The sequence below is a fragment of the Sphaerisporangium sp. NPDC049003 genome (genome assembly GCF_043197795.1).
GTDB lineage: Bacteria > Actinomycetota > Actinomycetes > Streptosporangiales > Streptosporangiaceae > Sphaerisporangium.
The window spans coordinates 1-42,573 of sequence record NZ_JBICTU010000047.1 but is presented as its reverse complement, the minus strand read 5'-3'; the positions used below and the strand labels follow the sequence as shown (position 1 = coordinate 42,573).

Below are 42,573 nucleotides of genomic sequence, written 5' to 3'. Positions count from 1 at the left end.
TCAAAACACACACCCCCTACGACCAAGCAACCGCCTGGTCACACCGACAGAACGATTTTGCCGCTTGACAGCCCAGCTCCAGGGATGTCTGACCCTCTCCCGTCGCGCCGGTCTGCGCTGTCCGGTCTGCGCTGTCCGTTCTGTGCCGTTTCGTTGACGCCGCGCCCGTACCGTCCCCGGTGGGCGCGGCGTTCGCGTCCCGGTCTTGACACCCCTTTCGTGGCGGGTCACGCTTGTTGCGGCAAGCGCACCACGGTTCATCATGCGCAACGGAGGTGGCTATGGCGGGCCCCCGGGTCGTCGTCATCGGAGCGGGTGTGGTGGGCGCGGCGCTCGCCGAGGAGCTCTCGGCCAAAGGCTGGGACGACATCACCGTGGTGGACCAGGGCGAGCTCCCCACGCCCGGCGGTTCGTCCACGCACGCGCCGGGCCTGGTCTTCCAGACGAACCCGTCCAAGACCATGACCGAGATGGCGCGCTACACCGTCGAGAAGCTCATGCGGCTCGGATGCTTCCTGCGGGTCGGCGGCCTTGAGGTGGCCACGACGCCCGAGCGGTTCGCCGAGCTGCGCAGGCGGCATGGCTGGGCGACGGCGTGGGGCGTCGAGGCGCACCTCCTCACCACCGAGGAATGCGTGGAGCGCCATTCGCTCCTCGACCCCGGCCGCGTCCTCGGCGGCCTGTACGTCCCCACCGACGGCATCGCCAAGGCCGTACGTGCCGTCGAGGCGCAGCTCCGGCTCGCGCGTGACCGGGGCGTGCGCGTCCTGGACCGGCACGAGGTGCTGGACATCCGCGTCGAGGACGACCAGGTCACCGCCGTGGTCACCGACAAGGGCGAGATCCCCGCCGACGTCGTCGTCTGCTGCGCGGGCATCTGGGGGCCGAAGGTCGCCGGCATGGTCGGCATGGCGCTCCCGCTGACCCCGCTCGCCCACCAGCTCGCCTGGACCGGCCCGGTCCCCGCGCTGAGCGGGCAGACCGAGGAGGCGACGCGCCCGATCCTGCGGCACCAGGACGCCGACCTGTACTACAGGGAGCGGCACGACCGGCTGGCCGTGGGCTACTACGGCCACCGCCCCATGCCGGTGAGGCCCGAGGCGATCGTCTCGGTGGAGGAAGCCGAGGTGATGCCGTCGGTGACCCCGTTCACCCCCGGCGACTTCACCGACGCGTGGAACGAGACCCGGTCGCTGCTGCCCGCGACCGAGGACGCCAAGGTCGAGGAGGGCATCAACGGGCTCTTCTCCTTCACCACCGACAACATGCCCCTGATCGGGCAGTCGCCGGAGGTCAAGGGGTTCTGGGTGGCCGAGGCCGTGTGGGTGACCCACTCGGCGGGCGTGGCCAGGGCGACGGCCGAGTGGCTGGTCGACGGGCACTGCTCGTCGTTCGACCTGCACGAGTGCGACGTGAACCGTTTCGAGCCGCACCAGCTCGCCCCGGAGTACGTCCTGACGCGCGACTGCCAGAACTTCGTCGAGGTCTACGACATCATCCACCCGCTCCAGCCGCCGGAGAACCTCCGCCCGCTGCGCGTGAGCCCCTTCCACCCGCGCCAGCGGGAGCTCGGCGCGTTCCCCCTGGAGGCCTCCGGATGGGAGCGCCCCCAGTGGTACGAAGCCAACGCCGGGCTGGCCGAGGGCCGCGACATCCCCGTGCCCGGCGACTGGGCGGCGCGTTACTGGTCGCCCATCGTCGGCGCGGAGGCGCAGGCGTCGCGCGAGGGCGTCGCCCTGTACGACATGACCGCGCTGAAGCGGCTGGAGGTCAGCGGGCCGGGCGCGGCGGCGTTCCTCTCCCGCGTCTCCACCGGCGACGCGGGCAAGTCCATCGGTTCGGTGACGTACTGCCTGCTGCTGGACGAGGACGGCGGCATCCGCAGCGACGTCACCATCGCCCGGCTGGGCCGCGAGCTGTTCCAGGTCGGGGCCAACGGCAACCTGGACCTCGACTGGCTGAACCGGCACCGGCCCCCTGACGTGTCCATCAGGGACATCACGCCCGGCACGTGCTGCGTCGGCGTCTGGGGCCCGCGCGCCCGTGACCTGGTCGCCCCGCTCACCGAGGACGACTTCTCCGCCGAGGGGTTCCGCTACTTCCGCGCCAAGCGGGCGTACATCGGCTCTGTGCCGGTGACGGCCCTGCGCCTGTCGTACATCGGCGAGCTGGGCTGGGAGCTCTACACGACCGCCGACCTGGGCCTCAAGCTGTGGGACACGCTGTGGGAGGCCGGGCAGGCGCACGGCGTCGTCGCGGGAGGGCGCGGCGCGTTCAACAGCCTGCGTCTGGAGAAGGGCTACCGCTCCTTCGGCACCGACATGACCTACGAGCACGACCCGTACGAGGCGGGGCTGGGTTTCGCCGTGAAGACCGGCAAGGGCGACTTCATCGGCAGGGCCGCGCTGGAGGAGCGCCGGGCGTCGGTGAACCGCCGCCTGACCTGTCTCACGATCGACGACCCCGCGAGCGTGGTGATGGGCAAGGAGCCCGTCTACGACGGCGACGCCTGCGTCGGATACGTCACCAGTGCCGCGTACGGTTACACGATCGGCAAGGGCATCGCCTACGCCTGGCTGCCGGCAGGGCTGTCGACGCCTGGACAGGTGGTCCACATCGGCTACTTCGGCGAGCGCGTCGCCGCCGTCGTGGCCGAGGAGCCGCTGTTCGACCCGGCCATGAAACGGCTGCGCGCATGACAGGGGAGGAGAGGGTCATGGGCGACCGCGACCGGCTCTGGGATAGCCCCGAGCCCGGGAGCTCGTACGACGTCGTGATCGTCGGGGGCGGCGGGCACGGCATCGCCACCGCCTACTACCTGGCGAAGAACCACGGGATCACCAACGTGGCCGTGCTGGAGAAGGGCTGGCTGGCCGGCGGCAACATGGCGCGCAACACGACCATCATCCGGTCGAACTACCTGTGGGACGAGAGCGCGGGCATCTACGAGCACGCGCTGAAGCTCTGGGAAGGGCTGGAGGAGGACCTCGGCTACGACGTCCTGTTCAGTCAGCGCGGTGTGCTGAACCTCGCCCACAGCCTTCAGGACGTGCGTGACGGCGTGCGCCGCGTGAACGCCAACCGGCTGAACGGTATCGACGCCGAATGGCTCGATCCGGCGCGGGTCAAGGAGGCCTGCCCGATCGTCGACATCAGGCAGGACACGCGGTACCCGGTGCTCGGCGCGACCTACCAGCCCCGGGCCGGGATCGCCAAGCACGACTACGTCGCCTGGGGGTACGCCAGGGCCGCCTCCGCGATGGGCGTCCACTTCATCGAGCACTGCGAGGTCACCGGAATCGAGGTCGTGGACGGCCGCGTACGAGCCGTCGACACCACACGCGGACGCATCGCGGCCGGCCGTGTGGCGATGTCGGCCGCCGGCCACTCGTCGGTCGTGGCGGGGATGGCCGGTCTGCGGCTGCCGGTGCAGAGCCACCCGCTCCAGGCGCTGGTCTCCGAGCTGCTCGAACCCGTCCACCCGACCGTCGTCATGTCGAACGCGGTACACGTCTACGTCAGCCAGGCGCACAAGGGCGAGCTGGTCATGGGAGCGGGCATCGACACCTACAACTCCTACCGCCAGAGAGGGGCCTTCCACATCATCGAGCGGCAGATGGCGGCGGCGCTGGAGCTGTTCCCGATCTTCGCCCGCGCGCACGTCCTGCGTACCTGGGGCGGGGTGGTCGACGTCACGCCGGACGCCTCGCCGATCGTCGGGCTCACCCCGGTCGACGGCCTGTACGTCAACTGCGGCTGGGGCACGGGCGGTTTCAAGGCCACGCCCGGCGTCGGCTGGTGCTACGCGCACACGATCGCCAACGACGAGCCGCACCCGCTCAACGCGCCCTTCACCCTCGAACGATTCACCACGGGCGCGCTCGTCGACGAGCACGGCGCCGCCGCCGTGGCCCACTGAAGGAGTCCGGCCGATGCTGTTGATCCCCTGTCCGTGGTGCGGGCCGCGCGACGAGGCCGAGTTCCGGTACGGCGGGCAGGCGCACGTCGCCTACCCCCGGGACCCGGGCGCCCTCACCGACGAGGAATGGGCGCGCTACCTGTTCTTCCGCGACAACCCCAAGGGCCTGTTCGACGAACGGTGGAACCACGCGGCCTGCTGCCGCCGCTGGTTCACCCTCACCAGGGACACCGCGACCAACGAGATCGGGGGTCCGCGATGACGCCCCCGCCGGGCCGGTCACGAGGGCATCGGGGGTTCGTGATGACCCGCCGCCGGGCCGGTCACCAGGGCATCGGGGGTTCGCGATGACCCGCCGCCGGGCCGGTCACGAGGGCGAGGTGCTGCGGTTCACCTTCGACGGCAGGCCGTACGAGGGATACCGGGGCGACACGCTGGCCGCCGCCCTGCTCGCCAACGGGGTAAGGAAGATCGGGACCAGCGTCACGCTCGGCCGCCCGCGCGGGATCTTCGGCGCGTGGACCGAGGAACCGAACGCCGTGGTCCAGATCGAGCGGCCCTTCTCCGAGCCCATGGTGCAGGCCACCACGATCCCGCTCTACGAGGGCCTGGCCGCCACCGGCCTGGCCGGACGGGGAAGGCTGTCCCCGGAGCCCGACCCTGCGCGCTACGACGCCACGCACGCGCACTGCGACGTCCTGGTGGTGGGAGCGGGCCCCGCCGGGCTGACGGCGGCGCTGGCCGCCGCCCGTACCGGGGCCCGGGTGATCCTCGCCGACGACCGCTTCCAGCCCGGAGGCAGCCTGCCGGACACCGGGGAGACGGTGGACGGCAGGCCAGGCTCCGAATGGGCCCTCGACGTGGCCGCCGAGCTCGTGACCCTGCCTGACGTGCGCGTCCTTTCCCGTACGAGCGTGATCGGATACTACGACCACAACTATCTGGTCGCCGTGGAGCGCCGGGGCGAGGACGCGGTGACGCGGGAACGGGTCTGGCGGATCCGCGCCCGCAGGGTCGTCCTGGCGACGGGGGCGCACGAGCGGCCGATCGCCTTCAGCGGCAACGACCTGCCGGGCGTCATGCTGGCCTCTGCCGCGCGGGCGTACGTGAACCGGTACGGCGTGCTGCCGGGGCGCCGGGCGGTGGTCTTCACCACGGGCGACAGCGCGTACGACGCGGCCCGCGACCTCGCGGACGCGGGTGTGGAGATCGCGGAGATCGCCGACGCCCGGGAGGGCCGCCTCGTCACCGGCGTCATCGGCGGCGCGGACGACGAGGGGGTGCGGGCGGTCGTGATCGGGGGGCATGAGGTCGAAGCCGACCTGCTGCTCGTGTCCGGCGGCTGGAACCCGGTCGTCCACCTGTTCAGCCAGTCCGGCGGCGAACTCCGCTACGACGAGGCGCTGGCGGCGTTCGTCCCGGCCGGCCCGTACGCGCAGGCTGTGGAGGTGGCCGGTTCGGCGCGGGGGGTGTTCACGCTCGCCGGATGCCTCACCGACGGCGAGGCGGCCGGTTCCGGCTTCGCGCTGCCCTCGCACCCGCTTTCGGGGGAATCTGGCTCCTCGCCGCCGTCGCACCCGCTTCCGGACGTACGGGCGGAGCAGCTGTGGCTGGTTCCCGCCGAGGACTACTCTTCGCACTTCGTCGACCTGCAACGGGACGTCACCGTGGCCGACCTCCAGCGGGCCACCGAGGTGGGGCTACGCTCGGCCGAGCACGTCAAGCGGTACACGACCGCCGGCACGGCACACGACCAAGGCAAGACCTCCGGCACGCTGACCAGCGCGGTCATCGCCGGGATACTCGGGGTAGGCGTCGCGGAACTGGGCACGACCACGTTCCGCGCACCGTACGTCCCCGTCTCCTTCGCGACCCTCGCGGGACGCGACCGGGGCCCCCTGCACGACCCCGTACGGGTCACCGCGATGCACGACTGGCATGTGTCCCACGGCGCCCTCTTCGAGAATGTCGGACAGTGGAAACGGCCGTGGTACTACCCCCGGCCCGGCGAGGACATGACGGCCGCGGTGCTGCGCGAGTGCCGGGCCGTACGGCAGGCCACGGGGGCCATGGACGCGTCCACCCTTGGGAAGATCGACGTCCAGGGTCCCGGCTCGGCCGAACTGCTCGACCGGCTCTACACGAACATGATGAGCACGCTGAAGGTGGGCGCGATCCGGTACGGCGTGATGTGCAGGCCCGACGGCATGGTCTTCGACGACGGCACCGTCATCCGCCTCGCCCTCGACCGTTTCCTGGTGACCACCACCACGGGCAACGCGGCGGCCGTGCTCGAATGGATGGAGGAATGGCTGCAGACCGAGTGGCCCGATCTGCGGGTCCACTGCACCTCCGTCACCGAGCAGTGGGCGACCGTCGCGCTGGCCGGGCCAGGCTCGCGTGACGTGCTGGCCGGGCTGGCCCCGGACCTGGTGGTGGACACGGAGAGCTTCCCGTTCATGACCTGGCGGGACACCGAGGTGGCGGGCATCGAGGCACGCGTCTGCCGGATCAGCTTCTCCGGCGAACTGGCCTACGAGATCAACGTGAGCTGGTGGTACGGGCAGGCGCTCTGGGAGGCGATCCACGCGACCGGCGCGGTGACTCCGTACGGCACCGAGACCATGCACGTCCTGCGGGCCGAGAAGGGGTATCCCATCATCGGCCAGGACACCGACGGCACGGTGACGCCCGCGGACCTCGGCATGGACTGGATCGTGTCCAAGAAGAAGCCGGACTTCATCGGCAAACGGTCCTACGCCCGGTCCGGCAATGCCCGCCCCGACCGCCGGCACCTGGTCGGACTGCTCCCCGAGGACCCCAACGCGCTCGTCCCCGAAGGCACCCAACTCGTGGATCCCGCGGTTCTCGTCCCTGAAGGCACCAAGCTTCTGGATCCCAGGGTGATCGTCCCTGAGGGCACCCCACTCGTGGATCCCGGGGTCGCCCCTGAGGGGACCCAGCTTCTGGATCCCAGGGTCGTTTCTGAGGGGGCCCAGCTTCTCGATCCCGGGGCGGGAGTCCCTGAGGGCAGGCGGTTCGTCGCCTTCGTCCGGCTTCCGGCGGCGCCTGTGCCCATGCTCGGCCACGTGACCTCCAGCTACCGCAGCGCGGCGCTGGGCCGTACCTTCGCGCTCGCCCTCGTGAGCGGCGGCAGGGACCGCATCGGCGAACGCCTTTATGCGCCGGTCGGCGACCGGCTGATCCCGGTGACGGTCACCCATCACGTCCTCTACGACCCCGAGGGAGCCCGCCGCGATGGCTGACCCAGCGTCCCCGCCCCCCGGACCCCAGACTCAACCTGACCAGGCTCCATACCCCCGAACGACGATCGAAGAGCATGCGAGCCCGCAAGCCGGATCCCCGGAGGTAACCGTTGATCGTCCGAGCCCGGTGTCCAAGTACGAACGGGCGACCCCACGCGCCGACCCGAGGATGATTGAGCGAGTGGGCCCGTCAGCTGCGTCTGAGGAGACGGTTGAGAGGGTGAGTCCGCAGTCTGGGTCCTCTGGGTCTGGGGGGATGGTTGGGCGAGACGTTTCGCCTTCCGGACCTGGGGAGACCGTTCAGGGGGTGAGCCCGTCGGCCGGGTCTGGGGGGACCGTGATGCCGGTGAGTCCGTTGGGGCGCTTCGCGGGTGTGTCGGACGCTCGGCTCCGTGTGCGGGAGGTCCCGTTTCTGAGGCAGACGAACGTGCGGGTCGACCCTGCCCGGATTCCGCCCTCCTTCGGGCTGCGGTTGCCGGTCGAGCCGGGGACGTGGCTGCGTTCGGGTGTGGCCGACGTGCTGTGGCTCGGCCCCGACGAGTGGCTGGTGATCGGTGATCTCGACATCCCCCGCTCGGAGGACGTGGCCGTAACCGACGTCTCGGCACTGCGGACGACCCTCCTGGTGGCAGGGCCGGGTGCGCGAGACCTGCTGGCGCACGGATGTTCCCTCGACCTGCATCCCTCGGTGTTCGGCCCAGGCCGTTGCGCCCAGACCATGCTGGCGCGCGCGCAGGTCGTCCTGGTCGCCCGCGAGGACGACGAGTTCTGGGTGCTGGTGCGTGCGTCCTTCGCCCGCTACCTCGCCGACTGGCTCACGGACGCGGCCGTCGACTACTGACCCTGCCCCTCGTCCCGCCTCAGCCCCCGTCCCGCTCCTGTCCGCGTCCCCTCCTGTCCGCGTTCCGCCTCAGTGCTTGCCGGTCCATGCGGCGAGTACTTCGCGGGCCACCTCGTCCACAGGGCGGCCGTCGTTGTGGACGACCGTGTCCTCCGCGGCCGTACGTTCCACCGATCGCTCGAACTCCGCCACCTCGGCGAGGTGACCGTCGAGAGTGACTCCCCTGTCGCGGGCGCGTAGACGGTCCCTTGCGGTCCGCTCGGACACGGTCAGGCGGACGACCGTGAGCGCGGCGCCCGGAACCGCCAGCCGTACGGCCGCGAGATGTGCGGGTTCGAGCAGCGCCCGCGCCAGGACAAGCCGCCTCACGCCGGAAGCCGCGTAGTTGGCGGTCACCGCCCGCAGGTTGGCGGTGAGCATCTCGTGTACCCCCGCGCCCGTACACCAGCAGAGCCAGTCGAGGTCGATGACCGCATGGGGAGCGTCCCCGAGAAGCTCGCCCACAGCGATGGCCACCGTCGTCTTCCCGGAGCCGAGCCCTCCGGTGAGCAGCAAGACCTCCGTGGCGACGGGGAGCCGCAAGACCTCCGTGGCGACGGGGAGTGGCGAGGCGTCCGTGGGGGCGGGGAGCGGTGAGGCGTTTGTGGTGGCGGGGGGTGGCGAAGCGTCCGTGGCAGGCTCGTAATCTGTCGGGCCGGAGGCGGGGGCCCCGCTCGCGTTGCCCATCGCTAGGGCCGCTGGGTGTCGAGTTCGGTGACGAGCCGTTTGGGGGCCACGATGCGGTAGCTCTCCTCCACCCACTCACAGAGCAGATCGGCGTCCGGCGCATCGTCGGAGAACGGGACCGTGACCCATCCGGCCCTGCCGAGGCCATGCCCGGTCGGAGCCGCGCCGGGGACGTTGAGCGCGTGCCCGTTCGACTCGCGCAGTTTCACCGAGAACTTGGGCTGCCACTTCTCGGTCTCCTCGTCCGGTCCCAGGAAGACGAAGATCTTCTTGTTGACCTTGACGACGCTCTCGCCCCACGGGAACTCCTCATAGGCCCCGGGAAGGCCGAGGGCGTACTCGCGCAGCCGCTCACGAGTCTCGTGCCATTGGCTCATCACCCAATTGTGGTCCCGCGCCCGAGGTCTGACGCCTGGGGGGTCGTCGTCAGGCCTCGGGCGACGCCGTGCGTGCCCGGCCTTCGGCGAAGAAGGCCGGAAGGTCGGGAAGTTCGCTGAGAGGGTAAGCAGCGCCGAACGGCGCGTTCCAGAAGTCACCGCTCCTGGGCTCCCAGGGGCCGACGTAGGCATAGGGCACATCGAGGTAGCCGTCACCCAGCGAGACGCCGTAGTTGACCTTGTCGAGCGTTATGCCCAGGTCGAAATGCTCCGGCCACAGGACCGGCGTGGCCTCAAGAGCCAGCGCGTGCAAGGCCTGGTCGCCGAGGGCCAGGCTCTCCTCCAACTGCTGTGCGGCGGCGGCGTCCACGGTCAGGATGTCGTTCAACGAGGCCCCCGAACCATCGCTGTACAGCTTCTCCGGGGCACCGGCGCCCGAACCGGTCTCGCCGCCCAGATCGTCGATGGATCTGCCGTCCAGCGGCAGGCGCTCGCTTCCCACCACAAGCTCGTGACCCTCGACGCGCAGGTGGGGATCGGTGACCGTCGCGAAGCCTCCGGGCGTGACCCGGAGGCGAATGGTCCCGCTCCGCCGGTACTGCGGCCCTGCCATGATCAACTCTGCGACCGCGTGGAGGGACCTCCGCGTCGCCGTCAGCTCGTTCGCGTTCATACATACAGCGTGATCGAGCGGCATCCGGCTCACCACATCGGGGGTGACGTACACCTCGCTTCCGTCGCCGGTCCCGGCCGGTCACCGGTTGGCCAGTCCTGGCCAACCCGCCACTTTAGCTACACTCTGTAATTGATTGATCACGACACGTTCCCTAGCCTTGGTGCATGGGCGTCCCCCCGAGCCGCTGCCTGGCTCTCGCCGCTTGGAAAGGCGTCTTCCGCCGACGGCCTCCGGTGTTCCCGTCCAGTGTTCTCGTCCGGTGTTCCCGTGGGTGACAGATCATGCCGGTGACACTCGCGGAGCTCAGGGTGAAGTACGGCCGGCACTGGCTGGTCTCCGATGCGGTCGGCGGCGGCTGGTACGCCGTGCGGCGTCACGGCATCTCCCGCGACCTTCTCCAGCGCGGGCTCTGCAACGTGCGATGCGCGGCCACGCTGGAGGGGCTCGCGGCCCGCATGGCGGACGAGACGCAGCTTGAGGAGCGCCTCCTCCGAGGTTGCGAGGCCTCCGGTCGCCTCCCTGACAGCCTCGACGGCCCTGGCCCTCCCGGCTTCCCCCCGGCGCCGTCCTGACTCTCGGGCCACCAGATCAGGAGTTCGTCGACGAGCGGCTTCGATCGGCCAGTGTCGGGGCGATCACGTTGAATTCCTCTGGGGGCACATCCTGGATGAAATTCCGGCTCAGGTGCTCGGCGAGCTCGCTTTCGGCGAGTGGCGCGCGAGTCACGGCACGCCACGAGCAACAACAGTGGGGGGCGGGTGCTCACGCTCTCGGCGACAAGGTCCGCGGCGTCCCCTTCATCTCTGACCTCGGCCGGCTCATTTTCGACCTCGGCCGGTCGGGGCCGCTTCAAGCAGGATCTGTGCCAGCTCGCGCGGCTGGGAGAACATCGGCCAGTGACCGGTGTCCATCTCGACCAGCCGCCAGTGCTCACTGGTCAACAGCTTGGCCACGTAGTCGGTCGGCTCGTCACCGTTGAGCAGGCATTTGATGTACGTCGCCGGAAGCTCGCCGAGCGGCCGTGCCAGCACGGCCGGTTCGGTCAGCGTGGCGCCCGGGTGCGGCGTCGAGGCGCCCACGATCCGTGCGATCTGCTCGCTGGTGAGACCCTGCCCGTCGTAGTCGGTCGCGGTCAGCGGCGCCCAGAAGCCCCCGTGTTCGGCGATCGAGGCCTCCACCATCGCCCGGCCGTCCGGCCACGCGGACACAAAGGACTCGCCGTCGGCCGGAACGTTGGAGTCGACGAAGACCACGCGGGCCAGCCGATCACCGATGCGCTCGGCCGCCTGACCGACCGGAATGCCCGAGTAACTGTGCCCGACCAGGATGACGTCGCGCAGGTCGTGATGTTCGACCTCGTCGACTATGTCCTGAACGTGGGTCTGCTGCCCTGCCTGCACGCCCTGCTTGTCCGCGAGGCCGGACAGCGTCAACGGGTGGGTGCCGTGGCCGGCCGCACGCAGCTCCGCCACCACCTCTTCCCACGCCCACGATCCGAGCCACGCGCCTGCGACCAGTACGAATTCCGCCATGCCGGCAGCCTACCGAAGCGGTCCGACAATCTCAGCGCCGATCCTGCGCGACCTCACACCGAGAAGCCAGGGTTGCCCGTTGCCCGATCTGGTTCGAGCAGAGGGCAAGGCTCCCTAGAGCTTCGGGATCGTGCCTTGAATGGTCGTCGCAAAGACCGGCCTGTGCCTCAATCCCAGCTAGTCCCTCATTCCACTCGCGCCACTCCGGGCAGATGCTTCACCGCGTCCACGAACGATGGGGCGAGTTTCGGATCGTCAAGCTTGACGTGGTAGCTCTCGAAGTAGTTCTCCAACGGGCCGGGCTCGGTATCGTCCTTCTTTTCTTCAGGATGGCGCTCTATCACTTGCGACCACAAGGCATTGAATTGCTTGATCACCCGCAGACCATGCGCTCGATCCGAGAAGTAGATGAGCTTGACGCCCTTCGTCCTCCTCAAAAATGCCTCGATCGCCGCCTTCTCATCGGCCGTGATCTGGCCTCGTCCCTCGCAGGGCTCCCGTTCTCCAACGGCGTCGCAGAGGGTGATATCCACATCAGCCTTGTCCTCCCAGAAGGGGGCAGGCCAGACGTAGGTTACGGAGATTCCCGGAAGTGCTTTGACGACCGAATCGAATGCGGGGGCGTCGCTCCACCGGAGCAGCCTGCCGCTGAAACTCTCCGACATGTCGCTTTCCCTCAGCACGCTCGCCGACCTGAATGAGGCCTTCAGCAGGGCCAGCGCCTCGGATTTGCTCTGGTAGTGGACACCCGTGATCCTCGGCATCTGCCGTAGTGTCCGCTCGATCCCCTGCCTCTGTGCCGGAGTCACGTCCTTGTCTCCGCAGGCGTCCCAGGCGTCACCCTTGCTACACAAGTGCACGGCGAAACTTCCGCCTTCGGGCCAGGGTCCGTCCGGGGCGGCGAGGATCTCCGGGAACCGCTTTGCGTCTGAGGCCGAGGTGCCCAGCAGGAGAACCGTCAACGAGGCAATGGCGAGAAGCACACGAAGCACGGGGCAACTATGTCAGCAGACCCGGTCAAACCACATATAGCTTCCAATGAAACATCAGGCGCGGCAGGATGCGACAAGGTCTCTGGTGGGCCGGCTCGGAAGGTAAGCGAGACCCGACCCGGTCTCCGATCTCCACTCATCCACGCAGATCGGCAGATAGAGGCCGTCCTCCTGCGGCTCGACTTCTCCGTCGACCGACAGGTATTTCATCCACCAGGGCGGGTCGAGAGGCCTCCCATCCCGATAGGCGGCGGCGAGCTCGGCGAAGCTTCCTCGGTGAAGGCGCAGCGTGCTTTCGATGAACGTGGTTCGCCAATCGACTCTCCAGATGACCGCCCCAAGCGCTACTGCGATGATCAGCGCGGTGGCTGCTCGCCCGTACGCCTGGACCGACAGATACGAGATGATCGCAGTGAAGGTCCAGAGGCAGGCCCATGCCCAGCCGAACGCGATGACCAGCCAGTTGAACAACCACATCTGCCTGTAGAGCGGGATCTGCAGGTAGGTGGAGACGACCAGGAAGATCCATCCACAGATCGCCATGAGAGTGGTCCACACGGACCAGCGGGCGGACTTCAGTTGAGACATCGGCACGGGTGGAGTGTCGCGGCCATCCTGCCTGAGCCGCTACAGACCAAGCAGGAGTTTCACGCTTTTTGCATCACCTCTCCACATCCCGCCCAACGACTATGGCAGCCCTGAAGATCAGGCTTCCACGGATGGCGGCCGTCCGTACGACGAACTGCTCTGAACTGGAACGGCCTTGGACCACCCTGAACTGCAACCGGGTTCATCGGAATGAGGTCACTTCCGGGGATCGGAGTAATCCCTACCAGAGGCGCCACTCCGGTTGGTGATCGCGATTGCGATCCCGCCGAGCATCATGCCGATGCCTGAGATAACTAGCAAAGCGGGTCTACTCATGTCGGCCAACGCATAGTGCATGGGGTAGAAGGCTCCTTCATCGGAGTACCAGACAGGCGGTTCGTAAACCATGGCCATCGCTACGCCAATGAGTATGAGCAAGGTCCCCGTACCGACAAATAGGCCAACGAGCAGATTACGTCGCATAGCGCCACATCGTAGGTGATCGTTTCGGGCACTGCCGCTCGTTCTCGAACTGAATCGAATCACCGACGTAACCGAGCGTCTGCCTCGACCACCGCGAAGCGGCAGCGGGCGGGTGACGGGTCAAGCCCGTCTTCGTGTGTACGTCAACCGGTCGCCGTTCCTTGATCACCGGACGCCGGCGGCCATAGACGGGCTTGCCCGTAGGAGCCGTGGCTGGTGGCACACTTCGACGCGCGGAAGTTATATACGCAGTGTAATTGATCAATTGCTGCAAGTCATGGCATGGTGCTTTCGTTCTGATCAACTTCCTGGGAGGCAACCATGCTTGCTCGCCGTCTGCTTGCCGTCGCTGTCATCTCCGCCGCGGTGGGCGCGGTAGTCCCCCTCCCCGCCGGGGCCTCTGCTCACCAGCCTGTGAGGCGCGCCGCCCTCACCGGGCCCCCGGCGTGCATCGACGTCAGCAACAGCCGTGGCAACGGCACCTTGATGTACCTGTGGCAGTGCCAGAGCGACAACACCAACCAGAAGTTCGTCTTCGAGGACGGCCTCATCAAGGTGGAAGACACCATCGGCAAGAGCCAGGTGATGTGTCTGGACGCCTCCAACGGTCGCGCCAACGGCACCCGGGTGTACCAGTGGCAGTGCGTGGGGAACGCTAACCAGCTCTGGGTCATCCAGAGAGGTCTGATCATCCTCAAGTCCACCCTCAACTCAGGTAACCGCATATGCCTGGACGTCACCAATGGTCGCGCCAACGGCACCCAGGTGTACCTGTGGCAGTGCGTGCCCAACACCAACCAGACGTTCGTGATCGACGACGGCCAGATCAAGGTCAAGGACACCCTGTCCTGATCTCTGCCCACGCCTGGCGCCTTCCCGATATACCGCAGACCATCAGCGGCAGCACGACACGCAACCCGGTTCCCGGTGGGCGACCGATGCGGCGGCTCGGATGGTCGGGCGCTGCGGGACGGCTGATGCCGGCGACCGCAACCCCGAACTGCAACCCCGGGCAGGCTTTCGGATCATGGGTCTGGGAGTCTGCCCTGGTCATTAGTAGCGGGCCGCCAGGGACTCGAACCCTGAACCTAGGGATTGAAAGGAGACGATTCGATCAAGGTCGTGCCCTTCAACCTGGAAATGCAGTATTCGTGGACCTTCGCCGAGTACCGCCGTCGTAGGTCCCCGTGGCTGTACAGCCAAGGCTCCCTTTGACGGCTTGATCGCTTCCCTATCGGGACCATCCTGGCCGTGCTCCAGGGCTCGGAAGCCGGTTCTGACCAGTGCTGAACGGGTGCGGAAGCGCCGTCGCGTGCCCCTGTGCGGTATTCGTTGCACTACGAGGATCAGTCGCTGTAGTCCTCGAACTCCCACTCTCCGATACGCCCGACCTTCTCAACGAGCTCACCCCATGTCGGAGCCTCCAGTACGGCGATCCGATCACTCAGCCACTCGGTCACCTTGTCGGGGTGGAGTTCGGGAACGAAAAGCCAGTGCCGGCCGATGAGAAAGGGATGATGCTGAAGCTTTTCCGCGAGGGCCGACGGAGTGCAGACGATGAGTTGGAACCGTTCCTCACCTGGTTCGCCCTGAGGGCCGACATACATCTCCAGGACTTCGCACGCATGGCTCCTGTCTTCGACGCTCCGCCCAGCCTCAAGATCAACCCAACGGAAGTCGCTCACCCGAGCTCTCATCGCCCAATGATCGCGCAGCGACACCGCGACTCGCGAGCGAATTGTCAGCTTGGAAGTCTCTGCGCGCCATAGCTGCTGACCTGGGAGAACCCTGACCTGCGGGGTGCCGGTCGAGTGCCCGTGTTCCCCCCGGGAGTCCGCTCACGAAGATCACTGCGCGCATATGGCATAGCCTCTCTGACACCTTCCGACCTGTCGACGACGGGTGAAAACTGCGGGCTCAGACCACGATCTACCAGCGCGGGCACGCCCTGTCCGGCCGTTTGGGGCAACAGCGCCGGTCTCAGCAGACAACACTGGGGCCACGACTATGTGAGCGGGTTGCGTGTCTCTCGTCCCAGGAGTCTGCCACAATGTGCTAATTTCCTTGCCTGTCATCTTTCGTCCCTTTGGCCCCGCGTTGTCGCGTATGCCTTGGGCGAAGATGCAAGCAGGGGCTTAAGTCGGGACCTAGCGGACGAGTCGGTTCTCGTAAGGCTCCACAAGTTCTTCTTTAGGCCCCATCGCTAGACATGTCCCTCGTATGCCGTCTTTCGGTCTCGGGGGGTCTCGTGGTGAGGCAACGATTGGTCAGCGTCATGTGCGTGCTGGGGATGCTGGCAGGTCTGGTCACAGCCCCACCGCGGGTCGCCGTGGCGGCCACGCAACGGGATGCGGAGACCGCCGCGCTCCTTACCGCGGTCGAGCGCTTCGCCGCCGTCAGCAAGGGCATGGCCACGCTTGGTCCGATGGGGGAGCAGCTGCCTCTCGTCGGCCTGGTGCCCGGCGGTGCGGACGGCCTGGGCATGGGCGACCTGTTCGACGTGGCGGTGTACGACAAGATCAAGGGTCTCGCCAGCCTGTCCGACCTTCAGGACGAGTATCCGCTCCCGGGCCCGCGTACCGGTCGGCTGCTGGCGAAGGCGAGCACCGTGGGCGCGGTCAGGCGCCTGGACCTGACGCTGGAGGTCACCCGTACGGTCGCCAACAGGCCGCTCTCCGTCAGCAGCACCCAGCCCAGGGTCTCGCTGGCGACCTCCGGGGGAGTGGACGTCACGCTCAAGCTTGTCGCGAAGCTCCCCTTCGCCTACGACCCCGCCACCGGGTCCGCGTGGCTGGGCAAGGACGCCGTGCTGACGGTGCAGGCGGACGGACGGCTGGTGGCGGGAGCCAAGCCCTCGGCCGCCTTCGGCATCCTCGGCGTCGACCTGTCAGCCGGGTCGTCACTCTCCTTCACCTCCACGATCACCTCCGCCGCCTCCGACCCGGACGGCGACGGCAGGCTGGACCTGCGCGAGCTGGGAGCGGAGGGCGCGGCGGCCGGACTGTTCACCTTCTCCCGGAAGGGCTCGGCCAACGCCAGGCTGGAGGTCAAGGCCCAGCCGTTCGCCGGCGCCCAAGTTGAGGGCGCCACCGCGACCATCGACGTGACCTGGCCGGACCTCGCGACGGGCGGGCCGCAGGTGAGCGTTAGCCAGCCCGACCTGGACCGGCTCGGTCGCTTCCAGACACTCACGCCGAAAGACCTGCTCGACGGACTGGCGCATCTGTCCGGTGCGATCACCGCCGTACAGCGGGCCCGCTGGGCAGACCAGGGCAACCTGGACCTACCGTTCATGCGGGGTTCCCTGGCCGACGCGGTGCACATCTCAGAAGCCATCGACAAGTTCGTCGCCGACAGCGTCGACCGGAACACCGGCCAGCCCACCTTCACCTCGATCCAGGACCTGTTCGCCGCGCTCGGCAGGGCGCGCGCCCTGCCCGGTGGCGCGATCATCAAGGTCGTCGGCGCGGGTTACGATGACGCCACCAAGAAGATCGCCTTCACGCTCGTCGTCGACCGCTCGGTCAACCCCATCCCCGAGCCGCTCAACCCGGCCGGACAGGTCAGCAGCGGTGCGGGCACCGGTGTCACCTACACGGCCGAGACGCTCAGGCACAGCGGCCAGAAGTGGACGCCGGGCGAGTTCGCCGGCCGTATGGTCACCGCGGGCGCGTCGACCGGCATGGTGGTGGACAACACCGCCGACACCGTCACCCTCGCCGAAGACGGGTGGCGCGCAGGAGTGCCGGCGGCCGGGGCGCCGTACCGGATCGCCGCCGCCGACCCGATGATCGGCCAGGTGTCCTTCGGCGACACCTTCAAGGCCCGCGCGGGCCTCGACCAGGCGAACGCGGCCACCTCGGTCGCCGGGGTCATGCGCGGCTACCACGCCACCGCCACGGTCGTGCTCGACCTCAGCGACCCCGCTACCGGGCAGGCGTGCGCCACCCGGCCGGACGGCCAGCAGAAGGCGTGCCCCTACCGGCACACCAATCCGGATGGCAGCTCGACCGTGGTCGCCGAGCTGCCCCGGGCCGCTGACCGGATCATGCTGCGTACCGGTGGCGACCTGTTCGGCGCGAGTCTGTCGATCACGAGCCCGATCAACCTCAACGCCGTCGTCGGCTACCTGGGCGTGCAGCTCACCGGAGACCTCTCCATGACCAGCACAGGCTACGGCGACATGGTGAAGGTCACGCTCAAGGACGTCGGGGACGTACCGCTGACGCGGCTGTTCGAGCGTCTGGCCAGCGATCCCGCCCAGATCCTCACCTCTCAGGTGGATGCCACCGCCCGGGCCAGGGTGAACGTGGGCGTGCCCGGGATCGCGGACTTCTTCGGCGGCAGGGTCACCGGCGACGTGGAGATGCCGGACATCGGAAAGCCGGGCACGCTGGTCTTCCGCGGCTTCGACCAGATCGGCAAGGTCAAGGGCTTCGCCTTCGACCCCGACAACCCGCGGGCGCTGTTCGGCACGCTGCTCAAATCGCTCGGCGCGCTGGCCACGTACCTGGACCAGGTCAAGGGCAGCGGGCCGGTCGGCGAGGCGATGACCACGAAGCTGCCGCTCCTCGGCCGCTCGGTCTCCGACCTGGTCGCCGCCGAGGAGATGGGCTCGGGCCCCGGTGTCGTTTACGGCGACGGCGCCTGCGGGAGCGAGAACGGTTTCGTCACCGACCCCTCGCGCACGTTCACCCCGTCGTACCTCGGCCGCGGCGTGATCATCGGCACCCGCCTGATGGTCGTCAGGGCCGTGTGCGGCGAGCACACAATGGCGTTCACCGCGAAGTTCGGCCAGGCCCTTCCCGAGCCGGGCGCCGCCTACGCGCTCCGCTCGCCGCTCAGGGACGCGATCGACCGGCTGACCGCGGCCCCACCGGACACCGTGCAGGCGCTGGTGGCCGAGCTGAACAGGTCGCTGGGCGGTCAGGTCCGCGTCGCCTACGAGGACGGCGGGCTGCGGCTCTCGCTGGCGTACGACAAGAAGGCGGCGTTGAAGGAGCCGTTGCGCTTCTCCTTCGGAGAGCGCAGCCTGGTCGCCGCCTCCGGCTCGGGCACCCTCGACGCCGCCGTCAACGGCCAGGTACGGCTGGGCCTGCGCATGGCCCTCAAGCGCGACTTCGATCTCGCCCGCGACCTGCTCGTCGAGACCGACTCCAGCCTCGACCTGGAGACGAGCGCGCGGCTCGACGGCACCATCAAGGCGAACATCGGCCCGCTGCCCGTCTCCGTCGGTAAGGCCGGCGACGACCCGATGCAGGCCAGGCTCGCGTACGGCGTGAGCCTCCGCTACGACGGCGAGGACGGCGAGTCGCAGGAGGCCGTACCTCCGGCCGACTTCTTCGCCGGGCTCGGCGTGTCGCTCAACGAGACGAGCGAGTCGGTCACCTGCGACCGCGACCCCCTGCGCGACGAGACCGACCTGGCGTTGTGCGCTGTGCTGCCCGCCTACCTCAACGGCCGCCCGATCACCGAGGACGGCAAGCACGCGCTCATCCTGCGACTGCCCAGGGTCGCTCCGCTGGCCGAGATGTTCGATCTGACCACGAAGCTGCCCGGCGACATCGACCGGCTGGAGCTGCCCGCCTTCGACTTCTCCACGCTGCCCGCGGGGCTGGAGCTGGACTGGACCAACCTGGGCGACGGCATCGACCGTTACCTGACCGCGCTGGAGACCGGCATGCGCACCGCCTCCTACGGCGGCAAGTTGCCCCTGGTCGGCCACGACCTGCAGCAGGGTGCGGACTTCGTCGGCGCCAAGCGCCAGGAGATCAAGGTGGCGGTCGCCAAGCTGCCGAACGGCGGCCGGGTGCCCACCGGCAAGAACTTGCGCGACTGGTACAACGCCGAGCTGGCCCCCAAGGTCGGCCCCGGTGTGCAACCGCTGATCACCTGCGTGCAGGTGCCGGAGCCCAGCGACCCCACCGCCTGTGACGCCGCGAAGGGCACCGAGCTGACCGGCATCAAATTCACGATCGACATCGGCAAGGGCGTCGTCGACCCCCAGCAGGGCTGCGTCGAAAGCTGCGTGGGCCTGGAACGGCAGCTGGACATCGGGATCCCCGGCCTCGCGTTGCGCCAGGGCTCGGGCAAGGGCGTACGGGCCGAGGCCGGCTGGTCGGTCAAGGCCACGGTGGGCCTGGACCGGACCAGCGGCTTCTACATCGACGCCACTTCCGACAACCGGCCGCGGGCCAACCTCGGCGTGAACGTGTCGCTACCGGAGGAGATCAACGCCAAGCTGGCCATCCTCGACGTCACCCTGAAGAACCGCACACCGAAGTCTCCCGACTTGTTCGCGGGCACGTTCACCGTCGGGCTCAAGCCGGTCGGCCGGATCGGGCTCCAGCAGCTCGCCGACGCCGGGGACCTGGTGGAGACCTCGCTGCACGCCAACGCCGCCATCGACTGGCGCTTCACCGTGACGCCCGGTTCCCCGATGTTCCCGGGGCTGTTCGGCGACTTCCACCTGGCCTGGGACCTCACCAAGGCCGGCGGCCCTGACCCCGACGACCTGTCCATCGCCTTCACGAACGTGAACCTGGAGGCCGGCGACTTCTTCCGCACCGTCCTTGGTCCGGTGGTGACGCAGGTCAAGCGGGTCACCGACCCCGTGCGCCCGGTGATCGACCAGCTCTACGCGCCCATCCCGGTGCTCTCGGATCTGAGCCGGTCCGCGGGCGGCGGCGACGTGAACCTGATGACGATCGCCAAGAAGTTCAACACGCTGGGCGGAAACAGTACGACGCAGTTCATCGAGCGGGTGGTCGAGATCACCAAGGTGGTCTCCGCCCTGCCCGACTGCCGCGGCGAGCTGCACATCCCCATCGGTGGCTTCTCCGTGGCCGGCGACAAGGCGCTCACCACGCAGAACTCGCCGGACGTGGCCGACTCGCTGATCACGGACATGGCTCCCGCGACGGAGGACCTGTTCGCGGCGCTCGACCAGGGCGCCAGGACGTGTGACAAGGGCCATGCCGCGAAGGCCGCGCAGGAGCAGGGGCCCATGCAGCAGTCGGCGAAGGCGGGCTTCAGCTTCCCCGTGCTCGGCAATGCCGGCCGGTCGATCTTCAGCCTGCTCATGGGCAAGGACGTCGAGCTCGTCGAGTTCGACTCCGGCCCGCTGCGCCTGGGCTTCACCTACAGCCAGTCCTTCGGCCCGGTGTACGCGCCGCCCCCCATCATGGTGGTCATCTCCGGCACGGCCGGGGTCGAGGCGCGGATCAAGGCGGGCTTCGACACGTATGGCATCCGCAAGGCGATCGAGCAGGGCCAGGTCGATCTCCAGGTCCTCGACAGCCTGTACCTGAAGACCACCGACGAGCGAGGCCGCCCACTACCGGCGATCACCCTGTCCGGCCGTCTGGAGGCCGGAGCGGCGGTGGACCTGTTGCTCATCAAGGGGGGCGTGAGCGGAGGAATCTCCCTGGGCATCTCGATGACCTGGGCCGATCCGACCAACGACGGCAAGTTCAGGTTCTACGAGTTCGCCGGGGTCCTGCTGCGTAACCCGATGTGCCTGTTCGTGATGGACGGCAAGCTCAGGGTCTATCTCAAGGCATGGGTGGAGCTCGGGGTCTCCATCTTCAAGAAGCGTTACGACTGGACGATCGTCGAGGCCACGCTGCTCGACTTCTCGGTCCGGCCGAAGTGCGATGAGGCCCCGCCCAAGCTCGCCACCGAAAGCGGCAGCGCGCTGGTGCTGCACGTCGGCGCGATGCGCGGGGCCAGGGGCGGCAGCAGCGCCAAGCCGAGCGACGCCGCCGAACAGTGGACGGTCAGCCAGCTCCCCGGCGACGAGGGGTTCGTGGTGAGCGCGCTCGGCGTCCGCGAGGAGCACCGTGCGGCGGGCATGGACCGGGTGCTGGCCGACGGCCGCGCCGCCAAGGGCAGCATCCGGCTCGTCTTCCAGGGGTACGCCGACGACTCCGGCACGCCGTATCCGTTCGATCGGAAGATCGTCGCCTTCGGCGGCGACGGCGACGACCTGATCCTGGCCGGCGCAGGAAGCAACGTGGTGGACGGCGGTAAGGGCAACGACCAGATCACCAGCGCCGACCAGTACGACGAGCAGGGCACATCGGTCGCCATCGTGGCCGGCGGCCCCGGGAACGACTACCTGACCGTAGGCGGCGCGGGCGGCTGGGTATCCGGTGACGGCCACCTCAACCCCGGCAGCCGGAGGGTCGGCACGGTCGAGGTCGCCGACTGGAACGCCGAGGGCCTGCCCGGCGCGCCGGCGGACGGCCCGGACGACGGCGACGACCGGATCGCCGCCGGACTCGGCCGCAACCGGCTGTGGGGCAACGGCGGGAACGACACCATCGGCGTGGCCTCCGACAGCCCGCTGGCCGCCACCGACCCGTCGCCCCGCTTCCGCGCCCAGCCGAGCCTGCTGGTCGGCGGGCCCGGTGCCGACATCCTCACCGGCGGTTCCGCCGCCGACGAGATCTACACCGGACCGCAGGAGGAGTTCGGTCCCGACGCGCCGGGACCGGCCGACTCGGGGCCGAACTACGTCGACACCGGCGCGGGCGACGACAAGGTCTACGGCAGCCAGGCCGTCGATCTGGTCGCCGGACGCTCCCTTCCCGGCGAGACCGGGCGCGTGTTCGGCGGCGGCGGCGAGGACGTCCTCGCGGGCGGCTACGGCAAGGACGAGATCTTCGGCGGCCCCGGCGACGACTGGGTGATCGCCGAGCCGTCCGACGTCGGCGAGGCGGAAGGCCGTGACGACTACGGCCCGGCCCGGGTGGTGCGGCACCTGCCGCTGCCCGCGGGTGTGCAGCCCTCGGCGAAGCTGCTGGTCGGCGGCGACGGCGACGACCACCTCGTGGGCGGCGACGGCGGCGCCACCATCTTCGGCGACCGGAGGCGTGAAGAACCCTGCGAGGAGGCCGTCGCGGACGGCGACGGCCGCGACCTGGTGATCGGCGGCTCCGGCAAGGACATCGTCTCGGCCGGTGGGGGAGACGACCGGGTCGAGGCCGGCGGCGGTCAGGACCGTGTCTGCGGCGAACGGGGCGACGACACCCTGTACGGCGGAGCGGACGACGACTTCGTCAGCGGCGGCTCCGGTGACGACACCGCCTACGGCGACGACGGAGCCGACGAGGTGACCGGTGGCACAGGCGACGACACCCTGTACGGCGGAGCGGGCGACGACTCGGTCGTGGGCGAAACCGGCGAGGACACCCTCTTCGGTGGCTCCGGCGACGACCTGGTCGTCGGCGGCAGCCGTACCGCCGGAAAGCCCGACGGCGCCGACACCCTGTACGGCGACGCCGGAGCCGACCGCCTGGTCGGTGACAACGGCGACGCCACCGGTTCCTTCGACCTGGACGGAACGCCGGAGGAGGCCGGCGGTCCGGACGTGATCCACGGCGGGGACGACGCCGACACCGCCTTCGGCGGGATCGGGGACGACGAGGTGCACGGAGACGCCGGCGACGACCACCTGGAAGGCGGCAACGGGGCCGACCAGGTGTCGGGCGAGGCCGGTGAGGACGAACTCGTCGGCGGCGGATCCGGGCCGCACCCCGACGCGGGCGACACTCTGCTGGGTGGTGACGGACCGGACGTGATCGCCGGTGACAACGCCGTCCTGAGCACGTCCGGCACGGCCACCCCGGTCGCCGTACGGCCCGGCCAGCTCCACACGCACCGGGTGGAGCTGCTCTCGGGCGGCTCCGGCGCGGACGTCGCCGACGGCGGCGCGGGCAACGACGCGATCTTCGGGCAGGGCGGTGCCGACCGGCTGCGCGGCCAGGAGGGCGACGACTACGCCGAAGGCGGCCCGGGCGTCGACTGGGTCGAGGGCGACCAGGGCGACGACGACGTGGTCGGCGGATCGCACGTCGCGGCGGACGACGCCGCCGACGCGCTCTTCGGCGGACCCGGCGACGACGTCGTCCTGGGCGACAACGGTCAGGTGAGGCTGTCGGGCGGCCCTGCCCGGGCGACCATCCGCCTGGGCTCGGCCGGCAAGCCGATGACTCCACGGGCCGTCACGCTGCTGGGCGGCGGCTCGGGCGACGACCGTATCTCCGGCGGCTCGGGAGTGGACGTGCTGTGGGGACAGGGCGGCGACGACTACATCTCCGGCGGCGCCCAGGATGACTACGCCGAGGGCGGCAGCGGCGCCGACCAGATCCGCGGCGATCTCCCGCTGTCGGCCAAGTCCGCCCAGACCACCAGCGAGCCGCTCGGCGACCCCGGCTGGAAGGGGGTCGCCAGCGGGCAGGCGGAACTGGAGGGCGAGGACGCCACGCCCGGCCAGGACGATCTGATCGGCGGCTCGTCCCAGCCGGGCGCGGACGACAAGGGCGACGCGATCGAGGGCGGCGGAGGGGCCGATGTGCTGCTCGGCGACAACGGCTCGCTCGTCCGCACCCTGGTCGGAAACGGCGAGCGGGTCTACACCGAGCGCTACGGCGCGGGGCAACCGCCCGCCGACGCCACGCGCAGCCGTACGCACGACCCGGCGCTGCCCGGCGACTCCACCCGGTTCTGCACCCAGGCCCAGGCGACCTGCGAGCCGGAAGGCGCCTTCGGCGCCGACCGCCTCTACGGCGACGCCGGCGACGACGGGCTGTGGGGTCAGGACGGCGACGACCGCCTGTACGGCGGAGCAGGCAACGACGACCTGTTCGGTGAGCTCGGCGACGACGAGATGTACGGCGGCGAGGGCGACGACGCCATGCTGGGCGATCGCGGCGGCGTGGTGAACGAGCGGATCGACGCGGGGGACGCCCAGCGCCTCGGCTTCACCGTCACCCTCAAGTCCCCGCCCAAGGAGACCTACCGCGGCTTCCTGCTCGGGGCCTATGACCGCCGTACGGACCTGCTGCACGACGCGGACGGCGACACCTGGGTGAGCGCGGCCCTGCCGCACGACGGCTTCGCGAAGGGCGGCGACGACCGCATGCGGGGCGGGCCGGGACGCGACAGCATGCACGGCGGCGCCGGTGACGACCTGATCAACGGCGACAGCGGCGGCGACGAGGTTTTCGGCGACGACGGCGCGGACGTGATCTGGGGAGGCAAGGGCTGCGACCCCGTCCTGGACGCCGCGACCGCCGACTGCCGGTCCGGCGGCGTGTTCGACCCGGCCGCGCGGGGCACCGATGACCGCTTCGTCGACCACGTTTTCGGCGGCGCCGGGGCCGACCTGCTCGACTACAACCCGCGCGGTTCCTACCCGGGCGACTGCGCCCCGGGCCGCATGCCGGAAGGCACCCTCACCACCGTCGTGGACCCCTGCCTGTGGCACCGGATGACGGACAAGGACAACGCCTCCACCACCGACGACCAGCACCACCAGGGCGTCGACTGGCAGTACGGCGGCGAGGGCCGGGACGTGCTGCAGGGCGACCGCACCGCCAACGGGCCCAACCCCGGCGACAAGATGATCGACTGGAACGGGAACTTCAACCTTTTCACCCACTGCGGCCCGGCCAACGGCGGGCACAACATCGTCCGCGAGCACTCCCCGGCGATGCTCGACTTCCTGGCCAAGGTGGTCTGGGGCTCCGGCGCGGGCCGAAGCTTGGGCGACGCCTCGGGCGTGCGGGAGCTGGCGATCCCGGAACACGACAGCGGCCCGCCGTACCCGACCTCACCCGGACACTTCGACTCGCCCGTGGCCTGCGCGCCCTAGAAGGGAAATCGTCAATGTTGCGTCGTTTATTGATGGTGGTGTTGTTGGCCACCGGCCTTGCCACCGGAGGGGTGGCGGCCCAGGCGGAGACCGTGTCCGGCCGCGCCGCCGCGGAGCGGTGCGTGCCCGGTGACTGCTTCGCCGTCACCGCGGTCCTCGACCGGGCCCCGGCCGTGGGGCAGACCGCCACGCTGACCGTCACGGTCACCGCCAAGGAGAAGGCGGCTGACGTGCGGGTGGTGACGGACCTGCCCGGAAACCTGCGTTGGGTGAGCCCGCCTGATGGGATGAGCCGGGGCCCCGCGACGATCGGGCGCACTCGCCTGGACCGCGCGAGCCGTACCGGCCCGATGCGGAAGAACGAGCGGGCGAGGTACGTCGGCACGGTGCTGGCCACCGAGCCGGGCCCGGCCGCCGTCAACGTCCACGTCAGCGACGGGCGGCCCGGCCCGGGTAGCGAGGCGCTGGCCTACCTCACCGTCGGGAAGGAGACGTCCTTCTTCGGCGGGGCACGACCCGCGTCCACCGCCCCTCCGCGTGCGGTGGGGGTCGCGGCGGACCCGGACACCTGCGTGCGGGGCAGGATCACGTACCTGACGGTCGGTGGCGCCATCCGGGGTGTGCCCAAGATCCGGATGAACGCCGTGGGCAAGGACGACGTGGGTGGGGACAAAATCCTGGCCCGCGGCCTGACGGACGACCAGGGCGACTACGAGTTGTGCTTCGCTGGACGCGATGTCGGTCAGGGCATTTACGTGGTCGGCCACGCCTACAACGACTACTGGGCGGTCGCGGATCCGACGACCACGGTCACCCACTCGTTCCAGACGCCGGTCACTCCCGATGTCGAGGCGGGCACCAGGGACACGGTCATCGACTACCTTTCCACGCCCGGAAGCAAGGCCGAGGGCTGGTTCCGGATCTTCGCGGCCGCGTACGACACCTGGAAGGCGTACACCGGCTGGGCAGGGAACCCCGGAGGCTGCTGGGTCGCCGGCGCTTCACCCTGCCGCCCGGCGGCCATCATGTGGGCCCCTTACGACATGATCCCTAGCGCCTATTACAGTACCAACAACGACACCATCTACCTGAGCGCGCAGCATCAGCTCGAGAACATGACCGTGGCCCACGAGCTCGGCCACTTCATCATGGACTACGTCTACGCGGACGTGTTCCCGGCGAATCCCTCCTGTGCCAACCACTGGCTTGAGAAGATCACCTCGCAGGGGTGCGCCTGGACGGAGGGGTGGGCCGACTGGGTGGCGCTCCAGACATACGGGGAGACCCACTACCGCTGGGGGCCGTTGGACCCGCCGGTCGACCTGGAAAGCCCCACGTGGAACAGTCCCGGGTGGGTGGTGATCGACGGACCCGAAGTCGAGGGCCGGGTGGCCGGCGCGTTGATAGACCTCGCCGACGATGACCCGAGGAACGAGATCTACTGGGACCTGTCCTCGGAGGGCCCGGAAAAGATCGTCTCCGTTGTCACGGCGACGAAGCCGAACACCGTCGTGGAGTTCAAGAACGCTCTGTTGGCGGTGGTGCCCACGCCGGGAGGGAAGTCGAACGTGCTGGCCACCCTCTACCAGAACACCATCGATGGCCTGTTCTACGAACCGCTGCTGGACAGGGTCGAGCTCAACCGTCCGAACGCTTCCTACTCCATCACCACCACACGGCCCACCTGGTCGGTGGTGGCCGCGCTTACCGTGGAGAATCCGGCCAACGACGTCAACGTGACCATGTTCAAGTCCGAGACCAGCGCGGAGAACGTTTCGAGCAGACTGCCCGGCAGTGATCAGCCGGACTTCATCGCCGTCGACGCCGCGTCCGGTCCACGGAGCCACGTGGCCTGGGCCCTGGGGCCTGACGCCACGGAGTCCTACCTCGTCGAGTTCGCCGAGTCGGAGGGCTCGCTCGCGCCGCGAACCTCCACCCAGCTGTCCATGGAGTCGGCCGACGTCGTCGAGATCCGCACGGCGGACCTCACCGCGAACACTCCGGTGAGTTTCACCGTCACCCCGCTGGATGGCCAGGACCTCGACGTCTTCACGATGGCGCCCAACTCCGCCAAGTGGGCGAGGCCGAGATCCGACGCGAAGGGCGCCTTCGGCAAGGGGCCGGGCATAGCCGAACGCCTCACCGTGACGCCGAGCGTGACCGGCACCTACGCCGTGATAGTGATCCAGAAGAGTGGGAGCGGGCGCTTCACCCTGGCCCGTTCCTGACCAGGCGGTGCCGCGCATTCTCCAGCGCGGCATTTCCCCCACCGAGTCCCGGCGATTCCCTTCGAGCACGGAGGCTGATCGCCGGGAGGTCGGCCCGCCGGCGGAGACGGCGTGGGGGGGGGGGGGGGGGGGGGGCGCCCCCCCCCCCCCCCCCCCCCCCCCCCCCCCCCCCCCCCCCCGCCCCACAGAGCCACGACCCCCCCGGCCACACCCCCTCCGCCGACCACGACCCACCCGCCCCACCCCCCCCCCGCCCGCCGCGTTCCCCCCCCCCCCCGGGCGGCGGGGGGGGGGGGGGGGGGGCCCGGCGGGGGGGGGGGGGGGGGGGCGCGGGCCCCCCCCCCCCCCCCACGACCGCTCGACCAGGCAGAGACGCCGATTCTCGAGTTCCTGGCGGTTACTGCTGAGAGCCTGAGCGTGCGTCTCCTGCCTGGGAGCTTGACCGTGAAGGCGAAAGGAGCCGTTCAGCCAGGTGAAATGAGTGGGCCGAAGACAAGGATCCTCACGTCTTCACGACGGGCCTCGGACGGCCGATCTATCCCGACACCGTCACCCAGCTCATCAGGGACCTTGTGAAGGCCTACAACGCCGCGTCTAAGGGACAGGCGCTGCCGTTCGCCCGGCTGCACGACCTCCGCCACGTCCACGCGACGACGCTTCTCCTGGCCGGCGTGCCGGTGCATGTGGTGGCCGCGCGCCTCGGTCATGCCGACCCTGCGATCACGCTCAGGGTCTACGCCCACGTGATCCGATCGGCTGAAGCGTCGGCGGCTGACGCGTCGGCGGCTGACGTCTTCGCCCAAGCGCTGAAGCCGGCCCCGTAGGCCAGTGTTAGCAGAAGTGTTAGCAAACACCCTCGGACGAAGGTCAATCCGAGGGTGTTTTCGCTGGTGGGCCGCCAGGGACTCGAACCCTGAACGTACGGATTAAAAGCTCGGACGATCATGGTTCCAGACGGTTCAATGCAGGTCAGCGGGTACGCGCGGTCTGCCCTGAACATCTCTGGACCACCCTGAACTGCAACCCAAACTGCAACCCCCGCGGTTGGGACCTTCCGTTTTCAGGAGTAGGCACCGTGATCGTCGACCTCCGCGTCATCGTCTTACCTTGGCTTGGAGTGGTCGCTGACGTGTGGGTGAGTGAGCCGGTGTGCGCCTGGGTTGATGTATCGGAGCGCGTTGGAAGAGCCAGGACAGCTCACGCGGCGACGGCCCCCGCCTGCCTGATCATCCTGTCGCCGTCGTCCCACCCGCCAGAAGGGTGGGCTAGGGTCAGGGCCCAGGTGGAGCGGGTGATGGGGATCGAACCCGCGCCGTCAGCTTGGGAAGTCTCTACGCGCCATGGCCGCTGACCAGGCAGAACGCTGACCTGCGGGGGAGTGGGATGAGTACCCGTGGCTCCCTGTAAGTCCCCCTTGATCCCTCTGCTGACGGGCACGCAACGGGCACGACGTGATGAACTGACCGCTTCCTTATCAGAACCATCCGGTACGTGATCAGAAGCTTGTGTCCTGCTCCGAAGTGGTGTCGGGCGGTGGTGATCGTGAGCGGCTGTGTGGGGCCGTTGCAGTACGCGTTGCAGTAGTCCGCAGTCCCCTGGTCCTCCCCGTCTTCCTTGTGCTGATCCCCAGGGCGAGGCCCCACGCTGCCGAACACTCAGACCCGCAAGGCACGCGATCGCCACGCGGCAAGACCTTCGACGACGCCACCGCGCTCTGCTGCCGGCTCCGAGGCTTACTCCACCCACCACCAGCCATTCCCCAGGTCGCGGATCGGTCGGCCCACGTCCCCTTCGGCAGTCTGGATCAGGAAGTCGTTGCTGGGCCGGCTCGGAAAGTAAGCGAGACCCGACCCGATCTCTGATCTCCACTCATCCACGTAGATCGGCAGATAGAGCCCGTGATTCTGCGCCTGGACTTCTCCGTCGACCGATAGGTACTTCATCCACCAGGGAGGGGCGAGAGGCCTCCCCTCCCGATAAGCAGCGGCGAGCTCGGCGAAGCTTCCCTGGTGAAGTCGCAGCGTGCTGTCGATGAACGTGGTTCGCCAATCGACTCTCCAGATAACCGCCCCAAGCGTTATGGCGATGATCAATGCGATCGCTGCTCGCGCGTACGTCTGGACCGAGAGGTACGAGATGACTGCAGTGAAGGTCCAGAGGCAAGCCCATACCCAGCCGAACGTGTTGACCAGCCAGCTGAACAACCAGATCTGCCTGTAGAGCGGGATCTGCAGGTAGTTGGCGGCGATCAGGAAGATCCATCCGAAGGTGGCCATGAGGACGGTCCACTTGGACCAGCGGGCGGACTTCAGTTGAGACATCGGCACGGGCAAAGTGTCCCGGCCGTCCTCCCTGAGCCGCTACAGACCAAGCAGGAGTTTCACGCTATTTGCACCACTTCTACACATCCCGCCCAACGACTCTGCGTACGAATGTGACTGCCAATGTCAACCCCCTAATACTTGGGCCAGACTTTGGTCATCGTCCATCACAGCGCACGAGTGGAGCCTAGCGGATTCGAACCGCTGACACCCTGCTTGCAAAGATGCCTACCAATCTTGCTGGACCAGCGAAGACGTAGCTCAGCGCACTGATCGCGTTCCCCGTGACTCCCCGCTGTTCCCCCTTGTTTCCCGTCCCATCGGGCACGCCACGGGCACGGCGGTAGTCTCATCAATGACAGTCTCCGGCATTGCGCCGCCCCTCCCCGCAGGGGTATGGCTTGGTGTGCCAGGCCATAGGCGATCGGGCACGACGCCGGGAGGCTGGATAGCACTGGAGACCGTCCTCACTCCTGCGCAACAGGGAGGCAGCGACTCGGTTACCTCCTGGTGATTGGACATGGCGGCTACCAATCACCGCCCCGCTGCCATCTGAGGTCGAAGCCCTTTGCTGACGCCTTGCGGCCATGGGATGGGAGAAAGCCTTGAATTAGATCAAGCTACGAAGGCATGATGGGGTTCATGGGCGGACTGGCGAAATCTAAAACACTTGTCGTTGATGGATACACGATCAACGGAACCTCTCATCTCGATATAGAGCTAGAATTTGATGATATAGGGTATTGTCCTGCAAGAATAAGCACCCTAGCATCTCAGACGATTTCCAGAGCGCAAGAGTTTTATCGCACCCACCCCCAAAATGATTGGACGGAAACTTCCGATACCCCTATCGATTCGGTTAGGTTCAACGATGATGGCGGAAAAGCGCCATGGGATGAGGCTACGGGCGTCTACGTGGATTTCTATTCGGAGTCCAAAATCGTAGCCCTCTTTATATTATCTACGCTACCGGGGATGATGCACCGGAATCTAAGAAGTATAGTCACTCCTGTGTTGATGCGTTACGGCCTCCGTCTTGTCGAGGTCGAAAGTATGAGCGAAGATTTCACCAAGGATGAGGAAGTTCGCGACGGCTCAAGACATTGGGAGATTCATGCTTTAGTCGAGTCTCCCGCTATCACGATAGCCGATATATATAGAGCGCGTAGGGAAATGAGCTACGCTGCCTTCTTCACGGACGAGGCGATTGCAGTACCCGAAGTCGCTTTCCAGCTTGCCTCTTCAGGAAATGTCGCCGACCTTTTGGGGCGCGACGAATCTCAAACGCTTGAAGTCAAACGCTCGGCCTATGACCTGCAAAACAAGCCCGAAGCGCAGTGGAAGATCGAACTGGCTCAGGACGTGGCTAGCTTCGCTAACGCTGAGGTTGGCGGGCTGATAGTGATCGGCATAGAGACTAAGCAGGTCGGAGACGTAGAAAATCTGAAGAAAATCCACCCCCTGCCATCGGATCCGGGTAGAGCCAAGCGGTATCGGGACGTAGTCAATGGTCGCGTCCATCCCCCTATTGACCGTCTTCGGATTGAGTCGGTGGAAATAAGTGGAGGGGAGGTGCTCTGCATCCTAATCCCCACTCAAAAAGAGGAGGATAAGCCTTTCATCGTGGAAGGAGGGCTCATTAAGGGCAAGACTAAAGGTCGCGCTTTTCATATTGTTCGACGCAGAGGTAGCGATACTATGTGGATTGGAGGTCGCGAGCTCCATGCGATGATTCTCGCGGGCCGTGCTCTGTTGCGCTATGGAAGAATCTCAGATCAGTAGTACTGGTAGCGAGCGGACGTACGTTTCGGCCACTTTGCGGCTCGGTGGGCCGGGGCTGAGGAACGAAGTCCCGGACCTTCGATCGCCCCCCACTCGGTACGGTGGCCGGCCACAGCCTGGCGATCGTGAGTCCTGCATATGTGCGGCTGCGCGCCCCTGGTCGGCGGGTGAGGTTTGGTGCGGCGAGTGCTGTGTACGGCGGGCGGCCCTGAGTCCCGCCGCCGTTCGGGACCGGCGCCCACGCCGCACGCCCGGACGGCGGGCGGGCGGCGGGCCGTGCGGCGGCGCGGAGCGCTGCCGCCTTGATACTCACAAGAACAATTCGGCAGATCATCGTGCTGTACTGTCCCGAGTGTCCCGTCCCCGGACCCACTTGATAGTGGAGTCCAGTAATGTATTTGACAGGTGCCATTGCTGGCCAATTTTTCGGCCAGAGGAGGTTCTTGTGGAGTTCGATTCTGATGCGGTTGACCAGAATGCCGAAGGCGTCGCGGACCAAGGGAGTGGGAAGCGAGAGTTTCTTGACACGCAGATCATTTCCTATGCACTAAAGGGAAAGATCGATGTTCCGGCTGTAGAGGGCCGACTCATTGCCTCAGCGACAGCGCACGAGCTTCTTCGCACCTGGGACAAAGAAGAAGGTGACGTTGCATATTATATCCCAGTGCCTAGTATCAGAATTCGAGAATTAGCTAGCTCTAGGCCAAAGCATCACCCGCCGCGCAAGCAATCTACAGATTTGCTGCCGCTCTACCTAGGTGAGAACGAGCTCAGTGTCGTCGAGTATGGCCACCTTGCAATATCGCTACTTATCAATAGCCAAGAGGTTGACCTGCTGCTCTACTGCACTCGCCATCTAGACAAGCATCGCAGAGATGTTGCTCTGCGGTATTTTGAATTTCTGACACAGCACTCGATTAGATGCATTGCCGCCACGAGCAAAGTCGTCCCTGACGTTGTCGAGCTGTTTCGCAAATTTCGGGCGAGGTTTTCACCTAAGGGCGACTTTCGCAACACTTTGAATGACATCCTGGTTCTTGCAACCGCCCTGAATGTCGGTGCGCCACTGTTGACCAGAGACGGAGTGCTCAATCGCTTTGCCAGTGAATACTACGGAACGCCTCTCATTGCAATGGCTGACTATGTCAAGATAGATTTCGGTCATACATCTGCCCGGCGAAGAATTTCTCGTGACAGTAAGGGATACATAAACCGCCCATGGCGTTCGAAACTAATTGAATGAGGACTCGAGTACAGCGGTCTTCGGTCCCTCCGGGCCCATCCCGGGACTGTACAGTCTTCGGCTCTGTCTCTCTTTCGGTGGTGACGGAGGGTTAGGCCAAGAGAATGCGGTGGCGGAGCAACGCGAAGCTGGCCCGGCCGTGCATCTGGCGCATGATGCGCTTGGTCTTCGTGTTGACGCCTTCGGTGCCGCCGTTATGAAAGGGCAAGGTGACGGCCGCGCGGACGGCATCGCTGTCGTGGTCGAGGCCTCGGATGAAGGCGTGCAGGTGAGGCAGATCGGCGGTTCGGGCGGTGGTGATCCACGCGGTGAGACGCTCGGCGTTGCCCTCGTGTGGCCGCAACAGGTCGGCGAAGCCGCGCACGAGCTCGGCCAGGTCGATCATCTCTGGGCAGGCGGTGGTGAGGTCGTGCAGCAAGCGGCGGTGCTCGTCCTTGAGGTTGTCGGGCCGGGTGAGCACAAGGCGAGCAAGGCGGCGGGGTGAGATGGGCAGGCGGTCGGCTTCGACACGGCCTTGGGTGATGTAGCGGTAGAGGAGGTTGAAGCTGCCCTGGTAGCCGAGGGCTTTGATCTCGTTGAACAGGTGCAGGACGGGGACTGCGGGGTCGTCGGATCGGCGGCGCCGGAGGTGGTCGCGGTAGGGGTCGACGAGGGTAGGCCGGTATTGCGGGGCGCGTTGCAGGCGTTCGGGCTCGGCCACGCGGGCGTAGCGTTTGACGGTGTTGAGGGACACGTTCAACCGGCGGGCACATTCCAGCAGGCCGACGCCTTTGCCGAGCAGGTCGTGGACCTGGTGCCAGCGCTCGCGGGTGGTTTTGGCGCGCTTGCCGTCCTGTATCGGCGGTCCGGCCTTGGCCCAGCAGGCACTGTGTCCGGCTACTTCTTTCGCGACGGCCTCACCCAGGCCGTGCCATAGATGCCAGCGGTCGGTGACCTGGACAGCTTGCGGTAGCGCGCGGCGGACGGCTTCGGCGTAGGCGCCTGAGCCGTCCCGGCACACCACCTGCACTCCGGGATGAGCACGAAGCCAGGCCTCCAGGACATCGGCGGTGCGGCCGGGCAAAACGTCGATACGCTCGCGCGTTTGGGCGTCGATCAGCACGGTGGCGTAGCGGTGACGCCGGCGCAGCGCGAAGTCATCCACTCCCAGTACACGGGGCACCCGAGACTGGGGCGAAGGCATGCGCAGCAGAAGGCGCAGCGCGGTGTGCCGGGACAGGCCAACAGCCAGAGCGGATAAAGCGCGCACGCCGGCTCGTCCAGCCAGTTCGCGGACCACCGCACCGATCTGCGAGGTCAGACGCGGGGTGCGCCGCTGGTAACGCTCCAGTACGCCGGGCAGTTGTTCGCGGAAGGTCTGGCGGCAGCCACGCGTCGGGCAGACCAGGCGGCGAACCTGCACCACCACCAGCACACGGCGTGCATCGACCGGGACATCAGCAACGGTCCGGTCGTGATAGCCGTGCACCCGCGCGGTCTCAGCCCCGCACCCCGAGCAGGCGACCGACCCGTCCGGAGTTCGCGCCCGCACTCGGATCCGCTCACCCTCGTCCACTACGTCCTCCACCACCAGCGGCGACAACCCCGAAAAGATCACGCTCACAAGCTCATCAAGATCAAGCATGACTCACTGTGACGCAGCCGAACCTTTCGTCACCACCGAATCTGCGACAGAGCCGAAAGAGAGACAGAGCCGTTGGCTGGACAGACCCGACCTCACACGGGAGAAGAAGCAGGCCGCCAAAGCGCGCAAGGCCGCTGCGCGGCACAAGAAGGAGGCGGCCTAAGAGCCTGCTGACAAAGGGATTTGGCGTCGAGGTTCGAGTCAGGAGACCGCCGGGGTGTGGTCATTTTCGGGTCGTTGACCCGTGAATGGGAGCGGGCTCCCGGTAGCTGAGGTGTTGTCTAAGCAGCTCAGCGGCCAGGAGCCCGTGGTTGTCTGTCCGCGTCCTCGAACGCCGCCTCTACGGTTCGAGGGGATTGCCACCGGGCAGCCGTACCCCAGGATGAGGGGCCGGGCGGGCCGGGACGGATCCGCCGTACGGCCGGAGTGCCAGGAGCGGCGGGTCAGGAGCGGCGGGTCAGGAGCGGCGGCCGAACCAGCGGCGCGCCTTCGCAGGCTTGGCGGCCTCCCTGGTCCCCACTCCCACCCCGGCCGTGGCCTTGGCGAAGCCGGCCTGCGGCTGGACGGTCGGGGCGCAGGTGTCCAGGGGGACCGGGTCGCCCATGGTGACCACGATCTTGCGGGGCCCCTTGAAGGACTCGCGGGCGTGGGCGGCGAGGATGTTGTCGACGATCAGAATGTCACCCGGCCGCCATGTCTCCCTGACCGTCGCCTGGCGGTAGGCCGCGTCGATGGTCTCCACGTCCTCCCTGGAGATCGGCTCGCCGTCGCCGTAGGCGGTGTTGAAAGGCAGGTTGTCGTGGCCCAGGTCCTCCAGGAACACCTCACGGATCTCCGGGTCGAGCGCCCACTCGTTCCAGAAGACCGTGTGGTTGAACCAGACCTCCTCGCCGGTTCCTGGGTGACGGATGGTCGCCGAGCGGCGCTGCACGGTGCGCAGCTGGTCGCCGCCGACCCACTCGTGGGCGATGTGGTTCTCCGCGCAGTAGGCGGCGACCTCGTCCCTGTCCTCGGTGCCGAATGCGGTGCGCCAGCCGAGGCTGATGTGGTCGCCGTAGTTGCGCACCAGGGACCAGCCGTGCGCGCGGAACCGGTCGGCCAGCGGCTCCGGGATGCTTCTCAGCACCTTGCGCACGTCGGTCACCGGGGTCGCGCCCCCCTCGTCGGGGGCGATCAGGCAGCCGAACATCAGCAGCCCGGGGAAGCTGAGCGCGTAGCTGTTCTCGTTGTGCGGGCGGATCGTCTGGGACGGCGGCAGGTCGGTGGAGGAGTAGACGTCCTTGCCGAAGTGGCTGCGCGGGGTGGCCTTCTCGACATATCCGGCGAGTTTGGCGATCAGGGCGTCGCGTACCTCGGCGAAGTCCTCCACGCCCTTCACCGGCAGCCCTCGCAGGTAGAGGGCGCCGTGCTCGTCCAGGCCCGCACGGATGGCCTCACGGTTCTCCCGCAGCCAGTCGCAGGTCTCGCCCAGGTCCGAGCCCTGGGCGTCGGCCGCAGCGGGCCTGCCCTCCCTGATCTCCCAGGCGATGGTGGTGGTGTTCACGATGCGTGGGTCCTTTCCAGCTCTTCGATGCCGATGAGGTCGTCGGGCTTGGCGTCGGGCACCTCGTCGTCGAAGCGCGCCAGGGTCCCGATCCGGGTGGCGGCGAGCACGAGCAGCGCCATGCAGAGCCCGCACAGCAGGTAGAGAAGCCCGATCCCGCGCCCCGGCCCGGTGCCGATGATCGCGCCGAGGGTGTCCGCGAGCGGGCCGCCCACGGCCAGCAGCGGATCGAGGAGCGGGCCGGCGAGGGGGGCGATGACGCCGAAGCCGATCGGCACGGTGGCTGCGGCGATCATGGTGTTGACCGCGATGATCCGCCCCTGGAAGCGGTGCGGCACCTTCACCTGGATGATCGTCATGATCGTGCCGTTGATCAGGGCCAGCGCGAAGGACATGCCGAAGGCGCCGACGCCGATCAGCCAGAGGCTGGGCCGCAGTCCAGTCAGCACGCCGGCGACCGCCATCAGCATCGTCGCGGCGATCACGCCGCGCAGCCTGCGGTGGGTCGGGCCGCCCCACAGGCTCATGACGACGCCGCCGGTGATCGCGCCCGCCCCGGCCGCGACCGCGACCGCGCCGGCCGCCTGAAGCGGGGCGAAGGAGAGGACGAGCGGCGAGACCATGACGAACATGGGAGCCAGGAAGAGGTTCACGCCGGCGAAGAAGAACAGCATGCCGCGGAAGCTCCGGTGTCCCAGCGAGAAGCGGAAGCCGCCTGCGATCTCGGCCGAGATCGGCTCACGGCGGCGCAGCCCCAGCGTGGTGGGGAACTTGACGAACAGGACCACGACGATGGCGAAGGTGTAGGCCGCCACCTGGATGGTCAGGATGCCCTCCAGCCCGATCGAGGCGAGCAGGCCGACCGCGATGAGGGGGACCAGGAACTGGGCGGTGCCGATCGCGAGCTGCACGATGCCGTTGGCGTGCCCGAGGTAGCGTTTGGGCACCAGCTGCGGGATCGACGCCTGGTAGGCGAGCCGCTGGAACGTCACGGAGACCGAGACGACGGCTATCAGCGCGTAGAGCGGGCCGACCGAGAGCCGGTCGGTCAGCAGCAGCGTGAGCATCACCGCCTGTGTGACTCCCGACACCAGGTCGCCGGCGATCATCACCCGCCGCCGGTCGTAGCGGTCGACCACCGCGCCCGCCAGCGGGGCCACGATGATGCCCGGCACCAGGGCGAGCAGGGCGATGAGCCCGAAGTGGGCCAGTGACCCGGTGATCGTGTAGATCCAGATCGGCACCGCGAACTCGGTGAGGGCCGACCCGGTGAGCGAGACGAGCTGCCCCAGCGCGACGGGCAGGAACCGGCGCATGCTCGGCTCGCGCTCCTCCCGCACGGCCCGCCGCTCCACGCTGTCCTGGAGCCACCAGGTGCCGCCCGCCTCGCGCGAGTGCGCCTCCCGCCAGGCCGCGTCGGCGGTGTGGGTGCCGGTGAGGATCTGGGCGAGCTCGTCGGCGCGATACTTGGGGAAGAAGTGCCCGGCCTCGTCTATGACGACCAGCGACGAGGAGTCGGACAGGAAGCACCACTCCTTGAAGCGCTCCTGGTAGAACTCGGTGCTCGGGTCGCGCTCGCCGACGACCGAGATGATCGGCGCTCTCAGCCGGGGCTGCTCGGTCCCCAGGATCCGGGTGAAGTACTCCTCGGCCATCCGGCCGTCCCGGCGCATCAGCTCGACGGTGAAGGCCACCTGCTCCTCGTCGAGGCCCGTCATGTCGCCGCCGAGCGCCCGCAGCTCGGCCGCGATCGTGCGGGTGCCGTACAGCCGGTCACTGATCAGTTTGCTCAGCGGGCCGAGGAAGCGGCCCCGGGGCCGGGCGAAGGGGAAGATGCCGCCCAGGTAGAGGGCATCCAGCTCGCGTCCCGACGCCTCCATGCGCCGGGCCAGCTCCACGGCCAGCGCGCTGCCGGGGGCGCAGTGCCCGTAGATCACGATCGGGCCCCGGAGATGCTCGGCGATCTCCTCGACGCAGAGCGCCGCCACATCCTCGAAGGAGAGCTGTTCCTCCTCGCCCGGCTCACGTCCGGGGGCGGCGACCGCGTAGAGGGAGTAGCCGGCGGGCATCGCGTCGGCGAGCGTCTGGTAGACGACCGCGTTGGCGCCGCCGTACGGCACGCAGATGACGGAGCCGACCCGGTTCTTCGGATCGATCGGGCGAGTCAGCTCGGCCAGCATCCGGCGGGGGGCGGCCGTCTCGCCCTGGCGTTCGGTGACGAGCCTGGCGAGCTCGGCGACCGTGGGGTGCTGGAACATCTCCAGCACGCCGATCGGCGGCCTGCTCTCGGGGAAGGCCTTGCGCATTCTCGCCACGACCTGGGTCGCCAGCAGCGAGTGGCCGCCGAGGTCGAAGAAGTTGTCGCCGGTGCCGACCCGTTCGAGGTCGAGGACGCCCGCCCAGATCGTGGCGATGGCCTCCTCGGTCGGGTCGGCCGGGGCGGTGTAGCCGGGCCGCTGGTCCAGCCGCTCGGGTTCGGGGTCCGGCAGAGCCCTGCGGTCCACCTTGCCGTGGGCCTGGAGCGGGAAGCGGTCGAGCCAGGCGAAACGCCCGGGGACCATGTAGTCGGGCAGCCGGTCGAGCATGTTCGCCCGCAGCTCGGACACCGGGGACTCCTGCGCGCCCGGCTCCTTCTCCAGCCAGGCGACGAGGTGGTCGCCGCGCAGGTCCACGACGCCCTGGACGACTCCGGGGAGCGTGCCGAGCGCGGCCTCGACCTCGCCGAGTTCCACCCGGTAGCCGCGGATCTTCACCTGGTGGTCGGTGCGGCCGAGGAATTCCAGCCGCCCGTCGTCGAGCCTGCGGACCAGGTCGCCCGTGCGGTACATGCGTGCTCCGGCCGCGCCGTACGGGTCGGCGACGAAGCGCTCGGCGGTCAGTGCGGGGCGGCCGAGATAGCCGCGGGCCATGGTGTCGCCGCCGATGTAGAGCTCGCCCGCGACACCCGGCGGCACCAGGCGCAGCGCCTGGTCCAGCACGTAGACGCGGGCGTCGGGGAGCGGGCGGCCGATGGGCCAGGCCGTACCGGCCGCGGGCGCCTGGGGGTCCACCCGCTCGGTGGTCACCGCGACGACCGTCTCGGTGGGGCCGTAGCTGTTGAAGATCGCGCAGCCCGCGCGGGAGGCCAGATCGCGGACCCAGGCGGTCGGCGACGCCTCGCCGGCCAGGACGAGCGCGCGGCGCGGCAGCAGCCGCTCGGGCTCCACCTCCGCGCCCAGTGCGGCGAGGTGAGAGGGCGTCATCTTCAGGTAGTCGAGGCGCGGCACGGCGTCGGCCAGCTCGGGCGCGGAGCCGCGGCGGGGCAGCTGGTAGAGGGTGCCGCCGTTGGTGAGCGGCAGGTAGAACATCAGCATGCTGAAATCGAAGGCGAGCGACTGGAGCAGCCCGAAGGCGGCGTCGGGCACGATGTCGTATTCCTCGCGGATGTACTCCAGGTAGGCCACGATGTGCCGGTGCTGGACGCCGACGCCCTTGGGCCGCCCGGTGGTGCCGGAGGTGTAGATCACGTAGGCGAGGTCGCCGGGGCCGGCGAGCGGTTCCAGCGGCGTGTCGTCGCCTTCGTCGGCCAGCCGGTCCAGCTCGACGACCGTGCCGGTGAAACCGGCCGCCCGGTCGCGCAGCGCCGAATCGGTGATCAGCACGACGGCCGACGAGTCGGCGAGCAGGAACTCCAGCCGGTCACGTGGCTGCTCGGGGTCGAGCGGCAGGTAGGCGCCGCCCGCCTTGAGCACCGCGAGGATCGCGACCGCGGCGTCCACGGTCCCGTCCAGGCAGATCGCGACGCGCGCGTCGGGGCCGACGCCGGAGTCCCGCAGGTGCCTGGCCAGCCGGTTGGCCCGGCGGTGCAGCTCGGCGAAGGTGAGCGAGCGCTCCCCGGCGACGAGGGCGACCGCGTCCGGGGTCCGCGCCGCCTGGGCCTCGGCCATCTCGCCGAGCGTGCGGTGCGCGGGCCGCCAGGTGCGGGTGCCCGCCCAGTCGCCGAGCAGCGACTCGCGCTCCTCCTCGTCGAGCAGCGACACCTCGGACAAGCGGTGGTCGTGGTCGGCGACGGCACCTTGGAGGAAGAGCCGCATCGAGCGCTCGATGCGCTCGACGGACGCGGGCTCGAACAGGTCGGTGCGGTAGGTGAAGAAGCCGCTCAATCCTTCGTCGGTCTCGTTGACGTACAGCGCCAGGTCGAACTGGGTGACCGCGAGCGGCGAATCGAACGGGCTGATGTCCAGCCCGGCCACGGTCGTGGCGCGGACCGCCTGGTCGGCGAGCGCAAAAGTCGCCTGGAAGATCGCCGAACGGCTGGGGTCCCGCTCCCTCCGCAGGTCGTTGACGACCCGGTGGAAGGGATGGTCCTGGTGCGCGAGCGCGCCGAGCACGGTCTCCCTGGTGCGGAGCAGGTGTTGGGCGACGGTCGGGTCGTCGCCGGTACGGCTGCGCAGGGTCACCATGTTGACGAAGGCGCCGACCACACCCTCAAGCTCCTGGTAGGGCCGTCCGGCCACCGGTGAGCCCACCGCGAAGTCGTCCTGGCCCGCGTGCCGGGCGAGCACCGCCTGGTATGCCGCGAGCAGGGTCATGTAGAGCGTGGCGGTGTGTGCCCTGCCGAGGTCGCGCACGGCCCTGGTCAGTTCGGCGTCCCAGGTGAAGGCATGGACAGCGCCGTCGAAACTCTGCTCGGCCGGGCGCGGCCGGTCGGTGGGCAGCTCCAGGTCGGGCAGCCCGGCGAGCTGCTCGCGCCAGAAGGCGGCGTCGGGCTCGACGGAGGGCCCCGCCAGCCGCGCCTGCTCCCAGGCGGCGAAGTCGCCGAACTGGACGGCCGGTTCGGGCAGCGCTGCGGGCGTGCCCTCGCGGAGCCCGCCGTACAGCTTGAGCAGCTCGTCGACCATGATCTCCAGCGACTGGCCGTCGCTTACGATGTGGTGGACGACGAGCAGGAGCACGTGGTCGTCCGGCCCGATGCGGATCAGCGACGCCCGCAGCAGCGCGTCGGCCGCCAGGTCGAACGGCCGGATCGCCTCCTCGCCGACGATCTCGGCCGCCCGCTCGGGGGTCTCCGATTCGGTGATCTTCAGCGTGACGGGCCCAGGCTCGTCGACGACGACCCTCGGCTGCCCGTCCTGGGTGGTGGGGAACCGCGTCCGCAGGGCCTCGTGCCTGGTCACCAGCGCCGTCAGCGCCTTTTCCAGCAGCGTGACCTCCAGTTCGCCCCTCAGGCGCATGGCCACTGGGAGCGTGTAGGCGACGTTCCCCGGAGCGAACTGCTCCATGAACCACAACCGCTCCTGCCCGCTGGACGGCGGCGGCTCGGTCCCCGCGGCGCGGGGCCGGACGGTGGTGCTCGCCGCTCGCGAGCGCAGTCGCTGCGACAGGAGGGCGCGTTTGTCGGCCGTGAGAGTGACGGCGCGCTCCGACAGCTGCTCGGTCATCGGGACTTCTTCCTTTCATGAGGGGGAACTACGGGATCTGTCCTTCGATGTCGGCGATCAGCAGCGCCTCGACGGTGTCGGCCAGCTTTTCGACCGTGGGATGGGTGAAGACCGCGTTGACCGGGATCTCCAGGTCGACGGCCGCTCTGACCTTGGCGGCGACTCTGATGGCCAGCAGCGAGTTGCCGCCGAGACCGAAGAAGTCGTCGTGCACGCCGACCCGCTCCAGCCCGAGCACCTCGGCCCAGACCTCCGCGACCAGCTTCTCCGCCTCGGTCCTGGGCCTGTGCGTCGCGGCGGCCGGCTCCTGCCACACGGGCGCGGGCAGGGCGTGGCGGTCGACCTTGCCGTTGTGGTTGAGCGGGAGGGCGTCCAGGACGACGAAGGCGGAGGGAACCATGTAGGCGGGGAGCGTCTCCTCGGCGAAGCGCCGCACCTGGCCGGAGAGGTCGGTTTCCGGTGCTGAGGTGTCGCCGGGGACCAGGTAGGCGACCAGGCGCTTGTCCCCGGGGTGGTCCTGCCTGGCCAGGACCACGATCTGGGCCACGCCGGGGTGCCGGGCGAGGGTGGTCTCGATCTCGCCGAGCTCGATGCGGAAACCGCGGATCTTGACCTGCTGGTCGGCCCGGCCGACGAACTCCATGTTCCCGTCGCCGCGACGCCGTACCAGGTCGCCCGTGCGGTACATGCGCGTTCCGGGTTCGCCGTAAGGGCAGGCGACGAAGCGTTCGGCGGTCAGGTCCGGGCGGCCGAGGTAGCCGCGGGCCAGGTGCTCTCCGGCGATGTAGAGCTCGCCGGGCACGCCGGTGGGCACAGGGCGGAGCCTGTCGTCCAGGACGTAGGCACGTGTGTTGTCGAGCGGACCCCCGATGGGGACGGCGCTTGAAGACGGTTCCGCCACCCGGTAGGAGAGCGCGAACGTCGTCGTCTCGGTGGGACCGTAGCCGTTGTTGACGACGCCACCGGCGAGGACGACCCGCTCCACCGCAGCGGGAGACGCCGCCTCACCGCCCTGCCACAGTTCCGGTACGGCGGCCAGCACGGCGGGCGACTCCTCGGCCAGTGCGTTGAACAGGCCGGTCGTCAGAAACACCCCGGACACCCGCTCCTGGCGCACCGCCCGTTCCAGGGCGGGGGCGTCGAGCGGGCCGGGTGGGGCCACGACCACGGTCCCGCCGTTGAGCAGCGGCACCCACAACTCGTAGGTGGAGGCGTCGAAGGCGAGCGCGGAATGCGCCAGCACCCGGTCGTGCCCCCACCAGAGGCGGTCGGCGGCGAAGGCGGCGACATTGTGGTGGGTCACCGCGACGCCCTTGGGCACCCCCGTCGACCCCGAGGTGAACATCACATACG

23 protein-coding genes, 1 tRNA gene and 1 pseudogene are annotated in these 42,573 nt (G+C 68.5%); 12 read left to right on the top strand and 13 right to left on the bottom strand.

Features of this window, described 5'->3' with window-relative positions; translation table 11 throughout:
* The first annotated feature begins 281 nt into the window (after positions 1–281).
* The 5 genes from ACGFIV_RS33760 to ACGFIV_RS33740 all read left to right on the top strand — a co-directional run bounded on the left by ACGFIV_RS33760 (position 282) and on the right by ACGFIV_RS33740 (position 8,026).
* Positions 282–2,699, top strand: a complete 2,418-nt coding sequence (locus ACGFIV_RS33760; protein ID WP_392839073.1) for an FAD-dependent oxidoreductase — start codon at positions 282–284, stop codon at positions 2,697–2,699.
* 17 nt (positions 2,700–2,716) lie between these two features.
* Positions 2,717–3,919 carry a sarcosine oxidase subunit beta family protein gene (locus ACGFIV_RS33755; RefSeq protein WP_392839071.1) on the top strand — a complete coding sequence of 401 codons (1,203 nt, stop codon included), beginning with the start codon at positions 2,717–2,719 and terminating at the stop codon, positions 3,917–3,919.
* Between the two features lie 13 nt (positions 3,920–3,932).
* The gene (locus ACGFIV_RS33750) at positions 3,933–4,181 is read left to right on the top strand and encodes a sarcosine oxidase subunit delta (RefSeq protein ID WP_392839069.1); all 249 of its coding nucleotides are present in this window, start codon (positions 3,933–3,935) and stop codon (positions 4,179–4,181) included.
* Between the two features lie 85 nt (positions 4,182–4,266).
* A complete protein-coding gene (locus ACGFIV_RS33745; RefSeq protein ID WP_392839067.1) occupies positions 4,267–7,185 on the top strand; it encodes a 2Fe-2S iron-sulfur cluster-binding protein in 2,919 nt (972 codons plus the stop codon).
* 427 nt (positions 7,186–7,612) lie between these two features.
* On the top strand, positions 7,613–8,026 hold the full coding sequence (locus tag ACGFIV_RS33740) for a sarcosine oxidase subunit gamma (RefSeq protein WP_392839065.1): 414 nt from the start codon (positions 7,613–7,615) through the stop codon (positions 8,024–8,026).
* 69 nt (positions 8,027–8,095) lie between these two features.
* Here ACGFIV_RS33740 and ACGFIV_RS33735 read toward each other — a convergent pair whose 3' ends face one another.
* The 3 genes from ACGFIV_RS33735 to ACGFIV_RS33725 all read right to left on the bottom strand — a co-directional run bounded on the left by ACGFIV_RS33735 (position 8,096) and on the right by ACGFIV_RS33725 (position 9,802).
* Positions 8,096–8,608, bottom strand: coding sequence for a hypothetical protein (locus ACGFIV_RS33735; protein WP_392839063.1), 513 nt, complete (start codon positions 8,606–8,608; stop codon positions 8,096–8,098).
* 146 nt (positions 8,609–8,754) lie between these two features.
* Positions 8,755–9,129: an MmcQ/YjbR family DNA-binding protein gene (locus ACGFIV_RS33730; protein WP_392839061.1), complete on the bottom strand. Its 375-nt coding sequence runs from the start codon at positions 9,127–9,129 to the stop codon at positions 8,755–8,757.
* 49 nt (positions 9,130–9,178) lie between these two features.
* Positions 9,179–9,802 carry a hypothetical protein gene (locus tag ACGFIV_RS33725; RefSeq protein ID WP_358552878.1) on the bottom strand — a complete coding sequence of 208 codons (624 nt, stop codon included), beginning with the start codon at positions 9,800–9,802 and terminating at the stop codon, positions 9,179–9,181.
* A gap of 284 nt (positions 9,803–10,086) precedes the next feature.
* Between ACGFIV_RS33725 and ACGFIV_RS33720 the strand changes: the two genes are divergently transcribed.
* Complete coding sequence (locus tag ACGFIV_RS33720) at positions 10,087–10,377, top strand: hypothetical protein (protein ID WP_358552880.1); 291 nt, start codon at positions 10,087–10,089, stop codon at positions 10,375–10,377.
* A 246-nt stretch (positions 10,378–10,623) separates the two neighbouring features.
* On the opposite strand, the gene ACGFIV_RS33715 is transcribed toward ACGFIV_RS33720, so the two are convergent.
* The 3 genes from ACGFIV_RS33715 to ACGFIV_RS33705 form a co-directional block, all read right to left on the bottom strand.
* Complete coding sequence (locus ACGFIV_RS33715; RefSeq protein WP_358552882.1) at positions 10,624–11,337, bottom strand: alpha/beta fold hydrolase; 714 nt, start codon at positions 11,335–11,337, stop codon at positions 10,624–10,626.
* A gap of 185 nt (positions 11,338–11,522) precedes the next feature.
* The gene (locus tag ACGFIV_RS33710; protein WP_392839058.1) at positions 11,523–12,329 is read right to left on the bottom strand and encodes a permease-like cell division protein FtsX; all 807 of its coding nucleotides are present in this window, start codon (positions 12,327–12,329) and stop codon (positions 11,523–11,525) included.
* 54 nt (positions 12,330–12,383) lie between these two features.
* Positions 12,384–12,923, bottom strand: a complete 540-nt coding sequence (locus tag ACGFIV_RS33705; protein WP_358552886.1) for a hypothetical protein — start codon at positions 12,921–12,923, stop codon at positions 12,384–12,386.
* 798 nt (positions 12,924–13,721) lie between these two features.
* On the opposite strand from ACGFIV_RS33705, the gene ACGFIV_RS33700 reads away from it, so the two are divergent.
* Entirely contained in the window at positions 13,722–14,252 is a 531-nt protein-coding gene (locus ACGFIV_RS33700) for an RICIN domain-containing protein (RefSeq protein WP_358552890.1), read from the top strand.
* A 494-nt stretch (positions 14,253–14,746) separates the two neighbouring features.
* Here ACGFIV_RS33700 and ACGFIV_RS33695 read toward each other — a convergent pair whose 3' ends face one another.
* Positions 14,747–15,085 carry an Imm8 family immunity protein gene (locus tag ACGFIV_RS33695; RefSeq protein WP_358552892.1) on the bottom strand — a complete coding sequence of 113 codons (339 nt, stop codon included), beginning with the start codon at positions 15,083–15,085 and terminating at the stop codon, positions 14,747–14,749.
* Between the two features lie 566 nt (positions 15,086–15,651).
* Between ACGFIV_RS33695 and ACGFIV_RS33690 the strand changes: the two genes are divergently transcribed.
* From ACGFIV_RS33690 to ACGFIV_RS33680, 3 genes and pseudogenes are all read left to right on the top strand, one after another.
* On the top strand, positions 15,652–25,059 hold the full coding sequence (locus ACGFIV_RS33690) for a hypothetical protein (protein WP_392839055.1): 9,408 nt from the start codon (positions 15,652–15,654) through the stop codon (positions 25,057–25,059).
* Positions 25,060–25,091: 32 nt separating this feature from the next.
* Entirely contained in the window at positions 25,092–27,287 is a 2,196-nt protein-coding gene (locus ACGFIV_RS33685; RefSeq protein WP_358560396.1) for a hypothetical protein, read from the top strand.
* A gap of 506 nt (positions 27,288–27,793) precedes the next feature.
* A pseudogene (locus tag ACGFIV_RS33680) lies at positions 27,794–28,111 on the top strand (tyrosine-type recombinase/integrase); the annotation flags it as partial.
* Positions 28,112–28,175: 64 nt separating this feature from the next.
* On the opposite strand, the gene ACGFIV_RS33675 reads toward ACGFIV_RS33680, so the two are convergent.
* Together ACGFIV_RS33675 and ACGFIV_RS33670 are read right to left on the bottom strand one after the other, a co-directional pair.
* A tRNA-OTHER gene (locus ACGFIV_RS33675) sits at positions 28,176–28,313 on the bottom strand.
* Positions 28,314–29,020: 707 nt separating this feature from the next.
* Entirely contained in the window at positions 29,021–29,563 is a 543-nt protein-coding gene (locus ACGFIV_RS33670) for a hypothetical protein (RefSeq protein ID WP_392839053.1), read from the bottom strand.
* Positions 29,564–30,250: 687 nt separating this feature from the next.
* On the opposite strand from ACGFIV_RS33670, the gene ACGFIV_RS33665 reads away from it, so the two are divergent.
* Both ACGFIV_RS33665 and ACGFIV_RS33660 read left to right on the top strand, forming a co-directional pair.
* Positions 30,251–31,390 carry a helix-turn-helix domain-containing protein gene (locus ACGFIV_RS33665; protein ID WP_392839051.1) on the top strand — a complete coding sequence of 380 codons (1,140 nt, stop codon included), beginning with the start codon at positions 30,251–30,253 and terminating at the stop codon, positions 31,388–31,390.
* 445 nt (positions 31,391–31,835) lie between these two features.
* Entirely contained in the window at positions 31,836–32,633 is a 798-nt protein-coding gene (locus ACGFIV_RS33660; RefSeq protein ID WP_392839049.1) for a hypothetical protein, read from the top strand.
* Positions 32,634–32,724: 91 nt separating this feature from the next.
* On the opposite strand, the gene ACGFIV_RS33655 is transcribed toward ACGFIV_RS33660, so the two are convergent.
* From ACGFIV_RS33655 to ACGFIV_RS33640, 4 genes are all read right to left on the bottom strand, one after another.
* Entirely contained in the window at positions 32,725–34,257 is a 1,533-nt protein-coding gene (locus tag ACGFIV_RS33655) for an ISL3 family transposase (protein WP_392839047.1), read from the bottom strand.
* Positions 34,258–34,714: 457 nt separating this feature from the next.
* Positions 34,715–35,800, bottom strand: a complete 1,086-nt coding sequence (locus tag ACGFIV_RS33650) for a TauD/TfdA family dioxygenase (RefSeq protein ID WP_358559941.1) — start codon at positions 35,798–35,800, stop codon at positions 34,715–34,717.
* Positions 35,797–41,220, bottom strand: coding sequence for an amino acid adenylation domain-containing protein (locus ACGFIV_RS33645; RefSeq protein WP_392839045.1), 5,424 nt, complete (start codon positions 41,218–41,220; stop codon positions 35,797–35,799). The genes ACGFIV_RS33650 and ACGFIV_RS33645 overlap by 4 nt, the downstream gene beginning before the upstream one ends.
* 28 nt (positions 41,221–41,248) lie before the next feature.
* On the bottom strand, positions 41,249–42,573 hold a 1,325-nt coding region (locus ACGFIV_RS33640; RefSeq protein WP_392839043.1), incomplete at its 5' end, for an amino acid adenylation domain-containing protein.

What these genes read in the sequence shown, in the direction of transcription:
- ACGFIV_RS33685 (WP_358560396.1), top strand. Translation starts at nt 25,092, where the DNA reads ATGGTGGTGTTGTTGGCCACCGGCCTTGCCACCGGAGGGGTGGCGGCC.
- ACGFIV_RS33750 (WP_392839069.1), top strand. Translation starts at nt 3,933, where the DNA reads ATGCTGTTGATCCCCTGTCCGTGGTGCGGGCCGCGCGACGAGGCCGAG.
- ACGFIV_RS33760 (WP_392839073.1), top strand. Translation starts at nt 282, where the DNA reads ATGGCGGGCCCCCGGGTCGTCGTCATCGGAGCGGGTGTGGTGGGCGCG.
- ACGFIV_RS33730 (WP_392839061.1), bottom strand. Translation starts at nt 9,129, where the DNA reads ATGAGCCAATGGCACGAGACTCGTGAGCGGCTGCGCGAGTACGCCCTC.
- ACGFIV_RS33670 (WP_392839053.1), bottom strand. Translation starts at nt 29,563, where the DNA reads ATGGCCACCTTCGGATGGATCTTCCTGATCGCCGCCAACTACCTGCAG.
- ACGFIV_RS33700 (WP_358552890.1), top strand. Translation starts at nt 13,722, where the DNA reads ATGCTTGCTCGCCGTCTGCTTGCCGTCGCTGTCATCTCCGCCGCGGTG.
- ACGFIV_RS33725 (WP_358552878.1), bottom strand. Translation starts at nt 9,802, where the DNA reads ATGAACGCGAACGAGCTGACGGCGACGCGGAGGTCCCTCCACGCGGTC.
- ACGFIV_RS33665 (WP_392839051.1), top strand. Translation starts at nt 30,251, where the DNA reads ATGGGCGGACTGGCGAAATCTAAAACACTTGTCGTTGATGGATACACG.
- ACGFIV_RS33745 (WP_392839067.1), top strand. Translation starts at nt 4,267, where the DNA reads ATGACCCGCCGCCGGGCCGGTCACGAGGGCGAGGTGCTGCGGTTCACC.
- ACGFIV_RS33715 (WP_358552882.1), bottom strand. Translation starts at nt 11,337, where the DNA reads ATGGCGGAATTCGTACTGGTCGCAGGCGCGTGGCTCGGATCGTGGGCG.
- ACGFIV_RS33645 (WP_392839045.1), bottom strand. Translation starts at nt 41,220, where the DNA reads ATGACCGAGCAGCTGTCGGAGCGCGCCGTCACTCTCACGGCCGACAAA.
- ACGFIV_RS33755 (WP_392839071.1), top strand. Translation starts at nt 2,717, where the DNA reads ATGGGCGACCGCGACCGGCTCTGGGATAGCCCCGAGCCCGGGAGCTCG.
- ACGFIV_RS33655 (WP_392839047.1), bottom strand. Translation starts at nt 34,257, where the DNA reads ATGCTTGATCTTGATGAGCTTGTGAGCGTGATCTTTTCGGGGTTGTCG.
- ACGFIV_RS33720 (WP_358552880.1), top strand. Translation starts at nt 10,087, where the DNA reads ATGCCGGTGACACTCGCGGAGCTCAGGGTGAAGTACGGCCGGCACTGG.